This window comes from Microbispora amethystogenes (assembly GCF_016863015.1).
GTDB lineage: Bacteria > Actinomycetota > Actinomycetes > Streptosporangiales > Streptosporangiaceae > Microbispora > Microbispora amethystogenes.
In genome coordinates, this window is the sequence record NZ_BOOB01000039.1 from 1 (window position 1) to 56871 (window position 56871).

Annotated in this window: 55 protein-coding genes and 1 other RNA gene (1 of these 56 only partly in view); 33 read left to right on the forward strand and 23 right to left on the reverse strand. The window is 69.0% G+C overall.

Annotated features, from left to right (window positions below; genetic code table 11):
* Positions 1-505: DinB family protein (locus tag Mam01_RS24610; protein ID WP_307820119.1), on the forward strand; the 505-nt coding region annotated here is incomplete at its 5' end.
* Positions 506-522: 17 nt separating this feature from the next.
* Here Mam01_RS24610 and Mam01_RS24615 read toward each other — a convergent pair.
* Together Mam01_RS24615 and Mam01_RS24620 are read right to left on the reverse strand one after the other, a co-directional pair.
* Positions 523-741, reverse strand: coding sequence for a hypothetical protein (locus tag Mam01_RS24615; protein ID WP_204287585.1), 219 nt, complete (start codon positions 739-741; stop codon positions 523-525).
* A 70-nt stretch (positions 742-811) separates the two neighbouring features.
* Positions 812-976: a hypothetical protein gene (locus Mam01_RS24620; RefSeq protein WP_167521428.1), complete on the reverse strand. Its 165-nt coding sequence runs from the start codon at positions 974-976 to the stop codon at positions 812-814.
* 225 nt (positions 977-1201) lie between these two features.
* Here Mam01_RS24620 and Mam01_RS24625 point away from each other — a divergent pair, with 225 nt between their 5' ends.
* The 5 genes from Mam01_RS24625 (at position 1202) to Mam01_RS24645 (ending at position 5471) form a co-directional block, all read left to right on the forward strand.
* A complete protein-coding gene (locus Mam01_RS24625; protein WP_204287586.1) occupies positions 1202-2464 on the forward strand; it encodes a helix-turn-helix domain-containing protein in 1263 nt (420 codons plus the stop codon).
* A gap of 25 nt (positions 2465-2489) precedes the next feature.
* Positions 2490-2798 carry a 4a-hydroxytetrahydrobiopterin dehydratase gene (locus tag Mam01_RS24630; protein WP_204287587.1) on the forward strand — a complete coding sequence of 103 codons (309 nt, stop codon included), beginning with the start codon at positions 2490-2492 and terminating at the stop codon, positions 2796-2798.
* A 135-nt stretch (positions 2799-2933) separates the two neighbouring features.
* Positions 2934-4193, forward strand: coding sequence for a helix-turn-helix domain-containing protein (locus Mam01_RS24635; RefSeq protein ID WP_204287588.1), 1260 nt, complete (start codon positions 2934-2936; stop codon positions 4191-4193).
* 44 nt (positions 4194-4237) lie between these two features.
* Entirely contained in the window at positions 4238-4843 is a 606-nt protein-coding gene (locus Mam01_RS24640; RefSeq protein ID WP_204287589.1) for a 2'-5' RNA ligase family protein, read from the forward strand.
* A gap of 106 nt (positions 4844-4949) precedes the next feature.
* Complete coding sequence (locus Mam01_RS24645; protein ID WP_275409075.1) at positions 4950-5471, forward strand: very short patch repair endonuclease; 522 nt, start codon at positions 4950-4952, stop codon at positions 5469-5471.
* 76 nt (positions 5472-5547) lie between these two features.
* On the opposite strand, the gene Mam01_RS24650 is transcribed toward Mam01_RS24645, so the two are convergent.
* The 4 genes from Mam01_RS24650 to Mam01_RS24665 all read right to left on the reverse strand — a co-directional run bounded on the left by Mam01_RS24650 (position 5548) and on the right by Mam01_RS24665 (position 10924).
* Entirely contained in the window at positions 5548-6729 is a 1182-nt protein-coding gene (locus tag Mam01_RS24650) for a DNA cytosine methyltransferase (protein WP_204287590.1), read from the reverse strand.
* A 273-nt stretch (positions 6730-7002) separates the two neighbouring features.
* Positions 7003-8694 (reverse strand): DEAD/DEAH box helicase, encoded by a 1692-nt coding sequence (locus Mam01_RS24655; protein WP_239101579.1) that lies wholly within the window; start codon positions 8692-8694, stop codon positions 7003-7005.
* Positions 8695-8810: 116 nt separating this feature from the next.
* Positions 8811-10235: a ParB N-terminal domain-containing protein gene (locus Mam01_RS24660; protein WP_239101580.1), complete on the reverse strand. Its 1425-nt coding sequence runs from the start codon at positions 10233-10235 to the stop codon at positions 8811-8813.
* A gap of 50 nt (positions 10236-10285) precedes the next feature.
* The gene (locus Mam01_RS24665) at positions 10286-10924 is read right to left on the reverse strand and encodes a KpnI family restriction enzyme N-terminal domain-containing protein (protein ID WP_204287592.1); all 639 of its coding nucleotides are present in this window, start codon (positions 10922-10924) and stop codon (positions 10286-10288) included.
* A 433-nt stretch (positions 10925-11357) separates the two neighbouring features.
* On the opposite strand from Mam01_RS24665, the gene Mam01_RS24670 reads away from it, so the two are divergent.
* The 7 genes from Mam01_RS24670 (at position 11358) to Mam01_RS24700 (ending at position 16634) form a co-directional block, all read left to right on the forward strand.
* Positions 11358-12104, forward strand: a complete 747-nt coding sequence (locus Mam01_RS24670) for a helix-turn-helix domain-containing protein (RefSeq protein WP_204287593.1) — start codon at positions 11358-11360, stop codon at positions 12102-12104.
* A gap of 73 nt (positions 12105-12177) precedes the next feature.
* Positions 12178-12480 (forward strand): hypothetical protein, encoded by a 303-nt coding sequence (locus Mam01_RS24675; RefSeq protein WP_204287594.1) that lies wholly within the window; start codon positions 12178-12180, stop codon positions 12478-12480.
* A gap of 215 nt (positions 12481-12695) precedes the next feature.
* On the forward strand, positions 12696-13346 hold the full coding sequence (locus Mam01_RS24680; RefSeq protein WP_275409076.1) for an NUDIX hydrolase: 651 nt from the start codon (positions 12696-12698) through the stop codon (positions 13344-13346).
* Positions 13343-14446 (forward strand): methyltransferase domain-containing protein, encoded by a 1104-nt coding sequence (locus tag Mam01_RS24685; RefSeq protein WP_239101581.1) that lies wholly within the window; start codon positions 13343-13345, stop codon positions 14444-14446. Before Mam01_RS24680 ends, Mam01_RS24685 begins: the two co-directional genes overlap by 4 nt.
* Positions 14447-14594: 148 nt before the next feature.
* Complete coding sequence (locus Mam01_RS24690) at positions 14595-15314, forward strand: hypothetical protein (RefSeq protein WP_204287595.1); 720 nt, start codon at positions 14595-14597, stop codon at positions 15312-15314.
* The gene (locus Mam01_RS24695; protein ID WP_204287596.1) at positions 15311-15988 is read left to right on the forward strand and encodes a DUF4166 domain-containing protein; all 678 of its coding nucleotides are present in this window, start codon (positions 15311-15313) and stop codon (positions 15986-15988) included. The genes Mam01_RS24690 and Mam01_RS24695 overlap by 4 nt, the downstream gene beginning before the upstream one ends.
* Before the next feature lie 10 nt (positions 15989-15998).
* Positions 15999-16634: a TetR family transcriptional regulator gene (locus tag Mam01_RS24700; protein WP_204287597.1), complete on the forward strand. Its 636-nt coding sequence runs from the start codon at positions 15999-16001 to the stop codon at positions 16632-16634.
* A 121-nt stretch (positions 16635-16755) separates the two neighbouring features.
* On the opposite strand, the gene Mam01_RS24705 is transcribed toward Mam01_RS24700, so the two are convergent.
* Positions 16756-17718 carry an NAD(P)-dependent alcohol dehydrogenase gene (locus tag Mam01_RS24705; protein ID WP_204287598.1) on the reverse strand — a complete coding sequence of 321 codons (963 nt, stop codon included), beginning with the start codon at positions 17716-17718 and terminating at the stop codon, positions 16756-16758.
* Positions 17719-17820: 102 nt separating this feature from the next.
* Between Mam01_RS24705 and Mam01_RS24710 the strand changes: the two genes are divergently transcribed.
* Positions 17821-18498: a TetR/AcrR family transcriptional regulator gene (locus Mam01_RS24710; protein WP_204287599.1), complete on the forward strand. Its 678-nt coding sequence runs from the start codon at positions 17821-17823 to the stop codon at positions 18496-18498.
* A gap of 72 nt (positions 18499-18570) precedes the next feature.
* Here the strand turns inward: Mam01_RS24710 and Mam01_RS24715 are convergent, their stop codons facing one another.
* The 4 genes from Mam01_RS24715 to Mam01_RS24730 all read right to left on the reverse strand — a co-directional run bounded on the left by Mam01_RS24715 (position 18571) and on the right by Mam01_RS24730 (position 22734).
* Positions 18571-20169: a hypothetical protein gene (locus Mam01_RS24715; RefSeq protein ID WP_204287600.1), complete on the reverse strand. Its 1599-nt coding sequence runs from the start codon at positions 20167-20169 to the stop codon at positions 18571-18573.
* Entirely contained in the window at positions 20166-20597 is a 432-nt protein-coding gene (locus tag Mam01_RS24720; protein WP_204287601.1) for a hypothetical protein, read from the reverse strand. Before Mam01_RS24720 ends, Mam01_RS24715 begins: the two co-directional genes overlap by 4 nt.
* A 279-nt stretch (positions 20598-20876) precedes the next feature.
* Complete coding sequence (locus tag Mam01_RS24725) at positions 20877-21797, reverse strand: hypothetical protein (RefSeq protein ID WP_204287602.1); 921 nt, start codon at positions 21795-21797, stop codon at positions 20877-20879.
* A gap of 88 nt (positions 21798-21885) precedes the next feature.
* Positions 21886-22734, reverse strand: coding sequence for an SDR family oxidoreductase (locus tag Mam01_RS24730; RefSeq protein WP_204287603.1), 849 nt, complete (start codon positions 22732-22734; stop codon positions 21886-21888).
* A gap of 85 nt (positions 22735-22819) precedes the next feature.
* On the opposite strand from Mam01_RS24730, the gene Mam01_RS24735 reads away from it, so the two are divergent.
* Together Mam01_RS24735 and Mam01_RS24740 are read left to right on the forward strand one after the other, a co-directional pair.
* The gene (locus tag Mam01_RS24735; RefSeq protein ID WP_204287604.1) at positions 22820-23542 is read left to right on the forward strand and encodes a TetR/AcrR family transcriptional regulator; all 723 of its coding nucleotides are present in this window, start codon (positions 22820-22822) and stop codon (positions 23540-23542) included.
* Positions 23543-23683: 141 nt separating this feature from the next.
* Entirely contained in the window at positions 23684-24004 is a 321-nt protein-coding gene (locus tag Mam01_RS24740; protein WP_204287605.1) for a hypothetical protein, read from the forward strand.
* 64 nt (positions 24005-24068) lie between these two features.
* Here Mam01_RS24740 and Mam01_RS24745 read toward each other — a convergent pair whose 3' ends face one another.
* The gene (locus Mam01_RS24745; protein ID WP_204287606.1) at positions 24069-24539 is read right to left on the reverse strand and encodes an NUDIX hydrolase; all 471 of its coding nucleotides are present in this window, start codon (positions 24537-24539) and stop codon (positions 24069-24071) included.
* 44 nt (positions 24540-24583) lie between these two features.
* Here Mam01_RS24745 and Mam01_RS24750 point away from each other — a divergent pair, with 44 nt between their 5' ends.
* Positions 24584-24823 carry a ribbon-helix-helix domain-containing protein gene (locus tag Mam01_RS24750; RefSeq protein WP_204287607.1) on the forward strand — a complete coding sequence of 80 codons (240 nt, stop codon included), beginning with the start codon at positions 24584-24586 and terminating at the stop codon, positions 24821-24823.
* The gene (locus Mam01_RS24755) at positions 24820-25254 is read left to right on the forward strand and encodes a PIN domain-containing protein (RefSeq protein ID WP_204287608.1); all 435 of its coding nucleotides are present in this window, start codon (positions 24820-24822) and stop codon (positions 25252-25254) included. The genes Mam01_RS24750 and Mam01_RS24755 overlap by 4 nt, the downstream gene beginning before the upstream one ends.
* Before the next feature lie 99 nt (positions 25255-25353).
* On the opposite strand, the gene Mam01_RS24760 is transcribed toward Mam01_RS24755, so the two are convergent.
* Complete coding sequence (locus Mam01_RS24760; RefSeq protein ID WP_204287609.1) at positions 25354-26103, reverse strand: helix-turn-helix domain-containing protein; 750 nt, start codon at positions 26101-26103, stop codon at positions 25354-25356.
* A 75-nt stretch (positions 26104-26178) separates the two neighbouring features.
* Here Mam01_RS24760 and Mam01_RS24765 point away from each other — a divergent pair, with 75 nt between their 5' ends.
* Positions 26179-27033 carry an SDR family oxidoreductase gene (locus tag Mam01_RS24765; RefSeq protein WP_204287610.1) on the forward strand — a complete coding sequence of 285 codons (855 nt, stop codon included), beginning with the start codon at positions 26179-26181 and terminating at the stop codon, positions 27031-27033.
* A 19-nt stretch (positions 27034-27052) separates the two neighbouring features.
* Here Mam01_RS24765 and Mam01_RS24770 read toward each other — a convergent pair whose 3' ends face one another.
* The 5 genes from Mam01_RS24770 to Mam01_RS24790 form a co-directional block, all read right to left on the reverse strand.
* Positions 27053-28525 (reverse strand): FAD-binding oxidoreductase, encoded by a 1473-nt coding sequence (locus tag Mam01_RS24770; protein ID WP_204287611.1) that lies wholly within the window; start codon positions 28523-28525, stop codon positions 27053-27055.
* Between the two features lie 106 nt (positions 28526-28631).
* Positions 28632-30083 (reverse strand): NADH-quinone oxidoreductase subunit NuoF family protein, encoded by a 1452-nt coding sequence (locus Mam01_RS24775; RefSeq protein ID WP_239101582.1) that lies wholly within the window; start codon positions 30081-30083, stop codon positions 28632-28634.
* Positions 30080-31048, reverse strand: coding sequence for a hypothetical protein (locus Mam01_RS24780; RefSeq protein ID WP_204287612.1), 969 nt, complete (start codon positions 31046-31048; stop codon positions 30080-30082). Before Mam01_RS24780 ends, Mam01_RS24775 begins: the two co-directional genes overlap by 4 nt.
* A 124-nt stretch (positions 31049-31172) precedes the next feature.
* Positions 31173-32336 carry a DUF1996 domain-containing protein gene (locus Mam01_RS24785; protein ID WP_204287613.1) on the reverse strand — a complete coding sequence of 388 codons (1164 nt, stop codon included), beginning with the start codon at positions 32334-32336 and terminating at the stop codon, positions 31173-31175.
* 11 nt (positions 32337-32347) lie between these two features.
* Positions 32348-32938 (reverse strand): DUF4142 domain-containing protein, encoded by a 591-nt coding sequence (locus Mam01_RS24790; protein ID WP_204287614.1) that lies wholly within the window; start codon positions 32936-32938, stop codon positions 32348-32350.
* Between the two features lie 129 nt (positions 32939-33067).
* Here Mam01_RS24790 and Mam01_RS24795 point away from each other — a divergent pair, with 129 nt between their 5' ends.
* Together Mam01_RS24795 and Mam01_RS24800 are read left to right on the forward strand one after the other, a co-directional pair.
* On the forward strand, positions 33068-33634 hold the full coding sequence (locus Mam01_RS24795) for a sigma-70 family RNA polymerase sigma factor (RefSeq protein WP_239101583.1): 567 nt from the start codon (positions 33068-33070) through the stop codon (positions 33632-33634).
* The gene (locus tag Mam01_RS24800) at positions 33634-33831 is read left to right on the forward strand and encodes a zf-HC2 domain-containing protein (RefSeq protein WP_204287615.1); all 198 of its coding nucleotides are present in this window, start codon (positions 33634-33636) and stop codon (positions 33829-33831) included. Before Mam01_RS24795 ends, Mam01_RS24800 begins: the two co-directional genes overlap by 1 nt.
* A 165-nt stretch (positions 33832-33996) precedes the next feature.
* Here the strand turns inward: Mam01_RS24800 and Mam01_RS24805 are convergent, their stop codons facing one another.
* A complete protein-coding gene (locus Mam01_RS24805; RefSeq protein ID WP_204287702.1) occupies positions 33997-34713 on the reverse strand; it encodes an ArsR/SmtB family transcription factor in 717 nt (238 codons plus the stop codon).
* 628 nt (positions 34714-35341) lie between these two features.
* Between Mam01_RS24805 and Mam01_RS24810 the strand changes: the two genes are divergently transcribed.
* The 3 genes from Mam01_RS24810 (at position 35342) to Mam01_RS24820 (ending at position 42081) form a co-directional block, all read left to right on the forward strand.
* On the forward strand, positions 35342-36175 hold the full coding sequence (locus Mam01_RS24810; RefSeq protein WP_239101584.1) for a DMT family transporter: 834 nt from the start codon (positions 35342-35344) through the stop codon (positions 36173-36175).
* A gap of 112 nt (positions 36176-36287) precedes the next feature.
* Positions 36288-37109: a tryptophan 2,3-dioxygenase gene (locus Mam01_RS24815; protein WP_204287617.1), complete on the forward strand. Its 822-nt coding sequence runs from the start codon at positions 36288-36290 to the stop codon at positions 37107-37109.
* A 28-nt stretch (positions 37110-37137) separates the two neighbouring features.
* Entirely contained in the window at positions 37138-42081 is a 4944-nt protein-coding gene (locus Mam01_RS24820) for an NAD-glutamate dehydrogenase (RefSeq protein WP_239101585.1), read from the forward strand.
* 5 nt (positions 42082-42086) lie between these two features.
* Here the strand turns inward: Mam01_RS24820 and Mam01_RS24825 are convergent, their stop codons facing one another.
* Complete coding sequence (locus Mam01_RS24825; protein WP_204287618.1) at positions 42087-43229, reverse strand: DUF8094 domain-containing protein; 1143 nt, start codon at positions 43227-43229, stop codon at positions 42087-42089.
* An 83-nt stretch (positions 43230-43312) separates the two neighbouring features.
* Here Mam01_RS24825 and prfB point away from each other — a divergent pair, with 83 nt between their 5' ends.
* Entirely contained in the window at positions 43313-44431 is a 1119-nt protein-coding gene (gene prfB / locus Mam01_RS24830; protein ID WP_150930196.1) for a peptide chain release factor 2, read from the forward strand.
* Positions 44432-44443: 12 nt separating this feature from the next.
* Here the strand turns inward: prfB and Mam01_RS24835 are convergent, their stop codons facing one another.
* Positions 44444-44635, reverse strand: coding sequence for a hypothetical protein (locus Mam01_RS24835; protein ID WP_111699427.1), 192 nt, complete (start codon positions 44633-44635; stop codon positions 44444-44446).
* A gap of 179 nt (positions 44636-44814) precedes the next feature.
* On the opposite strand from Mam01_RS24835, the gene ftsE reads away from it, so the two are divergent.
* From ftsE to Mam01_RS24870, 7 genes are all read left to right on the forward strand, one after another.
* Entirely contained in the window at positions 44815-45504 is a 690-nt protein-coding gene (gene ftsE, locus Mam01_RS24840; protein WP_111699428.1) for a cell division ATP-binding protein FtsE, read from the forward strand.
* 14 nt (positions 45505-45518) lie between these two features.
* Positions 45519-46418 carry a permease-like cell division protein FtsX gene (ftsX, locus tag Mam01_RS24845; protein ID WP_150930192.1) on the forward strand — a complete coding sequence of 300 codons (900 nt, stop codon included), beginning with the start codon at positions 45519-45521 and terminating at the stop codon, positions 46416-46418.
* A gap of 66 nt (positions 46419-46484) precedes the next feature.
* Complete coding sequence (gene smpB / locus Mam01_RS24850) at positions 46485-46967, forward strand: SsrA-binding protein SmpB (RefSeq protein ID WP_204287619.1); 483 nt, start codon at positions 46485-46487, stop codon at positions 46965-46967.
* A 3-nt stretch (positions 46968-46970) separates the two neighbouring features.
* Positions 46971-48854, forward strand: coding sequence for a penicillin-binding transpeptidase domain-containing protein (locus Mam01_RS24855; protein ID WP_204287620.1), 1884 nt, complete (start codon positions 46971-46973; stop codon positions 48852-48854).
* A gap of 412 nt (positions 48855-49266) precedes the next feature.
* Positions 49267-49654, forward strand: a transfer-messenger RNA (tmRNA) gene (gene ssrA / locus Mam01_RS24860).
* A 178-nt stretch (positions 49655-49832) separates the two neighbouring features.
* Positions 49833-51953 (forward strand): NACHT domain-containing protein, encoded by a 2121-nt coding sequence (locus Mam01_RS24865; protein ID WP_204287621.1) that lies wholly within the window; start codon positions 49833-49835, stop codon positions 51951-51953.
* A 74-nt stretch (positions 51954-52027) separates the two neighbouring features.
* On the forward strand, positions 52028-52663 hold the full coding sequence (locus tag Mam01_RS24870; protein WP_204287622.1) for a GntR family transcriptional regulator: 636 nt from the start codon (positions 52028-52030) through the stop codon (positions 52661-52663).
* On the opposite strand, the gene Mam01_RS24875 is transcribed toward Mam01_RS24870, so the two are convergent.
* Both Mam01_RS24875 and Mam01_RS24880 read right to left on the reverse strand, forming a co-directional pair.
* A complete protein-coding gene (locus Mam01_RS24875; protein WP_239101586.1) occupies positions 52636-53676 on the reverse strand; it encodes an adenosine deaminase in 1041 nt (346 codons plus the stop codon). The two genes, Mam01_RS24870 and Mam01_RS24875, sit on opposite strands and share 28 nt — an antisense overlap.
* Positions 53677-53783: 107 nt before the next feature.
* On the reverse strand, positions 53784-54866 hold the full coding sequence (locus Mam01_RS24880; RefSeq protein ID WP_204287623.1) for a S1C family serine protease: 1083 nt from the start codon (positions 54864-54866) through the stop codon (positions 53784-53786).
* Positions 54867-55002: 136 nt separating this feature from the next.
* Here Mam01_RS24880 and Mam01_RS24885 point away from each other — a divergent pair, with 136 nt between their 5' ends.
* Positions 55003-56871 carry the 5' portion of an acyl-CoA dehydrogenase family protein gene (locus Mam01_RS24885; RefSeq protein WP_204287624.1) on the forward strand. Its footprint extends 399 nt past the window's final position, so only the first 1869 of its 2268 coding nucleotides appear in the window; it begins with the start codon at positions 55003-55005; the stop codon falls past the right edge of the window.

Consider the following 56871-nt stretch of genomic DNA (forward strand, 5'->3'; position numbering starts at 1 on the left):
GCGGCACGGGCTGAATCCCCGGCCTTCAGGCCGGGGAGCGCGTCAACTGAACTGGAAGCGGCGGCACGTCCTCGACATCCTGGACGGCCTGGACGAGGCAGACCTCCGGCGGCCCGTTCTTCCGTCCGCCTGGACCCCGGCCGGGCTCGTCCGCCATCTCGCCATCGACGTCGAGCGCTTTTGGTTCAGCGCCGTCTTCGGCGGTGACCCTGACGCGGTGGCCTCGCTCGCCACCCCGGCGGACGCATGGCAGGTGCCCGGCGACAGGCCCGCCTCGGAGGTGTTCGCCCTCTATCGCGAGGAGATCGCGCGCGCCGACGAGGTGATCGCCTCCAGCGCTCCGGACCAGGCGCCGCGCTGGTGGCCGGACTACCGAGACGACCAGCCGCCAAGCGACCTGCGTGAGGCGATCCTCCACGTCCTCGTCGAGACGGCGACCCACGCCGGCCACCTCGACGCGGTCCGCGAACTGATCGACGGCAAGCAGTTCCTCGTCCTGGACTGATCGGCCCCGCGAGGGTCTTATCGAGCGCGGCCGAGCAGCAGTTCCATCCACAGCGGGCGCATCCGCGCGTACGGCAGGCGTTCGGTCTCCCGGATCTTCAACGGGCCGTCGCTCCGGTCCGTTCGGCGGACGAACAGCAGCCCGCCGGAGGCGCACAGTTCGTACGCCACCGGCGAGCAGTCGTCGCAGGTGTGGGCGACGATCCGGACAGAGACACTGCGCCGGGTCTCACCCATCCACCGGATTACGACGTGGCCAGGTTGCTCGGGAGCAATGTGCAACCCCGGACAGGCGTCCAGGAGTTCGTCACCCGGCCGACGCAATGTCGGCCAGGCTCTCCTGCTCGGCGATGACCCGGCAGAGCTCGGTCAGGTCGTCGCCGTCGACCGTCCGGGCGGCGCCCGCCGCCTCGGCCGCCGGGGAGAACGGCCGCTCACGGGTCGCCCAGAATCGTCCGCGGTCACTCGTCATCAACCGCCAGCCTCCGGCTGACGCGGTGGTTCTCCTGTCTGCCACGGCTCTGACCTCGATTCCTGGTCGGGGGCCCTCGTACGGCGTGCCGCCGTCCGGCGGGCCCGAAATCTTTTACGCTTCACCTGCCATGACAGCGCTGCGTAACCTCCCCGGCACAGGTGCGGATGAGGGAAACTGAGGGCCGGCAAGGATCACCCCCGGATCCGAGCAGAGGTGCGTTCGATGAGCGATGACCTTCCCGCGTGGGCCGTACGGCTGCGAGCCGAGCGGCGCAACCGGTTGTGGAGTCAGCGTGAGATGGCCCGCCGTCTGGTGGAGGCCGCCGACGAGGACACCCGGCCGCGGTTGTCCTCCCGGGAGACGATGGTGCGCCGCATCAAGGCGTACGAGGCCGGGCACAACCGGCCCGGCGATCCCTACCGCGTCCTGTACGCCCGAGCCTTCGGCTTCACCGAGGCCGACCTGTTCGGCGAGAACCGTGGTTCCCGTGTAGCCGGCGAAGGTTGCGGCGTCGCGGGGTCGCGTCAGTGTGTCGCGGCGCGATACGACATTCCCATGGACCCGGCAGACGCCGACGTATCCCATCACGGTCCCGTAGCCCCGGAGGTCGTCATGTACTTCCTCGAACAGCTTCCCGGCCACTACAAGGCGGACATGTGGCTCGGCCCCCGCCACCTCATCCCGACCGTCGCGACGCAGGCGGAGCTCATCAGGGAACTCGCACAAGCCGCCGACGCGCCCGTACGCCGCGGACTCCTGGGCGCCGGCGTCGCGTATGCGGCACTGCTCGGCTGGCTCTACCAGGACGCCGGTGACCTGGGTCGTGCCCGAGCCTGGCGGGCCGTCGCCCTCGACATGGCGCATCGTTCGCAGGACCCGCAGCTCATCAGCTACGCGCTCACGAACAAGGCGATGCTCGCGGTCGATCTCGACGACGGGCGTATGGTCGTGGACTACACGGAAGCGGCCCTGGCCGACGAGGCCAAGCTGTGCCCGAAGGTACGGATCCTTGCGCTGGTTCACCAGGCGCACGGACACTCGATGCTGCCCGCCAGGGACAGGGATCTCGTCGACCGGTTGCTGGACCGGGCGGCGGTGCTCGTCGACCGCGTAGACGACGAATATCCCTGGGGCAACGCCTGCCGTCGCACTCTCGGATACATCGACGTCCAGCGAGCGACCGCGTATGTGCGGCTGGGAGCGTATCGAGAGGCCGTCGCCCTGTGGGATCGGATTCTCGGCACCGCTCCGGAATCGGCGCGTCGCGACAACGGCGTCTTCTGGGCGCGTCAGGCCGCCGCTCTGGCCGCCGTCCCCGAACCGGAACGCGTCGTCCAGATCACCTCAGCCGCCGCGTCCGTCGTCGGTGGGACCGGGTCGGCCAGGTTGCGCAAGGAGATCAAGGCCGTCTCGCGGCACGCGACCGCTTGGGCCAGCACTGGTCCCGGCCGCGAACTGGCCGCTATCGTCGCCCGGTTCGCCTGACCTCGTTGAATCTGGAGACGCCGGAATGCCCCCCGAGCCGCTGTCAGAAGAGGAGATTGCCGCTCACTTGAGCGAGTCGCCCGGATGGGAGCGCCAGGGCGAGACCATCGCCCGAACGTTTACGCACACCTACCACGAGTGCGTTCACCTGGCGATGTACGTCGCCGCCAAGGCCCGAGAGATCGGCCACCACCCCGACATCCACATCACGTGGCAGCGCATCCGCTTTGTGATCACCACCCACGACGTCGGCAACCGCCTGACCACCAAGGACTTCGAACTCGCCAACCACATCGACGCAATCGCTGCTGGCCATGGCGCTAAGCCTGCATGAGCCCGATCTACTGCCTGTCACTGAGGAAGCTGACCATTCTCCGGGAGACCCACCGCAGCCCTGGCGAGCGCCCCTGACAGAGGCGGACACCAGGGGAGTTGAGGGTCACCGCGGATCCGAGCAGAGGTGCGTTCGATGAGCGATGACCTTCCCGCGTGGGCCGTACGGCTGCGGGCCGAGCGGCGCAACCGGTTGTGGAGTCAGCGTGAGATGGCCCGCCGTCTGGTGGAGGCCGCCGACGAGGACACGCGTCCGCGGTTGTCCTCCCGGGAGACGATGGTGCGCCGCATCAAGGCGTACGAGGCCGGGCACAACCGGCCCGGCGATCCCTACCGCGTCCTGTACGCCCGAGCCTTCGCGCTCTCCGAGACCGAGTTGTTCGGAGAGTCGGTCGCTGCGGTCGATAGCTCGCCGTCTGGAAGCGACGTGATCGATCTCGTCGCCTGGGTCGAGCAGACCAACGCGGGCGATGGTGCCATCAGCATGCTCGCGGAGGAGGCGCAGCACGTCGGCGAAACCCATGCCCACATTCCTCCTCAACGCGTGCTTTCTGATGTTGTCCGCCTTGAGCGGCACACCCGCGCGCTGCTGTGTGGTGGCAGGCAGAGGCTTCGTCAGACGCGCGAACTGTTCCGCATTGAGGCCGATCTCCTGGCGCACACCTGCATCCTCCTCGGGGATCTGCACCGGAACGCTGCGGCCATGACTCACGGTACGGCCGCCGTCGTGTGTGCCGAGGAAGCAGGCACGAGCCCGGCCGTCGCGCTGAGCGCACAGGCGAAGACCGAACGGTGGCGGCGTCGCTTCGCCGCCTCGGCTGACCTCGCACGGCAAGGGTACGAGTGCAGCCCGCCGACCCCGCTGCGGGTACTGCTCGCGAGTCAGGAGGCCAATGCGGCGGGCCTGCTTGGGGACCGGACGCGGGCACGGGAGGCCCTTCGGCGTGCCGAAGAAGCCGCCCAGGGCCAGCAGGCCCGGGACTCCGGCGTATCGCCATGGTCGTGCCCCCGCCCACGGCAGGCGTTGTACGCGCTCTCGGTGGCTCTCCAGGCCGGCAATCCTGAGGAAGCTCTCCATGCGGCTCGCACGGCGGAGTCGGCCTGGGCCTCCGGGGATCAATGCGTACCCGCCACTTGGGCACAGATCAGGTTCGGAGCTGCCAACGCCTACGCGATGATGGGCGACCTCCACGGCGCCGCCGAGCAGATCGCGCCCGTGATGGGTATGCCGCCGGAGTTCCGCATGTCCACGGTGACGAACTACCTGGTGGAGTTGGACGCGCGGCTTGATGACCGGCGCTTCCTCGGCTCAGGCGTCACAGTCTCCCTCCGGGAGCAGATCCGTGACTTCACTTCCGCAGCTATGTCGGCGGTCGGCTCCGGGGACGACTCTTGAGCCCCCTGCCGAGGTTCATGGCCGACCGCTGGGGGAGACGGGAGATGCTCCCTCCCGGGAAGGGGCGGATCTACTGGCACGTCCTGTTCCGCGACAACCCTCAGGTCCGGGTGATAGTGAGCGAGGCCCATCGACGGCTGGCCGGGATAGACGGGCTTGATCTGGTGCCATACGAATGGCTGCACCTGACAACCCTCGTCGTCGGCCTGACGGACGAGATAACGGACGGGCAGCTCACCAGCCTGGTCGCCGAGGCCCGGAAGCTCCTGGCGGACGTGCAGCCCGTCACGGTGACGCTCGGCCACGTGCTCTATCACCCCGAGGCCATCGCATTGGAGGCCCGCCCTGCGGAGGCCCTGGCGCCGATGCTTGACGCCGCACGGTCCGCGACGCGCAACGCGACCGGCCGTGATGGTGCCCTGGGCACCGATCCCTGGACACCTCACGTCACCATCGCCTACAGCAGCGCAGAACAGCCCGCCGCCCCCGTCATCGCAGCTCTTGGCCGTCACCTGCCGGACTGCAAGGTGACGATCGACCGCATGAGCTTGGTCGTCCAAGACGGCCCCGAATACCTCTGGGCTTGGCGTCCGCTGGCTGAGGTGCTGTTCGACAGCCCCAGCCCACAAGATCGAACACGGGGTAGATGACCGATTGCCCTCCTGCTGTTGAAGAGCCTTGAGTTATCACGCACAAGGTCGGCAGCGGTATCTTCTAGGGAGACGTCGGCATCTATATCTTCGTATCGGACTTGATGTGTCTGAACTCAAGCGAGAACTAGCCCGCGATGCGGCTCACGAAAAGGGTCTCTATCCCGCTCCCCTAAGCGAGGGGCGCTCACGTAACATGCGTGCGAACCGGCGTGTCAATACGAAGCCCGAGATGGCACTGCGCAGCGCGCTCCACCGGCTCGGTTACCGTTACCGGAAAGATCTTCGTATTGATGCGGGAAACGTGAAAGTCCGTCCGGACATCGTCTTCACAGCACGCAAGGTTGCGGTTTTTGTTGACGGCTGTTTTTGGCACGTGTGCCCTGAGCACGGGCGCCAGCCGACGACAAATGAATGGTACTGGGCGCCTAAGCTGCGCCGGAATATAGATCGTGACCAGAGGGTCAATGCTGCTTTATCGGATGCAGGATGGCAGGTCGTCCGTCTCTGGGAGCACGAGTCTCTATCGGCAGCCGTAGAAGTAGTGATTGCGGCGCTGCGTTCCCGCGCGAGGATGACGGGGGAAGTGCAGGATTCGGAGAGGCTGAAAAGCGGCCCGAACGGCTAAGCACTGCACACGGAGTATAGAGAAATAATAGGAGATTTGAAGAAATGGCATAGCCATATGTCGGGGCCATTGGGGGCTACGCAGGCGCGAGCTCCTTGGCCGCAACATCGTCAAGTGACACTTGGACACCTTGATCCTGCCGCTCAGGAGAAGAGTTCTGCTCGTGACGCAGGGGTTCTTCGCCATGATCGGCTCGCCATAGCGCGTCCATGATCGCCCTTCCCATCGCCTCAGCTACAGGGGGCGGAAAAGCGTTGCCTACCTGCCGGTAGGCTGCGGTTTTCCCTCCGGCGAACTCCCAATCTTCTGGGAAGCCTTGGATAATTGCGGCCTGCCTCACCGTGAGCTTGATGCCACGGTCCCCAAACAGGTCTCGATCCTGGTTCCTCAAAGGCTCGTCCGCCACTCCATGAGCATCTATGCCCAGCGCCTCCCAAGCTTTCTTCGCTCGTGAAGGGCCGAGGTCTGCGCCGCCGTGTTTCTTGGAACCGCCTACGAGCGTAGGAGCAATTGTCCCTTGCCTAGCCTTTGACAGCCACCAATCGTAACGCTCCTGACCTTTTGCTCCGAAGGGCTCCAGGCGTCGCCACATAGACTCCTTGAGCGCGTCCGCTACTACAACCACAGTACCGGGATCTCCCTGAGGGAGTCTTTGCGGGAAGTATAGGCGGTAAGGATGCTGAAGGGCGATGAGAATCGCTCTGGGCCGGAGTTGAGGGACCCCGTAATTTCGGGCTTCGACTACAGCCCAGTCGCAGACCAGATAGCCAAGATCCTTGAGTCGTTTCTGGATAGAAGCTCGATAAACAGCAAACTTCTCTCTCGGCTCCAGCAATCCGCGCACATTCTCGATCATCACTGCCCGCGGTTGGAGCGCTTCTACCATATCGAGCATTGCTGGAAACAGATCACGCTCATCATCTTGTCCGAGCTGTCTTCCAGCTAGGGAGAAGGGAGGACATGGGACCCCGCCGGCGAGCAGGTCAATCTCCCCCGGCCGAAGCCCCAGATCTTCGATACTATGTTGATCGTCCTGTTTTTTGGGATGCTTGGTAAATTTTTTCAAATCCCAATTCAAGACTTGACACTCGGTGCGCCCTTGAAGCTTGTCTTTGTTCTGCTCTAAAGTTGCGCAGGCATGCTTATCGATCTCGATGAGTGCTTTGTGGCGGAATCCTGCATTGTGCAAGCCTAAGGCTTGGCCGCCGGCGCCGGCGCAGATCTCAACCGACGTGTACTCCCGGCCATGCTCCGGCATGCGTACCCTCCCCCAGCGCTGCCCCAGCAGTACTAGATGCAGGCACCGCAGGGGCACAGGCGCCGACCCGAACCGATCGAACAAGCGAACGATCACTATATACCGAGGTTCGGGTCGGCTTCATCAGGAGGCCCTGAAATCCCATCTGTTTCGTCGGCTTCAACGGGGCCACGCGCCGACACATGCTGCGGCGCCTCCCCGGCAGGGGAGGCGTACCGTCTCGCCAGGGGGTCAGGCTCTCTTGTCACACGCGCCAGGTCGAGGTTACCTCCCCTAACCGTTGCCGATGTGGCCGAGCAGCGCTCGGACGTCGGCCATATCCATGCCGCCTGCGAGGGAAGGCTCTTCCTGCAGATCGGCCAGCTGCTGGACATCCGGATCGTCGAGCACCCTAGCCATGAACTCGAGTTTCTCCTCCAGCCTGAGGGCGACGATCTCGTCCACGGTTCCCCTGGCGGCGAGGACGGTGATGCGCGTCTCGGCGTCTGGTGACAGTCCGAGACGGTGGATTCGGTCGAGGCTCTGCAAGAAGCGGCCAGCCATGAAGTCTCGGTCGATGTAGACCGCATCGTTGCAGACCTGATGCAGACTGATGCCCTCCCCAAGGGTGGCTGGGTTGGAGAGCAGGACCATGCAGTCCGGATCTTCCCGAAACCGGCGAAGCTGTTCTTCGCGGTCCTGCGTGCCGCCATGCACTAAAGCTACGCCGTAATGGTCAAGCAGCCGCTCGAGAGTAGCCAAGCTGCGCAGGAATGATGACCACACCAGAGTCTTCCTGCCGGCAGCGGCGTTTTCCGCGACTATGGCTAGAGCTTCCTGATACTTGGGAGATAACTCGTAGCGAGGCAAGTTGCGTAGCAACTCGTACAGAGAGTCGCCTGGCGACACTTCGAGAGGCGGAATCTCGTAGGACAAGGGCTCGTAGCGCCTGGCGCCCTCAACCAGCAGTGCCGGGCTGATCGCCGCCATGAGCAGCCGCAGCAAAGCCCTGCCGAGCACCTCAAAATCGTCCCGCACCAGTTCTGCCCGGGCCGAATAGCGTCCAATCAGAGCGTCGTATATCTCCCTGTGAAGGGGCGGTAGGTCCACGAGTCGAATCCTGGACTCAACTGGAGGAAGCCCAAGCTCCTGTTTTGTCGTCCGGGTGAACAAGGGGCGTAGAACAGTGCTGGCGCGGGCAAGGTTACCACCGGCCACTGCTTCCGTTACGACCCGTCGGCCCTGACCGGGCCATACAAAGGACAGCAGATTCTCGAGGTCTCGCGCTCCGTTCGGTGCCGGAGTACCGGTAAGAATAAGGCGGCGTCGAGCTAGAGGGCCTAGCGCCAAGCATGCCGAGCCGTATATACCTCGCGCTCCCAGCTTCATACGGTGGGCCTCGTCCAGAATCATCATGGACGGGGCAGTTTTAAGCCAGTTGGCGAGTCCAACTAGCGATTTGTCCAGCCGCTCATAATTAACAACCAGCACCTCGGCACTAGGGTCAATGGACCCATCGACAATTCGTGTCCGCAGTGGCTCCTTGAAGCAAATTGAGCCCTCGTAGGTCCAGGACTCGAAGGCTGACTTCGGGCTGACAACCAGCACCCGCTGGACTACGCCCCGCTGGCGTTCTGCTGCGTATACCGCCAGGGCCACCCTGGTCTTCCCTGCCCCCGGAACACTGAAGTTGGCGCCGTGCCGTAGGGACAGCAGGCGTGCTAGGTCGCGGCGTTGAAAGTTCGCCAGAGGTGCGTTCCAGTCCGTACCCAAGAGAAGCTCGACTTCGTCCGACCGGACCTCTATCGCAGCTTCGTTTTTTTCGATTCGTTGCTCGGCGGCTTCTGCGTCGTCAAGGACGCTATTGACCAGATCGGCCAAAGGTTCGTCCCATACAACGTCTCCGGCTGCTAACCAGTTACCGAGCTCGCTGATGCCGACGAGGAAACCATCGAGTTCGACTTCAGCTAGAAGCGTGCCTCGCATACTGCCACCCGGAAAACGGGCTATAAGTTGAGCAAGCGCCTCTTGATGCTCGGGTATGGTTTGTAGTACTGCCTTGGTTCGGGTTACGTCGAAGTCGATTCTCAGAGAAGCCTGAGTCATGATGATTGCGACTCCCAATCAACGGCGTCAAGGAGCCACGAAAGGCCGTCTCCGCGGACCCTGATGCTGCGAGCTGCCTCTACGGCCAGTTTCCCTAGTGCAGTTCGCAGTCGCACTATTGCCTCATCAAGGCCTTCCTCATCAAGGCTGTTGGAAGCGCGAGCCATAACTAGGTCTGTGATGCATTGCTCTATGTCATCACAAGCATCGTTAATCCTATCCGGCGCTGCCTGCATTCGTTTACGTAGGCGAGAGTCCTTGCCTGCTGAAGCTAGGGCCAAGTCGAATGCGCTCTCGGCACTTGAAAGGAGCGTAGATGCCTCGGAAAGAACGGCTGTCGGCACCCTCTCGCCGAGTGTTTCAGTCACCTTGGCCCGTAGCAGTGTGTCAGTGAGTGCTCTCGCCGCTACTAACTCTGATCCTGCGGATTTAACAGTCCGGTTGAGTCCAGGAATCTTGGTAGTCGTTGGCTCTGTCCCTGCCTGAGACTTAAGGTCGTCTGGCAGACGACGATCGAGGTACCTTTCTCGGAAGTTGGGCTCAATCAGACGAATGTCGGTCTTGGAAAAGCCCAAAACGATTGCTGCCAGCCGATTCTCTTTCAATAGGTCGGCATGCTCTTTGTTGGCAGCCGATTCCTTCTCGTACCGCCGGTGGAGTTCGCGAAGTTTCTCTTGGGCGTCCTCGAAGTCCATCAGTCGCAGTCGACTCTCTGCTTGGCGGCTACGAGCGATCATTTCGCGTAGAGTGTTCAAGATCCAAATGTCCTGTTCGCAGGTTGGAGTCTTGATGCGAAACTCTCTAGCAATTTCAGCGATGGGACGGCCTAGGGCTAACTGTTCCTCGATAGCCAGGAGTCGATTGATATAGGAGTAATCGCGTTTGTGCTCTTTGCGTAGCTGTAGGGAGAGCTCTACTGCGCTTACATCTGGCCAGGTGCATGATTGGGGGAGAACCCCGACCCTAATGTACGCGACACCCAGTTCTTTCAGTGCGGCACGACGGGTGTTTCCGTTGACTAGAACACCGTCATGGGTGATGAGGCCGGGATCGGTTTGCTTGAATTCTCGCAGGCTGTCCTTGAGGACCTCGAAGTCGGGATCGCGTTTACTGGGATCAGCCGGCAGTGACTTGAGGAGATAGTCAAGGTAACTTTGGCTTATGTGGCTCCATGGATCTTCCGTAAGGGTTTGATCTCGCGCCGGGTCAAAGCTCCGCTGCGCGCGGATGCGGTGGGTGTCAGGGTTGTAGTAAGTCATTTCGACGGGGACGTCAATAACCTCACAGTGTGTGGGTTGCCCCCGCCAGTCGATAGTTACGGTCGGCCGAGTTCCACCATTTTCCCTAGCCTCCTTTAGCTGCTGGGCGATGAGCGCACGCATCTTCTCTGCATGCGGTGGGGCGCCGTAGTCGGGCCGCATTACTTCTCCTTCTGTCTCTATCTTGATTGCTTTTTAGACCATGCGGACGGTTAATCGTTGAGTGCACCCTGTACTTTGGCTCGCGACGCGGCCGGCAAGGTTCTGTATGTCGCCCAGATGGTCTCCAGCTCACTAAACGCTCGTTTGTCTGTGGAGATCCAGTCCGCAAGAATGTCACGTTCGAACTTGGAGAGATGGTTGATGCGGCCCAGGATCGCCTCAAGATCTACAGTTACGTCCCGTCCGCCGACTCGGCACCGGTTGCACTCCGTAACCAGCTCAATCGCCGTGGATCCGTCCGGGTTGCGAACCTGCCGACGTGCAACGTCGAGCTGGGCCGTCTCGTAGGTCCCATCGTCATAGGGCTGCCCACCGGATATGCCGCAGGAACGGCACAGGTAGCTGTCTCTAGCGAGGAGTTCACGACGTTGAACGGCGGTGATCGTGATGGCCTTCTTCGTCGCCTTGCCCGGTTCCCAGACGGGAACCCCCATGGCCGAGAACCGCTGCTCGTTCGCTTCCAGTCTCAAGTCCTCACGATATGTGTCGATCTTCCAGCCGAAGTCCCGCAGGTCGCGCATACGCCGGTCAATCTGTGTGACGCCTGGGAATGCCTCTCTCAGCTGATCTTTTGTGAAGCTGTTACCCTCCCCGACAACCTGCACTAGCCACAAGGCGGCTCTCTTCATGGTTCCGAGGTTCTCGTCTCGCCATGACGGCTGCTGCATCACAGATTGATACCTCTCTATGCGCTGCTGGTACGGAGTGCTAGCAACCGCTGACTGTCAACGGCCGCTGTGTGTCATTCCTATGTATACGACTCTATCCGCCTGCGGAAGTCGTTCTGCGTTGTTGCGGCCAAGTGCGGAGACCTTGTCGCGATGTTGCGTATATGCGCGGAGGTCACGCGCGCGATGTTGCGCTAAAGTGCGGATACCAGGGGTAGGGGGTTTTGTCGCCACATGTACGGCTTTGGTACGTAAAGGCTGATTTGTATGATTAGCGATGGTCGATGGGATGAGGCAAGCTTCGGAGGAACATGCTCAAAGAGCAAAACATCCACCTCTGCGAGAGGGGATCATCTTGCCTCCACTGGGACAGATGCCCGGTAAGCTTCGAGATGTGTCGCCCGCCAAGCGGCAGTTCGCGTTGATGCTGCGTGAGCTGCGGGAACGCGTCAAGGATGTCTCCGTAGAAGAGCTCGCAGGGCGAATCCATGTCCGCCGTTCCTCGCTCTCCGGGTACCTGCTTGCGAATCGCCTACCCGACCTCGAGATCGCCCGGAGCCTCTATGACGAGGTCCACAAGCAGGTGGCCCTGGAAAGCGGCTCGATGCCTTTCAGCAGGGAGCAGCTAGAGAGCGCCCACAGAGCGGCGCAGGTGAGACTGTGCAACTCCTGTCCTGCGCGAACTGCGGGGAGTGTGCAGTGCTCTGAGGGCGCACCGGCGGGCAGTCCTAAGCCGGCTGCTGCGGACAGCCGAGGGGAAGGGGAGCCGCAGATTGATCCGTCCATCGGTGCTGTAGTCGCCCAGGACAATCTGCCGGTCCCGTATCCCGAGGGGGACCGGCAACCCGATGCGGCCGTCCCTTGGGCTGCCACTTCCGAGTTGCTTGGTCAACTAGAAGGGGGCAGGGCAGGCGACGCTCGAATCATCTTGCTGCACGTCGGCACGCGTCTCGCGATCGAGGAGATACCTGCTGCGGTTGACTCCTGCCGGGCCGTTGGACTCAACGATGCCGCAAACGCGATTCTGAACTACGCAGCGTCTCGCGCTTCCAAGGATGTGCTGCATCTCGCGCGGTTACTTGTCTCCGCCGGCCGGCAATCTGATGCTGAAACACTGCTCAAGGCCGCAGCAACCGATTGATCCTGTCAAATCTGACCGTGCTCGCTCAGATGCTCGCCGGGAATGGACGAATGGGCGGGTTACGCCCGCCACCGTGGCGGGGCTCCGCTTCTGGGTCGCGGAGGTCGAGCAGGTGCTTGTCCGGGTGCTGGCCGGAGTTCGTGGACGTCGCCGGCTCGCCCAGGCCACCGAGGCGGCCTTCGTTGGCCTGGAACTGTACGAGGGGTCGACGAGGACGGCGCGAAGCGCGCGTCCGACGATGCCGACGAGCCTGGAGCAGTTCGCTGGCTTGATCGTGGTGTTGCTGACGGCGTCGATTGGGGAGCATCCTGACCGGGAGCACCAAGTGTGTGCGGCCCGTTACTGTGCGCGTCGCTCGGGCTCGATGCTCTCATGATCCATGTCCGGCCCTCACCTCAGGAGGACTGACGCGATGCCCCGCCCGGCGTTGTTGCGAGTTCTCATCCAGGAGCGCCACTGGGACAACTGGGCGGTGTTCTGCAACCGCTTCAAGGAAGCGGCGCGCGTGCTCGCTCACGGAACCGGCACTCCTCAACTCGCGCGCACCGCGGAGTGCGGCCGGTGAGTCACGCCGGGCCTGGACGAGTGACCTTGGACGCGGCGATCACTGATGCTCGCCTCGCTGTGCTGGAGTTCGACGACGCCCAGGCCTGGGTGGATCGGGCCCGTCACGGGCAAATGGAGCCCCTCGCGGCGGAAGTCTGGGTGACCGATTCTTCCCTCAAGCATGTTCTGCTTGTGAGACATCGCTGGCGGGGATGGGTGCCTCCCGGAGGCAAGGTCGAGCCGGGGGAGACGCCCCGAGCCGCCGCGTCCCGTGAGCTCGCCGAGGAGACCGGCCTGCGGGCCGAGCTGCTGCCGGTACCGGCAGCAGTGTCCGTACGTTCCTATCGTGCGGACTGGTCGCCGACGCTGGGCCTGTCGTACGTCGCGATCACCGACCGACACGTACCCCTCCGAGGGCAAACCGGGCAGCCGCCGAAGTGGTTCGAGCTCGGCGACGAGTGGGAGAGCGTCTTCCCCGAGGACCGCGACCGCATCCAGATGTACGTACGCCGCCTGCCGGCCGAGCGCTCCGGACAGGCAGACGACCTGGTTCCCCTGAACGAAGGAGTTCACAGCATGGCGAAGCATGAGGGGCAGAAGCCGTCGAGCACGCCCTTCACACCCGAGAAGCCCACCCCTGACGAAGACCGCCCCAACACCGGCGGTGGTCAGCACGAGAAGCCCCAGGGCAAGTGACGGACAACGGGCGTCTGATCGCGCAGCTACAGGGCCTCGACTCGCGATGGGCGGAGGCCATGCGGGAGGTGCCGCGTCACCTCTTCATCCCTGACCGGGCGTGGTGCTCTCCTGATGACGAGCCGGGATATCTGATCGACCGGATCGCCGACCCGGACAGGTGGATGGACGCCGTCTACTCGAACACGGCGATCGTCACCCAGCTTGACGACGGGACGACCGACCTGAGCGCGGGAAGCGGGGACTACACCTCGTCATGCTCCATGCCCAGCATCGTCGCGGCGGCCCTGGACTTGCTTGATCCCTACGACGGCGACGAGGTCCTGGAGATCGGTACGGGAACCGGGTGGACGGCGGGCCTGCTGGCCCATCGCCTCGGCGACGGAAACGTCACCAGTGTCGAGATAGATAGGGCCGTCCTCGCCGCAGCGACCGAGAGTCTCAAGAACGCCGGGCATCTTCCCCGGCTCGTACTGGGCGATGGGAGCGCCGGGTGGCCGGATGGCAAGCCCTATGACCGGGTCCACGTCACCTGCGGCGTCGATGAGGTGCCCCATGCCTGGGTCGAGCAGACGCGTCCGGCGGGCCTGATCGTTTTCCCTTGGATGCCTCGGTGGGAGGCCGGTCACCTGACCAGGTTGACCGTGGCCGGGGACGGCACGGCCGTGGGGAGGTTCCACCGGGGCTGTTCCTTCATGATGCTGCGGTCGCAACGGCGGCGCGTACCCGTGCTGGCGGGCGACTACCGGGAGTCGTCAACCTACCTGGACCCCCGCCGGATCGTACGCTCCTCGGTCGGTGCCGATGTGGCGGTCGCGGGCATGATTCCCGACCTCAACGGCCGGCACGCCGACGAGGACAACGGCGACTTCCACCTGTGGCTGTGGGCGGACGACTCCGATGCTCAGGTGCACTACTCGCCTGAGTACAAGCGTGTGGCCGTTCTTCAGAGGGGGCCGCGTGATCTCTGGAACGAACTTGAGGCCGCGTACCTGCGGTGGGTCTCCTCCGGTTCCCCGGGCCGTGACCGCTTCGGGCTGACCGTCACGCCGGAGGGTCAACACGTCTGGCTCGACTCCCCGGCGAACGTGATCGGGTAGGCGCCTTCAAAGCTGGGCCCAGCGGCATGGCCGACGACTCCGCCGCCTTCCCGCCGGCACCGGGCCTCCCGACCTGGAAACTTGAGCGATTGCTCAAATCGGCCTACTCTCAATTTTGAGCGAGTGCTCAAAACTGTGGAGGTGGCTTGTGGGTCGCTTCGTGTACGTCGAGTGCCTGGTCCGGGCGGACATGGGTGCTCTCTGGGAGCTGACGCAGGCTCCTGACCAGCATCAACGGTGGGATCTGCGGTTCACCGAGATCGACTACCTGCAGCGCGCCGACGGCGAACCGCAGTGGTTCCGGTACGCCATCAGGCTGCTCCCCGGCCTTGTCATCACCGGTGCCGGCGTCACGGCGGGGGACCGCCTCGACCCGGACGACAGGACGTCCGCGCTGCGGTTCGCCTCTGCGCATCCGCTGTCGCCGATCCGCTCGGGCTCCGGCTATTGGCGATACGTCCAGACCCCTGACGGTGTCCGCTTCCTCACCCGGTACGGCTACCGCCCCGGCTGGGGACGGGCCGTGGACCTCGTCTTCCGGCCGCTCATCGGCTGGGCGACGGCATGGTCCTTCGACCGGCTCCGCCTCTGGCTGGAGACCGGAAAAACACCCGAGCGCTCCCTGTGGCAGGCCCTCGCCGAGGTGTGCGTACGCGTGCTCGTCACCGCCACGGCCGCAGCATTGGCCCCGTCCGCGGCCGCCGTACTGGTCGCGGCGCTGGCGGTCCTCCTGCCGCCGCTGCCCGGAACCCCCGCCGCCCGGCGCTGCCTACGCCGCCCAACAAGCCACCCAACCAGGCGCCCAACCTGCCGCCAGCCCGAACCGCGAGCGGCAAAAGCCCCGCTGCCCGAACTGGAGACGCGATGACCTCGATCTTCGAACGTACCCTCGGCGCCGACTTCGCCCGCCTGCATCCGCAGTTACGCCGTCGCTTCGGCGTCAGCGTGACCGGCGGCCGGGCCTGCGTCGGCACCGGAACGATGGACCACATCTGGCACGCCGCGTTCACCCGGCCGTTCCTCGCCCTCGGCACCTGGCGCAACATCCTGGTCCCCGAGAAGGGCCGGCGGGTGCCGTTCACCATCGAGAACTATCCGTACGTCGACTCCCACGGCCGCGAGACCGTCACGTTCGTCCGCACCTTCGACCTACCCCGCCGTCGTCGGCGGTTCGACGCCACGATGGTGTACGACCACGAGCGGCGCGGCATCGTCGACTATCTCGGCTCGCACCAGCATCTTGCGGTTGACCTGGACATGGAGGTGGACGAGCACGGGGGCCTCGTCATCCGGTCCGGCGAGTTCCGCCTGCACGAGGGGCTCGTCTCCTGCCGCCTCCCCGATTCCATGACCGGGACCGCCGTCGTCAGGGAGTCGTACGACGACGACGCCGGGCTGTTCCGCGTCGGCGTCACCGTCTCCAACGCCAAGCTCGGCCCGCTGTTCGGTTACTGGGGGACGTTCCGGGCGCGCTACGTCGACGTCGTTGAGCACGGCGTACCCGCTACCGTGAAGCCGCGGCGCGAAGAGGCACGCCGCTGAGGGAGTGACGATGGGCGACACCCGCACGAGGCTGCTCGAAGGAGCGCTGCGGACCCTGCGTACGCAGGGCATCGCGGGCGCCTCCGCGCGGGCCGTCGCCACCGCCGCCGGGGTCAACCAGGCGCTCGTCTTCTACCACTTCGGCACCGTCGACGACCTCCTCGCCGCGGCCCTGCGGTACGGCTCGGAGCAGCGGGTGGCGGTCTACCGTGACCGGTTCGCGGCGGTGACCTCGTTACGCGAACTACTCGACCTGGGCCGCTCGCTGCACGCCGAGGAGCGCGAGGCGGGGAACCTCGCCGTGCTCGCCCAGATGCTCGCGGGCAGCCAGATGGACGGCAGACTCGCCCCCGCCACCGCGGCCGGCCTCGGCATGTGGGTCACCGAGATCGAAGAGGTGCTCCTGAGGGTGCTGACCGGCACGCCGCTCGCCGAGTTCGTGGATGTCGCCGGGCTCGCCCGCGCCACCGCCGCCGCCTTCGTCGGCCTCGAACTGTACGAGGGGGTCGACGAGGACGGCGCGAAGCGCGCGTTCGACAGCCTGGAGCAGCTCGCCGGCCTGGTCGCGGCGCTGGACGACATGGGCCCGCTGGTCCGCCGTACGGTCCGGGCCCGGCTCCGCAAAGCCAACTCCACCGAGAAGTGAGTCAGTGCAGCGGCACCCGCCTGCCCGCCACCATCTCGCGCCGTAGCCGGGGTCGGCGGCGCGCTGCGGCGGGCCGGACGGCCGCCTCCGGCCGGGCTCCTGACCCGTCTCGGAACCGCCTTCAGTCGACCCTGACGACGTACTTGCCTCGAACCCCGCCTGCCTCCAGCGCCCGGTGTGCCGCCGCTGTCTCCTCCAAGGGGAAGCACGTGTCCACCGCAGGGCGCAGTCTCCCCTCCGCCACCTCGCGCGCGAGGTCGTCGAAGAGCGCCCGTTTGGGGTTGCCGCTGAAGAAGCGCACCCGGCCGCGTCCGTGTACGGCGCTGGCGGCGATGTAGCCGAGTGAGGCGGCAAGCCGTGTCAGGTCGAAGGCGATGGTGACCATGCGCCCGCCGGGCGTCAGCAGGCGCCGGAAGGCCCGCAGGTCGGTGCCCGCGGTGTCGAGGACCACGTCGAACAGGCCCAGGTCACTCGGCGAGACGCTCCGGTGGTCGGTGGCGTGGTGAGCGCCGAGCGTACGGACGAAGTCGAGGTTGGCGGCGCGGGCCAGGGCCGTGACCTCGGCACCGTACGCCTGTCCGAGCTGGACGGCGGCGTTGCCGACGCCACCCGCGGCGCCCCGTACGAGCAGTCGTTCGCCGGGACGCAGCCTGGCCTTGTCGCGCAGCGCCGTGATGGCCGTGGTCGCCACCGGCAGCGCGGCGGCTTCCACCAGATCAAGTCCGTCCGGGACCCGGCCGATCCGCTCGGTGCGGACTGTCACGTATTCGGCGGCGCTGCCGAGTTCGGTGCGGCCCACGAGGCCCCACACCCGGTCGCCGACCGCGACGCCCGTCGCGCCGGCGCCGAGCGCGGCGACCTCGCCGGTGAAATCCACACCGACGCGTTGCGGGAACTTCCGTCCCATCAAGAGACGGAGGCTGCCGGAACGGACCGCCAGTTCGCCGCCGTTGACGCTGAACGCGCGCACCCGCACGAGCACCTCGCCCGGCGCCGGTTCGGGGCGTGGCACCCGGCCCACGTACAGCACCTCGGGGCCGCCGAAGCGGTCGAAAAGCACGGCTCTCATTGTGCGGTCGTCCATCGTTCTCACCTTCGTCGGCAGTACCGTGCGGGGGATACGGCCCCGAGCGTAGGCTCACAAGTGGACGACACCGTCCACTTGACCCGGAAGTGAGAGGCACTGGTGGAGGAACCCTCTCGGATCGACGGCCCGGGGTTGCGGGCCGACGCCAGGCGCAACCGGGGACGCATCCTCGTCGCCGCCCGCGCGGTCTTCGCCGAGCGCGGGATCGACGCGCCCATGGCGACCGTGGCCCGGAGGGCCGGGGTCGGCGTAGCGACGCTGTACCGGCGTTTTCCGACCCGGCAATCCCTGGTGCGGGCCGCCTTCGCGCAGCAGATGGAGACCTGCGCCCGGGTGCTCACCGAGGCGCTGGCCGACCCCGACCCCTGGCGGGGCTTCCAGCGGCTGTTCGAGACGGTCTGCGAGCTTCAGCGGGAGGAACAGGGCTTCCCGGCCGCGTTCGTCGCCGCTTTCCCGGACAGCGCGGCGGAACACGCGCAGGCCCGGGAAGGGACCGAGCGGGATCTCATGACCCTGGTCCGCAGAGCCCAGGCAGTGGGCGCGCTGCGGGCCGATTTCCATCCTTCCGACCTGGTCGTCGCTCTGTTGTCCCACTGTGGTCTGGTCACCGCGCTGCCACATGACAATGCCGCGTCCCGGCGTCTGGTGGCGTATCTGCTCCAGTCATTCCGCGCCGAGGCGGCTCGCGGGGCCCTGCCTCCGCCGAGCGCTCTGTCGCTGCGCGATCTCCCGCTCGCGGCCGGCGATTCGCAGAGACAGCGGCCCCCCAGGGCCTGACGCGAGAGTGGACGCCGCCCGGTGTCCGCGCTACCGCACGCAGAGCGCGGACAGCGTCGCGCTGCGCGGTGCCTACTCGTCCTTTTCGCTGTGGTCGAGGCCGGTGAACTGGCGCATGAACGCGCGGTAGGCGTCGGCCCGGACTTTGGCGGACGGCGATCGAACACCTTCGGCGATGTGCTGGGGGATGTCGCCGGCGCCGGCCCGCCTCGACCGGTGGTCCCGCAGTCGTTCCCGGTGATCGTCCGCCCAGTCGTGGATCGCCCCGATGCGGGCGAAATGAAACGCCGCGCCCAGCAACGGCATGAGGAGAATCGTCGTCAGGATGTCGCCGACGTCGTTGAGGAGCACCCCGAAAACCAGCACGAAACCGACCACCGAGCCGGCCCTGAACAGACCCCTCCGAGTTCTTTCGCGGTCGGCCCTGGCCTCCTCGGCCCACTCGCGCACACGCTGCAGCGGAGGCTGGTACGCCGCGCCCAGCCGTAGGACCTTTGGCAGCCAGCCCGCGTACGCCGCCAGGGTCAGCGCGACGAGATACCAGGACAGCGTCGCGGCGATGTCCGCCCGGATCCAGCCCCACATGATCCAGGGCACCGGGATCGTGGCCGCGCCCCAGGCCCCGAGCCACAGCGTCGCGCGGACGACCGCCTCCAGCCGGGCGGCGGGCGAGAGTCGCGAACTCTCGTAGTCGGCCCACTGCCGCTGCCGCAGAGCGGAGGCGGAGTCGAGCGCGGTCCGTATCCGCTGGTTCTGCCGGTCGGCTTCCGCCTGCCGGCGCCGCTGTTCCGCCTGGGCCGCGGCGAAGGCGGCGAAGTCGGCGCGCACGAGCCATCCGACAGGGGTGTCCGGGCCGCCGTCCCGCGCCCGCAACCAGTCGTACCACTCGATCTCACCGGTGGGGGGTGGCGTCACGCTCTCGCGGCCGGCGCGCAACCACGTCCTGGCCTCCGGGTACGGCAGAAGGGCCGCCAGCAGCAGCCCGCGCGCCCCGTTCGCGGCCCATTCCCGGGCTTCGGGCGGCAGCCCGGGAACCTGAGCGGCCAACCGCTGCCACGAACCCCAGACCTCGTCCCAGGCCTGCTGCGTTCCGCGCAGCGCGCGCAGCCGGCTGAACCGCGACAGGGCGTCCAGCAGGCCGCCCTCGCAGAGGTCGCGGTAGAACTCCCATTCGGGGCCGCTTTCTTCCAGACGGCCGATCCGGCAGGCCTCGGAAAGCGACTCCGGGGTCACGACCGTTCCCCGCCAGACGGGTTCTCCCTCCGGGTCGAGCCAGCCCAGCAGGTGAAGCACTTTCAGGTCGGCCGGGAGGGCGTCGTCCCGGAGCCGATGGTCGATGAGTTCTATCTGAGCGGTCAGGTCGTCGGCGGTGAGGCCGCCGAGATCGCGCAGCCAGGCGAGAAGACCGAGCCAGCCGTCGGAGGGCGCGCCGGTCGCGGCCGCGCCCTCGAAGAACTGACGCCTCGCGGCGGCCCAGTCGCGGCGGATGACGGCGGCGAGTTCTTCCCGGGTCGACAGCGTCGCACCCGCGAGGACCAGCGGGCGGCGATGCGGCGTCGCCTGGTGGATGTGATTGATCTGGACGTTGCGGTCCCCGAGCTGGAAGGGAGCCGGGCCGTGGAAGATGTTTCCCGATACTCCGTCTCCGCCTGATTCGGAGTCGCGGCTCATGCCCTCGGCCCGAAGTGGTTGTCCTGACGGTTGTGGTCGCCGACCTGGAATGCGGCCGGTCCGTGGAAGACGTTCCCCGACACTCCCCCCACCGATGCCTGACGAGCCTGGTCGGCGATGTCGTTCAGTTCGCGGGCGACCCGTTCGCGTTCGGCCTCGCCGAGACTCTCCAGCAACATCTCGAATCGGGCCGTCCAGGACGCCTCCTGCCGGGCCCGTGTCAGCGCCGCCTCCCCGGGGGTGAGCGAGGCGAGCTCCGTCGCGGTCTGATCGAGCCGCAGCAGTTCCGCCTGTTCTCGGTCGGGATCGTCGCGGCTGAGCACCTTTGCCGCTCGCTGCCGCACGCTCACCCACATATCCGTGCCCGCGGCCTGCACCACCGCGGTTCCGCCCGCCGCGGCCACCGCTACCAGCCATTCGACCAGCATTATCGGCCTCCTCACACGTTTTCCTGACACTGTATAACTGGCCATGGGGAGGTCGCCGGGTGTCCCGACAGGGATATCGATCAGGCAAACGAGGTCGCCTGGGGCGATTACGCCGGAATTGTCGGCTACGTGTCCGTCATCGACGATTCGCGGCCCGCGCTCCGCGACCACCGACAGGTTTTGTCGTGGATTTGCCGCGCTCAATTGACGCGCTGGTGGGCGATCCCGGCCGCTGAACGGTTCCTCGACGCGACTCGCGCGTTCCGGGTCCGGTGTGGCTCACCCGGTCTGGTCGAGTTGCCGCCAGCGACCGGGGTCGTTGAGCCGTTGCAGCCGCAACGCCTCGTCGTGATAACCCTTGCGCGCGTCGTCTTCGACGCGAAAGGCCACGTCCCTGCCGCGCGGCTCGGTCGCCGTCACGTACCACTCGCCGTACTCGCAGCCGCTGGGCAGCCGGCCCAGGGTGATCTCGAAGGACTTGTGCGGTTCGGCGGCGGCGAACTCCCACCGGGCCACCGGTTCGCGATCGGAACAGCCGGACAGCCACCCCGGGGGCAACTCCGTCTGTCGGGCTTGGGTCCGCCTGGCGGCCAGGCGCTTCAGCTCCTCCGGGGAAACCTGGAGGTACGCGGCCAGGACGCGGGAGGCCTTCGACAGCCCATGCTCGGCGGGCGCGTCGCGTTCGATCTCGTCCCAGTGGGTGCCGACCACCGGTGCCAGTTCCAAGGCGTCGAGGGTGCCCGACATCAGTTCCGCACGGACCGGGAGGATGTCGTTGAGCCATCCCGCGCCGGTCTCGTGCAGGTTGAACAACTCGGAGTCCTCGGCGTACATGCGCAACCGCAGGAGCAGGTCGTCGCCGCTCGTCTCCACGCTCAGCCCTTCGAGCACGTCGCCGTGCGCGTACGGCGCGACCGCCTGCGCGGACAGCGCCGTGCCGGGGATCCGGAAGGCGACCGTGCGGGGACCGGTGTTGTCGAAGAACAGCCAGGCGTCGAAGGTCCGCTCGACGAACCGCTCCATCTCCCGCGTGTATTCGTCCCAGTCCACGGACGCGGAGAACGAGGCCGAGGTCACCATCGGCTGCCCCGGCAGCATCCGCAGCGCCGACTGCGTGTTCTCGTCGAGAACGCGGTCGAGCACCACGGCCTCGATGTACGTGTAGTGACGACGTTCGTCCCGGTATTTGCGCCTGCCCATGTCCGCACTCCCTGGAAACGCTCGGTCCGACGTAATCTAATGATCACGCGAGTCGAACGGGCGGAAACGGGGCGAACGTGGCGGCCGGTCAGGTCGCGAGCGCTGCCGCGAGCACGTCGCGGAACGCCGTCGGCTTACGGCCGAGCAGGTCCCCGAGAGCCGCGCCGACCTCGGCGAACTCGCCCTGACGGCTGGCCTCGTACATGCCGAGCAGGAACCGTGCCTGCCCCTCGGGGACGCCGCGCGACACCATGCCGGCTACCCAATCGTCGTCCGGGACGGTGACGCGGACGACCTCGCGCCCGGTCAGTTCGGAGGCGATCACGGCGATGTCCGCGAGATCCAGCGCTTCGGGGCCGGTCAGCGGTGGGGTGACGCCGTCGAGCCGGCCCTCCTCGGTCAGCGCGACGGCGGCCGCTTCGGCGAGATCGGTGTGGGCCGTCCAGGAAACCGGCCCGTCCGCGGGCGCGACGATCTCGCCGCTCCTGAGCCCCTGGCCGATGACCCGGACGATGGTGTCCGCGTAGAACCCGTTGCGCAGCGCGGTGAACGGCACCCCGGACGCGCGCAGGTCCTGCTCCGTCTCCACGTGGGACGGCATCGGGAGGAAGAGAGACGCCGGGTTCGCCCCCATGTGGCTGGTGTAAAGGACCCGCCCGGCGCCCGCGGCCGTGGCGGCCTCGATCGCCGTACGGTGCGGCGCGGCGTCCGCCGGGCCGGAGACGATCAGCACCCGCGCCGCGCCCTCGAACGCGTACGCCAGGCTCGCGGGGTCGTCGAAGTCGCCCCGCCGGACGCGGACGCCTCGGTCCGCGAGGTCTTGGCCTTTCTCGGGTTCGCGCACGCTGACGCCGATCCGTTCGGCGGGAACCCGTGCGAGCAGGTGCTCGACGACAAGGCGGCCAAGCTGACCGGTGGCTCCGGTGACGATGATCACAACATGCTCCTGTGTTATCGGTGATATCGCTGGCACGCTAACACTGGAAAATCACCGATAGCAACTCTTTGCTATCGTTGGAAGCATGGGTGATCCTGGGGGCGAGACGGCCGGTCGCGACCGGGTACGAACGCACATCGTGTCGGTCGCGGCGGCACTGCTCACGAGTGGTGGCCGCGACGCCATCTCGACCAGAGCGGTGGCCGCCGCGGCGGGCACCCAGGCTCCGACGATCTACCGCCTGTTCGGCGACAAGGAGGGCCTGCTCGACGCGGTCGCCGAGTTCGGCTTCACCTCATATCTGCGGGACAAGAAGGCCCGTCCGCTCGCCGGTGATCCGGTCGAGGAACTGCGGGCCGGGTGGGACCTGCACGTCGGCTTCGGGCTGGCCAACCCCGCCCTGTTCTCGCTCATGTACGGCGATCCCCAGCCAGGGCGGCGGTCGCCCGCCTCCGTCGTCGCCTTCCGCATTCTGGGGGAGCGCATCCGCGACATCGCCGCCGCGGGCCGGTTGAAGGTCGGCGAGCGCCTGGCGGCGGACCTCGTGCACTCCGCCGCCACCGGCGTCGTCCTCACATTGCTCGCCATGCCGGAGGACCGGCGTGACATGCGCCTCTCCGAGGTCGCCCGCGACGCGGCGATAGCCGCCGTCACCACCGACGCCCCCGCCGTCGAGACCCCCGGGCCGGCAGCGGCGGCGATGGCGCTGCGCGCCACCCTGCCGGACGCCACGGCCCTCACCGACGGTGAGCGTCACGTGCTCGGCGAATGGCTCGACCGCCTCGCCACCGGGCCACCGACGAATTGATTCCCGTTCCGGACTTCAATCTCCGGGCCCTGCGGCCAGCCCGTAAACCGCTCATTCAAATTGTCTTTCATCCCCTATGGATATCCCGCCAAAGCTGTGATTACCATCAAGAAGCAAACACGGCACCGAGGGAGGCAACTAATGGGCCGTATCAAGAAGTTCGGCGTTTCGGCGGCCGCGATGGCCGCGATCGCCGCCGCGACAACGCTGATGTCGCCGACTGCTCCCGCCCAGGCGGCGCCGATCTGCAGCACGAGCGCGGAGATCGGCGTTGTCGGCGGCACCGGCTGGGCGACGTGCAGCGGCACCGGAGTGACTCAGACGCGGGTCGTGCTCTTCTGTCAGGACAGTAGCGGTGGCTACACCACGGTTTACGGCCCTTGGGTTGCCAATGCCCTCCAATCAAATGCCAAATGCAGCAGCAGCTCATGGCCGATATCGGTCGGATTTCAAAGAATCTGAGCCGCATCGGAATCGTCCTACGCCGTCCCAGTGCGACGGCGAGGCGCTCGGACCCGGGCCGGGGTTATCCGATATGCGGTTGGCTGCGGTTCTGCAGGAAATGCGTGATCCGCAGCCGCTGCGTCTCATGCATGGGAAGTCGTTCCACCTCGTCACGGGTGACCCAGCGAACTTCGGTCGACTCGTCGCTGACGGTGAGGGCGCCACCCGTACGGCGGGCGGTGAGACAGACATTGAACTGCCGGCGTACCTCACCGTCGGTGTACGCGATGATGTGGCGGGCGTCCGTGTACAAGCCGACGATGCCGGTGATCTCGATGTCGTAACCGGTCTCTTCCTTCACCTCGCGTACGGCGGTCTGCGGGACTGACTCCGTCATGTCCATCCCGCCTCCGGGGAGCGCCCACAGGCCGTTGTCGGCCCGGCGCTGCATCAGGATGCGGCCCTTCTCATCACTGACCACGGCGGAGACGCCCACGACAAGGCTGTTCGGTTCGGGCGCCGCCGGGTCGTCGTAATACTCGGTGCGAGCCACGATCACTCTCCTGTCGATATCAGTACATGTGTTAGCGTTGGTACATGTCGATGAAGAGGACGAACGTCTACGCCGATCCTGAAGATCTCGCCCTCATCAAGGAAGCCGCCAAGCGCCGCGGCATTCCCGAGGCGGAGATCATTCGTGAAGGAATCCATCTCGCTGCGATGGCGAACCGGGTGTGGGACGAGCCCTTGGACTGGCCGACCTTCGAGGGCAGCGGTGAGCCGGTCACCAACGATGAGATCACGTCGGTAGTGGCCAGGGAGATCACGGGCAGGTGATCGTCATCGCCGACACCTCCGGCATCATCGCCGCCTCTGATCGGAACGCCTCTGACAGCGTCGGTTGTCAGACCGTTCTCCGCGAGGCTGGGACCGTGGTCGTCTCTCCACTGGTGTTGGCGGAAGTCGACCACCTGGCCAAGGTCCGTTTCGGTTCCGCCGCTCGGACGCAGATCATCGCCTTCATCCTTTCCAACGCGCACCGTCTGCGCTTCCAAATTCCGGAAGTCTCGACAGAGGTTCTGGATGCGGCGTGTCTGCTGCGGCACCGCTACGCCTCATTGGACCTGGACCTCGCCGACGCGGTCAACGTCGTCCTTGCTGCGGAGTTCCGGACCGACGCCATGCTCACACTGGACCGCCGTGACTTCCGAGCGGTGCGCCCTCTGACTACGCACAAGGCCTTCCGGCTGCTGCCTGACGACATGTGACATCGTCACCGAAAGGAGCGCGCCGCCTGCGGGAGAAGCTCACAACGGCAGATCTGGCTGGATCGGCCGGACGACTGATCCGCTGGATGAGTCGCCGGGTCAGCAGGGTTGGGGGGCCGGGAGCCGTCCGGCGAAGAACGCCCCTGGGGGGACGCCCATCATGCTGCAGAACTCGGCGGTCATGTGGGACTGGTCGTAGTACCCGGTGGTCGCGGCGAGCTGTGCCAGTCGCCCGGAACGGACCCGGCCGCGACTGAGTGCGTCGCGGAGACGGGCGATGCGCGCGAAGGACTTGGGCGGGAGCCCGGCGTCCTCGGTGAGCAGGCGGCGAAGGTGGCGTTCGCTGACGGACACGCGGTGCGCGAGATCGGGCAGGCGCATCGGCCGCCGGGCCGACAACGCCCTGGCGGCACTGTGGACCAGGTGAGCACGGGCCAGATCGTCCGGCGGCCGGGTGCCGATGCGGGCACGTAAGGCTGCCTCGATGTGCTGGACGATGAGGTGGCGGTCGCCGTCGAGGTCGGCCAGCCGCCGTTCGAGACGGGCCGCGGAGGCGCCCCACAGGTCGGCGAGCGGCGTCACCCGATCCACCAGCTCGCTGATCGGCGGGCCCAGCAGAGGCCGGGCCATGCCGGGCCGCAGCCGGACCCTCAGGCAGATCGGCAGGTCCTTGCCGGCGTGATAAGAGGCCCTCGTCCGAGGGCCCGCCACCAGCAGGTCGCAGCGACCGGCCGCCGTGCCGCGGAACACCAGGGTGGTGGCGGTGTCCGGGAGACGGACGAGGTCGTCTCCGGTCGCTCCGCTCAGATCGTGGACGTCCTCGACCAGCGCGACAGGCCCAGCGGTCATGACCCCCACGCTACCGCGGGGAGCCGTGCCGATTTTTCCTATCGATGACGGCGGCACGCGGGCAGCCTGGCGTTCGTGATCCTTGTTACTGGTGCCACCGGCACCATCGGCCGGGAAGTGGTCCGGCTGCTGGCGGCCGGTGGAGAACGGGTGCGCGCGATGACGCGGACCCCCGGGAAGATCGCGTCGCCTGCTCCCGGAGTGGAGGTGGTGCGGGGAGACTTCACCGATCCCGAATCGCTTGTCGTCGCGGCCGATGGAGCGACGGCCGTGTTCATGCTCAGCGCGCCGGGGCCCTGGATGGCCGAGCACGACGAGGCGATGCTCGCCGCGGCGCGTTCGGCCGGCGTGCCCAGAGCGGTCAAGCTCTCGGCGATCGGCACGGGTGACCACGCCGACGGCAGGGCGGGGGATTGGCACCTCTCCGGAGAACAGGCGGTCCGGTCCGGCGGCCTGGCCTGGACGGTGCTACGGCCCTCCTGGTTCGCCTCCAACACCCTTCGCTGGGCCGAGGCCGTCCGCGCCGGCAGGCCGATCCCCAACCCGATGCGAACCGGCGCCCAGGGCGTCGTCGACCCGGCGGACGTGGCCGAGGTGGCGGCGCGGACGCTGACCTCGCCCGGGCACGACGGGCACGTGTACACCCTGACCGGTCCGGAACCCCTGAGCATCCCCGACATGGCCGTACGGCTCGGGGAGACGATCGGCCGGACCGTCGAGACCGTGGAGGTGCCGCTGGACGACCGCCGCGACCGGTTGAGCGCCGCCGGACTGGATCCCGTCTTCGTCGAGACCGCGGTCGCCGGAGCGAGGCTCGTCGCGGAGGGCCGCAACGCGACCGTGACCGGTGACGTCGAGCGTGTGCTGGGCAGAGCGCCCCGCACCTTCGCCGCCTGGGCGCACGACCACCGCGCCGCTTTCACCGGATAGATCACCGGCGCGCGTACGTCTAAACACCTTGGGGGAGGCGGAAGAGGCGGCCGGGGTCGTAGGCCGCCTTGACCTCGGCGAGGCGCGCGGCGTTCGCGCCGTAGTACTGCTGCCGCCAGTTCTTCAGCTCGGGGTCGACGTAGTTGACGTACGCGTGGTCGCCCAAGTGCGGCCGCATGGCGGCGTGGGCGGCGCGGGTCCAGGCGGCGGCGCCGGACTTGTGGGCGTAGTACTGCACGCTGAACAGTGCCTTGCGGTGCGGGAAGGCGGTCGCGTCCGGGCGGACCCGGGCGACGGCGCCGCCGAGCGCGTCGAGCAGCACCGAGTGCCGCCCCGGCGCGGCGACCTGGGCCAGCAGCGCCTTGATCCCGGCGGACGACAGCGGTGTGTAGGCGAAGTGCGACTTCGCGGTGAACGAGTCGCGGACGAGCCTCCCGCTCGCGTTCTGCCCGGGGAGCGTGCCGGGCCGGTGGCACTGCGCCACCGTCAGCGTCGAGCATCCCGCCTCCACCATCATCGCGTGGTCGTACGCCGAGACGGCGACATAACGGGTCTTGGGCCCGGAGCCGACCCGGTCGGCGAGCTTCTGCAGCAGGTTCTCGCACGCCGCCCTGCCGCCGAGGTAGAGGCCGCCGACCATCACGTCCGGGGACGGGTCGTGGTTCAGGTGGCAGTTGGACCACAGCGCGTCGGGGGCGGACGGCGCCCACCCCTGCCACGCCCTGAGCACGGCGGCGGCCTTCGACCAGGGCCAGTGCAGGAAGAACAGCGTCACCTGACGGGTGGCGTGCGTGCGGAAGGTGAACGACGTCGCGACGCCGAAGTTGCCGCCGCCGCCACCCCGGGAGGCCCAGAACAGATCCGGGTGCGAGGTCTCCGAGCAGGTCAGCGTCTTCCCGTCGGCCGTGACGATCTTCAGGGACTCCAGCACGTCGCAGGTCAGGCCGTACTGCCGCGACACCACGCCGATGCCGCCGCCCAGCGTGAGACCCGCCACCCCGACGGTCGGGCAGGAGCCCGCCGGGATGCTCACCCCGCGCGCGGCCAGCTTGGCGTACACGTCGACCAGGCGCGCGCCGGCGCCGACCGTGGCGTGCCCGCCCGCGTACGCCACGCCGCTCATCCGCGACACGTCGACGACGAGCCCGGTGCCCGTGGACCAGCCCGCGTAGCTGTGGCCGCCCGATCGGGAGGTCACCGGTACGCCGAACCGCCGCGCGAACGCCAGGCACTCCGCCACGTCGGCCGCTCCCGTGCAGTACGCCACCCCGGCCGGCCGTACGGAGTCGAAGGCCGCGTTGAACACGTGGCGCGCGTTGTCGTACGACGCGTCGCCCGGCCGGATCAGCCTGCCCTCCAGCCCCCGGCCGAGCGCGGACCAGTCGGCCGGACGGGGGCCCGCGGCGGCGAACGCCGTACCGGAGAAGGCGCCGGAGAAGGCGGCGGTCCCGGCGAGGGCCGAGACGCGAAGGAAGCTCCGTCTGTCGATCATGGTCGTACTCCCGAGGTGGTGATCTCCTCGTGAGACGCGTCCTGATCCGGTCCGGTTGGTTACAGTGTCATCACTTCGTCCCTCGTGTCGTGTCTCACTTCGCGTCTCACTTCGCGCCGACCCGCAGGGCCAGCGCGGGGCACATCTCCACCGCCTTCTGCGCGTCGCCGAGCAGCCACGAGGGCACGCCGGTGTCCATGAACACCGGGAAGCCGTGGTGATCCAGCTTGACCAGCTCCGGCACGAGGTGCGCGCACAGGCCGTGACCCTGGCAGCGGGTCCAGTCGACCATCAGCCGGACGTCCCGCGCCTCCTCCACGGGCAGGGGGAGCACGCCCTTCGTCTCCCGCCCGCAGCCGCCATGGAAGCGGTGTTCCTCCACGTCCTCGGCGAACGCGTCCAGAGCCGACAGCACGAACCTGGCCGAGCCGTCCGGGTGGAAGCAGGCGCCCCGCCCCTTCACGGCGGCGGCCGCCCGGCGGACCGTCTCGGGGCCGTCCGGGTCGCCGTCCTGGAGCTGCCGGAAGGCCCGCGCGAGGTCGGGCAGGCCGAGGCGGCACGGGCCGCACTGCCCGGCCGACTGCGCGGCGAGGTAGCCCGCCACCCGCGCGGTCTCGCCGAGCGGGCAGGTGTCCTCGCCCAGCACGACCACGATGCCCGCGCCCAGCTCGCCGCCCGCCTCCTTCGCGCCGCGCCGGGACAGGACCGTGCCGTACGCCGCCTCGGCGGACATCCAGGTGCCGTGATATCCGCCGAGCAGCAGGCCGTCTCCGACCTTCGCTTCGCACAGGGTCAGCACGTCGGCCAGCGGCACCCCCGGCGGAACCTCGACGACCGCGGGGGCGCCGACCGACCCGCCGACCGTCAGCAGGATCGTCCCCGGCTCCTGCACCGTGCCGACCGCGGCGTACTCCTCCGGCCCCAGCTCGGCCAGCACGGCGAGCTGGGCGAAGGTCTCGGTGTTCGACAGCAGGGTCGGCAGGCCGTACACGCCGCTGTCGCTGGAGCGGACCTTGCGGCCCGGCGGCAGCCCGATCTCGCCGTTGACGGCGCGGACGAGCGCGCCGCCCTCGCCGGAGACGAACCGCTCCTCGATCGCGGCGACGCGTACGAGGCCGGTCAGGCCGCGCTCGGCCACGGCGGCGGTGACCGAGGCCTCGGCCAGTTCGCCGGCGCCGACCGCGACCACCACCTCACGGGAGCCGAGTGCGCTCGCCGCGAGCAGGGCGCCCTCCAGCACGAGGTGCGGCGCCCGGGTGAGCAGCGTCTTGTCCTTCAGGCTGGCGGGCTCGCCCTCGGCGGCGTTCACCAGCACGACCGTCTCGCCGTCCCGGGCGGAGACGGCGCGCAGCTTGCGCGCGAACGGGAACGCGGCCCCGCCCCGGCCCCGCAGGTCCACCTCCTCGGCCATCGAGATGAGCGCGTCGACCGTCTGGCCCGGCAGCCGGTCGTGGTACTTGTGATGGGCGTTGAGGTCGAGCCTGCGATGCTCGTCGAGCCCGGCGGTCAGCCGGGACGGGCCGAGCCGCCGGACGTTGGAGACGCGGTAGGGAATCACACGATCCTCCGGAGGCGGGGTTCCTGGGGGGTGGGCGGAGCATCACTCAAGGCGTCGCTCGGGGCGTCGCCCAGGACGTCTCGCAGGATGTAGCGCGGGACGTCGGGGGTGGCGGGATCGGTGCCGGTGCGGGCGAGGACGGCCACCTCGGGCCGGGCCTGCGGCCTGACCGGCCGCGCGGTTCGCTGGTTCTCGTCCTCGCGGGTCGTACGGCGTGCGGTGCTGAAGGCGGCGTGGGGGGCTGTGGCGGGGACTGCGGCGGGGGCGGCGGCCCAGTCGCCGGTGGCGGCCTGCCGGGCGGGCCGGGTGGCGGCCGCGAGCCGGATCAGGAGGGCGGCGCCGACCGCCGCCAGGCAGGCCACGTAGCTGAAGGTGACCCACGGCGCGGCCGCCCGGCCCGCGGTCAGGCCGTGCAGGATCGCCACCGGCCAGGCGAGGTACGCCAGGTCGTGCAGCCCCCGCCACAGCCAGGGCCGCTCCGCCTGGGCGAACCTGCCCCGCATGACGCCGGTCGCGATGATCACGATGAACAGGTCGGAGGCCACGACCCCCATCGACACGTACACGTTGGTGGACGGGACCACCGACCCGTACGGCGGCACCAGCCCGGCGGCGATCTTCATGCCGATGTGCACGATGAGGAAACCGATGCCGAGCAGGGCCATGGCCCGGTGGACGAGTTGCACGCGCACCCGCTGCGCGATGGGCAGGATCACGCGGTCGGTCGCCGCCAGGCCCAGGGCGACCGTGGTGGTGAGGCCGACCAGCGAGAAGACGCCGGCGTAGAACGTGAGGAACGACTGGGCCTCGGCCAGGAACGCCGAGCCGCCGGCCGTCCGGGTGGCGGCCAGCCCGCCGGTGATGACCAGGGCGACCACGACGCCGAGGCCGACGCGTACGCCGCGCCGTTCGAGGTCGAGGCCGGAAGTCGGGCGGGTGTGCCGGGAAGCCCGTCTGTTGGGCACTGATTTCCTCCGTCGTACTGCCTTGGGGGGTGTGGAGGCGCCGTTCCCCGCCCTTGGGTGGGGCCCTCGGGTGGGGGTGGCCTGCGTGAGGACCGGGCGGGGAACGACACGATCGGGGCGCGGCTCAGCAGCGCAGGCCGCGGTTGACACAGGTGACCACCGACCGCATCAGCCGGTCGGGCATCACGTTCTCGAAGTCGGCGTGGTCGGTGATCGGGTTGTGCCGCTGCTCGGGGAAGCTGTCCACCGCGAACGACGGCCCGCCCGGCACCGAGTAGGCCAGCGTCATGCGCAGTTGCGGGATCGCCCGGGTGCCCGCCGGGCAGGCGCCGTTCCGGGCCGGGAAGACGACGTGCGTCCGGTGGTTGGCGCTGTCGGTGTTCTGGCCGTCCCAGCAGCTGGGGAAGTCGAGCACGCGCAGCACCAGGCTGCCCCGGGGACAGAGCGGATATCTGCCGGTCAGCCGGTTCGTGAAGCCGCTGCAGGTCCACTGGGCGCGGGCGTTGGCGCCGCCGTTGGTGGCGGCCTTCGCGTCCCCGGTGATGAGCCGGAGGAACCTCGGCATCGCCACGACCCTGCTGACGGGGTTGCCGCGGAACTGCAGCGTCACCGACCGGGGGAGCAGGATCGTGCCGACGTTGCCCTCGGCCGCGCCGCCCGGCTCCTCGGTGTGTCGCGCCGTCACGTCCTGCGCCGTCACATCTTCTCCTGGCACGTCCTGTCCTGGCACGTCCTCCGCCGTCGCGTCCTGCTGGATGCCGGTGGCTTCGGCGGCTTCGGCGGCTTCGGCGGCTTGGGCGGCTTCGGTGGGGGAGACCGAGGGAGAGGGGGATGCGGACGGCCGGGCGCCGAGGCCCTGACGACTGCGCAGCACCGGCCAGAAGTACGTGGACCTGTCGCCGAGCCGGCAGGTCGTGCCGCCCGCGGCGAGGCTCTCGTCGGTGGATGACCCGTTGGTCGTGAGGTTGCCGACGTAGTCGTGGACGTGGTGCGCGCCGTTCGACACTCCCGGCGCGACGATGTGGTTGTCGGAGTTGCGGTGGCCGTTCTCGTTGCGTCCGCAGCGGGAGGTGAACGAGCCGCGCCCGGCGCGTACGCCGCCGTCGCCCGGCGGCACCCGCCGGATGTCGGCGAAGTCCTCCACGGCCGGGCCGACGTCCTCACATCCCGCGCCCTGGACGGACGGATCGCAGTGGTCGGCGAGGGCGGGCCGGGCCCCACCGGCCAGCGGGTTCAGTGAGCCTCCGATCAGCACGCCCGCGATGGCGAGAATGAGCCGTTTTCGCATAGATGCACCTTCTAGACGGTGGGGGTGGGGAGGGCGGAGTAGTCGACGAGGCCCGTGCCTTCGAGCAGGGTCATGTGCTTCATCACGACGTCGACGGCCTGCCCGGCGAAGTCGCGGACCAGGCTGTTGCGGGTGCCCGCGCGGACCGCGGAGACGAAGGTGAACACCTTGCCGTGGGCGTTACGCAACCGGTCCGCGAAGACGCGGTCGAACTCGGGGCCGCGCGCGGCGGCCATCTCGTCGAGCCACCCCCGCTGGTCCGGGTTCGGCTGGTCGGGCAGCGGGACGCCGAGCTTGGCGGCGAGCTCCCTGACCTGCGCGTCGAGTTTGGTGTGGTCCTCCACCAGGTGCCTGCCGACGTCCTTGACCTTCTCGCTGCCGGCCCGGTCCTGGGCCCAGCGCCCGGCGGGGATCTCCCAGAGCCCCGCCCAGCGCACCCTGACCAGCAGGTCGCGGTCGGCCGGGCCCAGCGGGCCGTACGGGGTCTGTGTCCAGCCCGTCTGGGCCGACGAGGCGCTCCTGGGGACGACCACGATCACCGTGACGGCCGCCGCGAAGAGGAAGACGCCGAGCACCAGGAGTTCCCCGAACCGGAACCGCATCGTGCCTCCTTTCGTGACCTTCGGTCGGAGGTACGCGGCGTCGCCGGGGGAGGTTCAGGACGTAGTCAGAAATAACTGGAGTTACGGATGTGGTGTACGAACAACTAACGCTGGTGCAAATATGTGGCCGTGCGTCGACAACTCGACAGCCGGTTCGTGCGTCTGGACTCCAATGACTACGACGACCCCGATCGGGAGGATCTCCTGATCAGGGAGCTTTACCGCGAGTTCGGCGGTCCGCTGCTGCGTCAGGTGCGCAAGACGACCGGCAACGACCTGCAATGGGCTGAGGATGTCGTCCAGGAGACGCTGGTGCGTGCCTGGCGCAACTCGGCGAAGCTGACATGGGAGCCCCCCTTGCTCTGGGCGTGGCTCCTCACCGTCGCCCGCCGCATCGTGATCGACGGACGCCGCCGGCGCGGCGTCCGGCCTAGGGAGGTGGAGGCTCCCGAAGAGGACAGCCTTGCCGTGCCGGACGGCGCGGACCGTACGCTTGCGGCCATCGTGGTCGCGGACGCGCTGCAGAACCTGTCCGCCCAGCACCGGGAAGTTATCGAAGAGACATACTTACGCGACCGGACAGTAAGCCAAGCGGCCGAAGTTCTGGGCATCCCACCGGGTACCGTGAAGTCGAGGCTCTTTTACGCCCTGCGCGCACTTCGTACGGCCCTGAAGGAGAGGGGGGTGGCCAGCTGATGTCCGCGTCGTCGCCGCACTTCGACGTGGCAGCGTACGCCCTGGGAGTGCTGGACGACGACGAGGCCGAGGAGTTCGAGCGGCACCTCGACGACTGCGCGCCGTGCCGGGCGGAACTGCTGGAGACACAGGACCTGCCCGGCCTGCTCGACGCCTTCAAGGACGGCTCCATCCCCTCGGAACGCACCATCCCCTGATCCCACCGTCTCCCGGCGCTTTCCATGCTCCCGGCGTTCCGCCCGCTTCGGCTAGCACCCGGCCCAGGTCAGCGCCTATCCCGGGCAGCCCGCCCCGGTCAGCACTCACCCGAGCAGCGGGGGCCCGCCCCGGTCAGCTCTGCCCCCGATCGGCCCCCTCCCCGGTCAACGCAGGGCCGCCGCCGGGACGCCGAGCAACTCCGTCAGCGCGCGTTCGCCCTCGGGGGTGACCTGGACGGCCCGGGTCGAGCCGATCCGCTCGCACCACTCCGCCTCCAGCGCGTGGTGGCACAGCGCCGCTCCGGCGATCCCCGCCAGGTGCGGCCTGCGCTCGGTCCAGTCGAGGCACCCGCGCGCCAGCGGACGCCGGCCCGACGGGGCGAGGGGTGCTCCCAGGCCGGCGAACCAGCGCAGCCCGGCGTCCGTGAGCGCGAAGCCGGTGTCCTGGCGCAACAACCCGCGTTCGGTCATCGCCTCCGTGACGGCGATGCCGAGCCGGCCCGCCAGGTGGTCGTAGCAGGTGCGGCCGCGCGCCAGCGCCCCGGCCGCGCTCGCGGCCCGCAACGTGCGCGGCCGGTCCGGCCGTCCGTGCCCGGGTGCGGCGTGCGCCGCGAGGTCCTCGATCAGGTGGGCCACCTGGGCGTCCGCCAGCCGTACGTAGCGGTGCCGGCCCTGCCGTTCCGCGGCGAGCAGCCCGCCCTCGACGAGCCGGTCGATGTGCGCGCTGGCGGTGGAGGGGGCCACTCCGGCGTGCCGGGCCAGCTCGCCCGCCGTCCAGGCCCGGCCGTCGAGCAGCGCCAGGCAGAACCGCGCCCGCGTCTCGTCGGCGAGGAGCGCGGCGAGCGCGGCCAGACCGGAGGTGACCCGCTCGGAAGACGGCATGGACGGCATCGACTGCGTGGACGGTGTGGACGGCATGCCTTCAGGATGCGGCACCCACGTTACGGTCGCGGCCGAAGAGTCCGGAGGCGCTCACCGCCGACGACAGAGTGCGCGGCGACGCCGCCGGGCGGAACGCCAGGCCGTCCGGCTCCCGGGACCGCCGTCCGGTTCGCGGGGCCAGCGACAGAGTGCGCGGCTACACGGCCGGGTGCAACGCCGGGCCGTCCAGTTTGTGGGGCCGTCGTCCAGCGGGATGTCCACGGACCCTGGCCGGGTCGGTCACTGCGCCGGAAGGAACCTCCGGTCCTCGCGAAGCCCGCTTCGCTGGGCCTTCGCTGCGGTCCTCGCTCCCTTCCGCTCCGTTCCCTCCACCCCGGGTGAACGTTGGCGGACAGCGCACCAGCTCGCGGGACTTCGGCCGGTTTGCGGGGCGGCCGTCCTGGTCCAGAAATTTCGGTATCTGGCGAAACGTCCTGGTCCTAACGTGGGCCGGGTGAGAACCGAACCACGCGCCGACCGCCCCCAAGAGCCTCACTCCCAAGAGACCAGCCCTCAAGAGACCCCTCACCAGCAGCCTCTCCGTCCCGCGGCTCGTGCCGCCCTCGCGGCCGCGGGGGTCACGGTCCTGTTGTGGGCTTCGGCCTTCGTCTCGATCCGCAGCGCCGGAGAGGCCTACTCTCCCGGAGCCCTGGCCCTGGGACGGCTCCTCACCGGAGCTCTCGTGCTGGGCGTGATCACGCTGGTCCGCCGCCAGGGATGGCCGGCCCGTGCCGCCTGGCCGGGGATCGTCTGCTCGGGAGTCCTCTGGTTCGGCGGCTACATGGTCCTGCTCAACTGGGGCGAGCGGGAGGTGGACGCGGGCACGGCGGCCCTGCTGGTCAACATCGGGCCGATCCTCATCGCGCTCCTCGGCGCCAGACTACTCGGCGAGGGTCTGCCGCGCCCGCTGCTCGCCGGCATGGCGGTGTCGTTCGCCGGCGCGGTGGTCGTCGGGCTCTCCATGTCCGGCGGTGGCCGTTCCTCCCTGCTCGGCGTGGTGCTGTGCCTGCTGTCCGCGGCGGCGTACGCGGGCGGGGTGGTCGTCCAGAAGCCGGCGCTCCGGCACGCGGGGGCGCTGCAGGTGACCACGTTCGGCTGCCTGATCGGGGCGGCGGCCTGCCTGCCCTTCTCGGGGGTCCTCGTCTCCGAGGTGGCGCGCGCCCCGCTGCCGGCGACGCTGAACATGCTCTATCTCGGCGTCGGCCCGACCGCCGTCGCCTTCACCACCTGGGCGTTCGCCCTGGCCCGTACGACTGCCGGCCGGATGGGCGCGACCACCTACCTCGTGCCCGCCCTGGTGGTGCTCATGTCGTGGCTGCTGCTCGACGAGGTTCCCGGCCTGCTCACGCTGGCCGGCGGGGCCCTGTGCCTGGCGGGGGTGGCGGTCTCCCGCCGCCCCGGCCGGGCGCGGACCCCCGCGTAGATCCGGTGTGCGCCGAGTTGACGTCTGTGATGTCATGGGGTGATATCGGGGCCGTGGTGCGGGCTTTCGTTCAATGGGGAGCGAGAGCGTCGTGCCGCCTGAGGGGTGGGGAATGCCTGCGACGCCGTACGGCCGGGCCGGGTCGGGAGACGTGCTGCCCCCGCCGCGCAGCTTCGGCGAGGAGGGCGGGCGCCTGTCCTACGGCGGCTACCTCCGGCTGCCCGAGCTGCTCGCCCAGCAGGAGCAGCAGTCCGGGGCCAGCGACGAACTGCTGTTCATCACCGTCCACCAGGTCTACGAGCTGTGGTTCAAGCTCCTGCTGCACGAGCTGGAGCGGATCAGGGACGCGATGGCCGAGGGCGCGCTGTGGCGGGCCAGGCACCTGTTCCGCCGGGTGCACGCGGTCGAGCAGGTCCTGGTCGACCAGGTCCAGGTCATGGAGACCATGACGCCGCAGGACTTCCTGGAGTTCCGATCGGTGCTCGCCCCCGCGAGCGGCTTCCAGTCGGTGCAGTTCCGGGAGCTCGAGTTCCTGTCGGGCGCCAAGGACCCCTCCTACCTCGGCCGGCTGCGGGGTGCGGACGACGCGGAAATCGCCAGGCTGCGGCGTCGGCTCGCCGAGCCCACGCTGTGGGATGCTTATCTCACCGCCCTCTCCCAGCGTGGCCTGCCGGTCTCCGACGAGGAGATCATGGACTCCCTGCTGGCCGTGGCCCGCGACCGGGGATCGTACGACGATCTGTGGGACCTGGCCGAGGATCTCCTCACCCATGACGAGACGACCGCGATGTGGCGGATGCGACACGTACAGATGGTCGAGCGCCAAATCGGGACGAAATCGGGTACCGGCGGCTCGTCTGGGGCACCTTATCTCCGGGGGCGGACGCGTTTGCACTTCTTCCCCCTCCTATGGGAACTACGGGCCTGGCTTTGAAATCCTCACAAGGGAGTGAGTTAGCAACATGCCGCTCGAGATGGCGCTGAACCGGCAGGAATCGGATGAGGCGCTGGAGGCGCTTCTCCGCACCGCCGCCGAGACCTGCGCACACGCGCCGGGAGCGCCGCACGTGGACGGGGAGGACCCCCTGGCCTTCCTGCGGCGGTACTACCGGAACGTCCCTCCTGAGGACCTGGCCGACCGCGACCCGGTGGACGTGTACGGGCCCGCGACGGCCCACCGCCACCTCGCGCAGAACCGCCCCCAGGGCCGCGCCCTGGTGCGCGTCTACACCCCGACCCTCGAAGAGTACGGCTGGGACCCGGGCCGTACGGTGGTCCAGATCGTCACCGACGACATGCCGTTCCTGGTCGACTCGGTCACGACCGAGCTGGACCGGCACGAGATCGGCACCCACCTGCTCATCCACCCGCAGATGCGGGTGCGCCGGGACATGACCGGCAGGCTGCTCGGCCCGGACCAGGAGAACGTGACCGGGCAGATCATCCGCGAGTCGTGGATGCACATCGAGATCGACCGGCAGTCCGACCCCGCCGTGCTCAAGGAGCTGGAGGGCGACCTGCAGCGGGTGCTGCAGGACGTGCGCTGCGCGGTCGAGGACTTCGCCAAGATGCGGGCGCTCGCCGTGCGGACCGCCGACGACCTGTCGGACGAGCCGCCGCCGCTCGACACCGCGCAGGTCGAGGACAGCGTGGAGCTGCTGCGCTGGCTCGCCGACGGCCACTTCACGTTCCTCGGCTACCGCGAGTACCGGCTCGAGGACACCGACGGCGGCGCCGCGCTGCGCGCCCTGACCGGCACCGGGCTCGGCATCCTGCGGGCCGACAAGGCCGGATCGGCCAGCTTCGCGGCCCTGCCGCCGGAGGTCCGCGCGAGGGCGCGGGAGAAACAGCTGCTGATCGTCACCAAGGCCAACAGCCGGGCGACCGTCTACCGGCCGCACTACCTCGACTACATCGGGATCAAGGTCTTCTCGCCCGAGGGCGAGGTGATCGGCGAGCGCCGGTTCCTCGGGCTGTTCACCCACGTGGCGTACAACGAGTCGATCTCCCGCATCCCCGTGCTGCGGCGCAAGCTCGCCGATGTGCTGGACCGGGCCGGGCTGTCGCCCGACGGCCACGACGGCAAGGACCTCATCGAGATCCTGGAGACCTACCCGCGCGCCGAGCTCTTCCAGATCCCCGCGGACGAGCTGCTGCCGATCGCGCTCGGCGTGCTGCGGCTGCGTGAGCGCAAGCAGGTCAAGCTGTTCCTGCGCCGGGACGACTACGGCCGCTACATCTCCTGCATGATCTTCCTGCCGCGCGACCGCTACACCACCAAGGTCCGCCTGGACATGCAGCGGATCCTGCTCAAGGCCCTCGGCGGCACCTCGCTCGACTACAGCACCTCGATCGGCGAGTCGGCGCTGGCCCGGCTGCACGTGGTGATCCGCGGCGAGCGGGGCAGGCCGCTCGGCGAGAAGCCGGTCGACGTGGAGGAGCTGGAGGCGCGGCTGGCCGCCACCACCCGCACCTGGGAGGACGACCTCAGCGACGCGATCAACGAGCTGTGCCCGGAGGAGGACGCGCCCGCGCTGCTGCGCCGGTACGGCGTCGCCTTCCCCGAGGGCTACAAGGCCGACTTCCCGGCCCGTACGGCGGTCGCCGACCTCAAGCGGCTGGAGGCGCTCGGCGACGAGCCGAACGCCATCGGCATGAACCTCTACGAGCCGTACGGCGCGGCGGAGGGGGAGCGCCGGTTCAAGGTCTACCGCCTCGGTGCGCCGATCTCGCTGTCGCGGGTGCTTCCGCTGCTCCAGCGGATGGGCGTCGAGGTGGTGGACGAGCGGCCGTACGAGATCGACCTCGACCACGACCCCGCCACCAAGGACGCGTGGATCTACGACTTCGGCCTGCGCTACACCCCCTCGGACGAGGTGCACCGCGACGAGTTCAAGCGGTTGTTCCAGGACGCGTTCGCCGTGCTGTGGCGCGGCGAGGTGGAGAACGACGGCTTCAACGCGCTCGTGCTGGCCGGTGGGCTGACCTGGGAGCAGGCCGAGATCCTCCGGGCGTACGCCAAGTATCTGCGGCAGGCCGGGAGCACGTTCAGCCAGTCGTACATCGAGCGGGTGCTGCGCGGCAACGTGCGGCTGGCCCGGCTGCTGGTGCGGCTCTTCGAGGCGAGGCTCGACCCCCGGCGGCCGGACGACGCGAGGCCCGAGGTCTGCGACGCGCTGACCGAGGAGATCCTCGCCTCGCTGGACGAGGTGGCCTCGCTCGACGAGGACCGCATCCTGCGGGCCTACCTGGAGATGATCCAGGCGACGCTGCGCACCAACGTCTTCCAGGCCGACCGTACGGACGGGCGCGACGCGGGGGCGGCCGGCAGCCAGTTCGTCACCGGCAGGCGCAAGCCGTACATCGCGCTGAAGTTCGACCCGCAGGCGATCAGCGTGCTGCCGCTGCCGCGGCCGAAGTACGAGGTCTTCGTCTACTCGCCCCGGGTCGAGGGCGTGCACCTGCGCTTCGGCAAGGTCGCCCGCGGCGGCCTGCGCTGGTCGGACCGCATGGAGGACTTCCGCACGGAGATCCTCGGCCTGGTCAAGGCGCAGATGGTGAAGAACACCGTCATCGTGCCGACCGGGTCCAAGGGCGGCTTCGTCGTCAAGAATCCGCCTTCGGGCGGGCGTGACGAGATGATGGCCGAGGGCGTCGCCTGCTACCGCCAGTTCATCTCCGGCCTGCTCGACCTGACCGACAACCTGGTCGCGGGGGAGGTCGTGCCGCCGCCGGACGTGGTGCGGCACGACGGCGACGACACCTATCTCGTGGTGGCCGCCGACAAGGGCACCGCGACGTTCTCCGACATCGCCAACGGCGTGGCCAAGGAGTACGGCTTCTGGCTCGGCGACGCCTTCGCCTCCGGCGGCTCGGTCGGCTACGACCACAAGGCCATGGGCATCACGGCCAAGGGCGCCTGGGAGTCGGTGAAGTACCACTTCCGCACGCTCGGGGTGGACGTGCAGACCACCGACTTCACCGTGGCCGGCATCGGCGACATGTCCGGCGACGTGTTCGGCAACGGCATGCTGCTGTCGGAGCACATCCGGCTCGTGGCGGCCTTCGACCACCGGCACGTCTTCGTCGACCCCGATCCCGACGCGGCGCGGAGCTTCGCCGAGCGGCTGCGCCTGTTCGGGCTGCCCCGGAGCTCATGGGCCGACTACGACAGGTCGCTGATCTCGGCGGGCGGCGGCGTGTGGCCGCGCACCGCCAAGTCGATCCCCCTCTCCCCGCAGGCGCGCGCCGCGCTCGGCCTCCCCCACGGCGTCACGGCGCTGGCCCCCAACGACCTGATCAACGCGATCCTGCGGGCGCCGGTCGACCTGCTGTGGAACGGCGGCATCGGCACGTACGTCAAGGCGTCGTCGGAGACCCACGCCGACGCCGGGGACAAGGCCAACGACGTGCTCCGGATCAACGCCGCCGACCTGCGCTGCAAGGTCGTGGGCGAGGGCGGCAACCTCGGCTTCACCCAGCGCGCCCGGATCGAGTTCGCGCTGAACGGCGGCCTGATCAACACCGACTTCATCGACAACTCGGCCGGCGTGGACACCTCCGACCACGAGGTCAACATCAAGATCCTGCTCGACCAGGTCGTCCGCGACGGCGAGATGACCGACAAGCAGCGCAACCAGCTCTTCCTCGACATGACCGACGAGGTCGGCCGGCTGGTTCTGGAGGACAACTACGCCCAGAACGTGGTGCTCGCGGCGGCCCGCGCCCAGGCGCCGGAGATGCTGCACATCCACTCCCGCTACCTGCGGAGGCTGGAGCGCGCCGGGCTGGTCAACCGGGAGCTGGAGTTCCTGCCGTCGGACAAGGTGCTCGCCGAGCGGCGCCAGGCCGGGCTGGGGCTGGCCAACCCCGAGTTCGCGGTGCTGCTGGCCTACACCAAGCTCGTCGTGGACGCGGAACTGCTGCAGTCGGACATCCCGGACGATCCGTCGCTCGCGTCGTGGCTGGTGTCGTACTTCCCCTCGGCGCTGCGCGACCGGCTCCGGCCGTACATGGACTCCCACCCACTGCGCCGGGAGATCATCACGACCCGGATCGTCAACGACGTGGTGAACTTCGGCGGCACCAGCTTCGTCTTCCGGTTCGGCGAGGAGACCGGCGCCTCAGCGCCCGACATCGTGCGGGCCTACCTGGTCACTCGGGAGGTCTTCGACCTGCCGTCGTTCGTCCGGCAGGTCGAGGCGCTGGACAACGAGGTCGACACCGCGACCCAGCTCGCCATGCTGCTGGAGGGCCGCAAGCTGTCCGAGCGCGGCACCCGCTGGCTGCTCGGCAACCGCCGGCCCCCGCTCGATCTCGCCTCCACGGCGCGGCACTTCATCGACGGTGCGAGCGGCCTGCTGCCGCACCTGCCGAAGCTGCTGGCCGGCCCCGACCTGGCGGCGTACGAGGAGCGCAGAGACTCCTTCACGGCCAGGGGCGTGCCGGGGGAGCTGGCCGAGCGGGTCGCGGCGATGGTGCCGGCCTACTCGACCTTCGACCTCGTGGAGATCGCGACGTACGTCGGCAGGCCGGTGAGCGAGGTGGCCGAGGTCTACTTCGACCTGGCCGACCGGCTCCAGCTCGCCCGGCTGCGGGAACGGGTGATCGCGCTGCCGCGCGACAGCCGGTGGAACTCGATGGCCAGGGCGGCGCTGCGCGACGACCTCTACGCCGCGCACGCCACACTGACCCGGGACGTGCTGATCCACAGCCGGCCGGGCCTGTCGCCGGAGGAACGGCTGGCGAGCTGGACGGAGGCCAACCAGGCCGCGGTGACGCGGTCGCGGCAGACCCTGTCGGAGATCTGGGAGAGCGACACCTTCGACCTCGCGACGCTGTCGGTCGCGCTGCGCGCGGTGCGGACGCTGGTCTCCACCAGCAACCTGCCCCACGCCGAAGCGTAGCTTTCTCAGCGGTTGAAGCCGCCGGTGACGAGGCCCTGGTAGCCGACGACGTGCACGGGCGCGGTGGACGCTTTGGGCGGCACCGCGCTCACGTACTGCTGGGTCTCGACGATCTGCCGCTTCTGGTGGACGATGAGGTCCTTTGTGGGACTCAGCAGCCAGCGGGCGGCGGCGGGGACCGCCAGCGGGCGGCCCTCGCCGCACTTGATCCCCCGGCCCTGGCTCGACGCGCTGGTGATCCACGAGGACGTCCGGATCAGCGTGTACATCGTCAGCGCGCCGCCGTCCCGGGTGCGCAGCGCGAAGATCGGATAGTTCGGCGTGGAGGCGAAGATCGACTCGTACGCCATGCAGTCGTCGTTCTTCAGCTGCGCCTTGGTCCTGCTGATCTGGTCGTAGAAGCCGGTGGTCTGCGGGCCGGGGGCGATCAGCCCGGAGGCGTAGCCCTTGGGGCCCTCCTCGGCGACCGTCGCGTGCAGCGGGCCCATCAGGTTGGGGCTGATCGCCACCGACGAGTCGCGCGAGCCCAGGGAGGTGGCGTACCCCTCAGCGTCGAGTTCGACCGCGGGCGGTTTCTCGCCCGAGTTGAGCAGCGACGCGAAGCTGTTGCGCCACGGGCCGTCCTGGCTCTGCCGGACGAAGACGAACACGCCGGTGCGGGCGCCGCCCTGTTTGCCGTCCTGTTTGCCGCTCTGGCCGCCGTGCCGTTCGGCGGTGGCCGCGAACCACTGGGCCGCGCCGCTCTGCCGGGGCACGAGCACCGTGCGGTGGTCCCACCGGTAGCGGACCGGCCGCCGGCCACCCTGCGTGCGGATCTCGGCGATCGTGATCGGGCGCTGGCCGTCCTGGGTGAGCTGGTACGCCCAGCGGTCGGCGTGGGCCGCCCTGAGCACCTCGTCGGTCTCCAGGAACGTGTCGAGCGCCCGCGAGGCGTCCTTCAGGGTCAGGGCGGGCGGGCTCAGCGACGCGGAGGGCGAGGGGGACGGCGCCGGGCTCGCGCCCTGCCCACCGCCCTGCCCGCCATGCCCGTCGCCCGGCATGGTGGAGACGGCCGCGGCCGGGGCCCGCGGCGGCTCCCCGCCCGAGCAGGCGAGGACCGTGGACGCCAGGAGGGCGAGGGCCAGCGCACTCCGAACGACCCCGTTCACGCCAGCCTCCCGATGCGATCGATGCACATGCTACCGAGGCGCGCTGCCTGACAGGGTCTCCGGTTCGCGTACCCTTTACAGACGTGGCAGTCATCGATCCAGCCGAAGAGATCAACGAGCTTGGCGGCACGCTGAGAGGCATCCAGGACGTGCTCGACCTCGACGCCCTGCGCAAGCAGATCGCCGAGTTGGAGGAGCAGGCTGCCGCGCCCGATCTGTGGAACGACCCGGACCAGGCGCAGCGCGTCACCAGCCGGCTCTCCCACATCCAGGCCGAGGTGAACCGCGTCGACGGCCTGAGCCGCCGCCTGGAGGACCTCCCGGTCCTGTTCGAGCTCGCGGCCGAGGAGGGCGACGAGGACGCGCTGGCCGAGGCCGAAAAGGAGCTCGCCGCGCTCCGCGCCGAGGTCGGCGCGCTGGAGGTGCGCACGCTCCTGGCGGGCGAGTACGACGCCAGAGAGGCCCTGGTGACCATCAACTCCCAGGCGGGCGGCGTCGACGCGGCCGACTGGGCCCAGATGCTGCTGCGGATGTACCTGCGGTGGTCGGAGCGCAAGGGCTACCCGGCGGAGGTCTACGAGACCTCCTATGCCGAGGAGGCCGGCATCAAGTCGGCCACCTTCGCGGTCAAGGCCCCCTACGCGTACGGCACGCTCAGGGGCGAGCACGGCACCCACCGGCTGGTCCGGATCAGCCCGTTCGACAACCAGGGCCGCCGGCAGACCTCCTTCGCGGGCGTGGACGTCGTCCCGGTGGTCGAGCAGACCGACCACATCGACATCAACGAGGACGACCTGCGCATCGACGTCTACCGGTCGTCCGGGCCGGGCGGCCAGGGCGTGAACACGACCGACTCGGCGGTGCGGATCACCCACCTCCCGACCGGGATCGTGGTCTCCTGCCAGAACGAGCGGTCCCAGCTGCAGAACCGCGCGACGGCGATGGCCGTCCTCTCGGCCAAGCTGCTGGAGCGCAAGCGCCAGGAGGAGGCCGCGGCGATGAACGAGCTGCGCGGCGAGTCGACGACGTCATGGGGCACGCAGATCCGCAACTACGTGCTGCACCCGTACCAGATCGTGAAGGATCTGCGCACGGGCGTGGAGGCGGGCAACCCCTCCGCCGTGCTGGACGGCGACCTCGACGAGTTCATCGAGGGCGAGATCCGCTGGATGCGCCGCCAGGAAGCCGGCGACGCCCAGTAGAAACCGGCGGTCTCAGTAGCCGCTGACGTGTCCGACCGTCGCGACCAGGGCCAAGACGAGAAGCACGATCAACGTGATGGTCAGGGGCGTCAGCCCCAGGAATCCGTGGTTGTGCAGCTTCGCGCGGCCTTCGCGGCAGACGGGGCAACGGCCCTCCACCACGGGGCCCGCGCACGCGGCGCAGATCAGATGTTCGCAGCTCATAGCAGCTTTACCGGCCCATCGCTCGAGGGCTAATCGTTTTGTTTCCGTTATGGACGTTCCATGCCAGTGTTACCCCTAGACTGGCCTTCGGCCAAACGGAACGTCGATCGACAGCAAAGTGACCGGCGACCCCCGCACCGGCCGTCCCACCCCCTAGACTGGCTAGCCGTGATGCGCCCGTGATCCATTTCGATAATGTCACCAAGGTCTACGCGAACCAAAACCGGCCCGCCCTCGACCACGTGAGCGTGGATGTCGACAAGGGCGAGTTCGTGTTCCTGGTCGGTCCGTCAGGCTCGGGGAAGTCCACCTTCCTCCGGTTGGTCCTGAAGGAGGAGCGGCCCAACTCCGGCTCGATCCACGTGGCCGGCAAGGATCTGGCGAAGTTGTCCAACTTCAAGGTGCCGCACCTGCGCCGCCGCATCGGCTGCGTGTTCCAGGACTTCCGGCTGCTGCCGAACAAGAACGTCTACGAGAACGTGGCGTTCGCCCTGGAGGTCATCGGCAAGCCGCGCCGGTTCATCCGCAAGGTCGTGCCGGAGGTCATCGAGCTCGTCGGCCTGGAGGGCAAGGCCCACCGGATGCCGGAGGAGCTGTCCGGCGGCGAGCAGCAGCGGGTCGCGATGGCCCGCGCGTTCGTCAACCGGCCGATGATCCTGCTCGCGGACGAGCCCACCGGAAACATCGACCCCGCCACGAGCATCGGCATCATGAAGGTGCTCGACCGAATCAACAGGACCGGCACGACCGTCCTCATGGCGACGCACGACGCCGCGATCGTCGACTCCATGCGCAAGCGCGTGGTCGAGCTCGAGGACGGCAAGATCGTCCGAGACCAGTCGCGCGGCGTGTACGGCCAGGCGTATTAGGAGTAACTGGGACCATGCGGGCCAACTTCATCTTTTCCGAGGTCTGGATCGGCCTTCGGCGCAATCTCACGATGACCATCGCGGTGATCGTGACCGTCGCCGTCGGCATGGCGCTGCTGGGCGTCGGACTGATGATCAACTCTCAGGTCTCGAAGCTCACCGGCTTCTGGAGCGACAAGGTCGAGCTGTCGGTCTACCTGTGTGTGAAGGGCTCGCCCTTCGACGCGTGCAAGAACAAGGGCGCGGTCACGCAGGAGGAGAAGGGCAACCTGGAGCAGACGATCCGGGGCCTGCCCGAGGTCGAGTCGGTGAAGTTCGAGACTCAGGCCGAGGCGTACAAGAACTGGCAGAACACCGAGAACAACACGCTGCTGCTGTCGGTGACCAAGGTCGAGGACATGCCGGAGTCCTTCCGGGTGAAGCTCAAGGACCCGGAGAAGGCGACGGTCGTCGCGAGCAACCTCAAGGGGCAGCCCGGCGTCTCCAACGTCGTCAACGAACGCGACCTGCTGCAGTCGGTCTTCGGCTTCATGGACACCCTGCGCAACATGGCGCTCGGCATCGCGATCCTGATGGTCTTCGCGGCCACCCTGCTGATCGGCAACACCGTGCGGCTGTCGGCGTACAACCGCCGCAGGGAGACCGGGATCATGCGGCTGGTCGGCGCGTCCAACATCTACATCCAGCTGCCCTTCGTGATGGAGGGGCTGATCGCGGGCCTGATCGGCGGCGTCCTGTCCGGCGTCCTGCTGATCCTCGTCAAGATCTTCATCTTCGAGGAGATCCAGACGTACATGGTGGCACCCCTCGGCTGGGACACCGTCGCCGGTGTGATCACCGGCACCATGGCCATCGGCGTGCTGATCTGTGTCTTCGCCTCGTTCGTCACGCTGCGCCGCTACCTGCGGGTGTGAGTTCCGCGCACCGCGTAGCCCGTCGTAGCTCGTTTTCGCCCTTCGCGGCGGCGGTAGGCTCCCTTTATGCCACGTGAGACCGGGCGCAAGCTCATCGCCCAGAACAAGCGTGCCAGGCACGACTTCTTCATCGAGGACACCTACGAGGCCGGGCTCGTGCTGACCGGCACCGAGGTCAAGTCCCTGCGGGCGGGTAAGGCCAACCTGACCGACGGCTACGCCTCGGTCGAGGGCGGCGAGGTCTGGCTGATCAACGTGTACATCCCGGAGTACAGCCAGGGGACCTGGACCAACCACGCCGCCCGGCGCACCCGCAAGCTCCTGCTGAACCGCAAGGAGATCGGCAAGCTGGACGCGACGCTCAAGGAGAAGGGCCTCACCCTGATCCCGCTGTCGATGTACTTCAAGGACGGCCGGGCGAAGATCGAGATCGGCATCGCCCGGGGCAAGAAGGACTACGACAAGCGCCAGACGCTGATGGAGAAGCAGGCCAGCCGGGAGATGTCGCGGGCGATGTCCAACGCGGTCCGCCGCCGGGGGGGCCGCTAGACCGTGCGCGCCAGAGTGGTACGGGCCGCGCTCGCCCTGGGGTTGACCGCGCCCTTGCTCACCGGCTGTTTCGAGGAGCCGTCGCCCCACGAGGCGGTGCGCGACTTCCTCGTCGGCTGGCAGACCGGGGACTACGCGGCCGCCGCGCGGCGGGCCGACGGCGACCAGGCGGCCGTACGGAAGGCGCTGGAGGACGCCCGCCTCCAGCTCGACGCCGCCTCCATCCGCTTCTCCCTCAAGGGGATCAGCCTGGACGACGAGACCGCGCGGGCCGCCTTCCACGCCGAGGTGGATCTCGGGGAGAACAACCCCCTCTGGCAGTACGACGGCGCCCTGCCGATGCACCTGGTCGGCGGGCAGTGGAAGGTGCGGTGGTCGCCGAGCGTCATCCACCCGGACCTGCACGCCGGGCAGCGCCTCGCGGTCGCCACCGTCCCCAAGGGCCGCAGGCCCATCCTCGACCGCGCGGGCAACCCCCTGCAGGACGAGACGATGCTGCACGTCGCGGGGGTCACCCCGGCGGAGGTCAAGGACCCCGCCCACCTGTGCGAGCAGCTGTCGAAGATCACCGGGTTCGCCCAGGACCGGCTGCTGAGCCGCGTCCTGTCGTCGCCGCCGCAGGACTTCGTCCCGCTCGCGACGTTCGGCCGGACGAAGTTCGCCCAGCTCAAGTCGAAGCTCGAGGCCATCGGCGGGTTGCGGTTCGAGATCGACAACGCGCCGGTGGCCCCCAAGTCGCCGACGCAGATCGTCGGGGTCGTCACGGCCATCACCCCGGAGGCGGAGCAGCGGCTCGGCGGGCCGCAGCGGGCCGGTGACACCCTCGGCCGGGACGGCCTGCAGAAGGCCTACCAGGACCAGCTCACCGGCTCCACCGAGACCCGGGTCGTCGTGCTGGACAACGCCACCGGGCGGCAGGTCAAGGAGCTCAAGGCGTGGCCCGGGCGGGAGAACGAGCCGGTCCGCACCACAATCGACAGCCGCCTGCAGAGCGCCGGCGACGCCGCCGTCGCGGGGTCGCGCCCGGCCGCTCTCGTCGCCGTCAAGGCGTCCACCGGCGAGGTGCTCGCCGTCTCCACCAACCAGCTCCACCAGGAGGGGGACGCGCTCGCGGGCAAGTACGCGGCCGGCACCGCCTTCTCGATCATCGCGACCGAAGGACTGCTCAGGGCGGGACTCGACCCCAAGCAGAAGGTGCCGTGCAGCTCCGACCGGACGGTCGGCGGGGCGCGCTTCCAGCAGCCCGGTGTGGACGGCGTGACGGTGCCGAGCTTCCAGACCGACTTCGCCCAGGGCTGCGTCACCGCGCTCGCGTCGCTGGCCCGCCGGATCAACGGCCAGGCGATCAGCCGCAGCGCGCAGCAGTTCGGGATCGGCTCCGGCTGGAAGCTGCCGCTGCGGACCTTCAGCGGGTCGGTGCCCGCCGCCCAGGGCGACGCCGCGGTCGCGAAGATCATCGCTGGGCAGGGCGCCAAGGTGAGCCCGCTCGCGATGGCCCTGGTCGCGGGAGCCGTCAAGTCCGGCACCTGGCGCCCGCCGACACTGGTCACCTCGCCCGCCGCCCCCGACCCGGCGGCGGAGGAGGCGGGCGGCTCCCCCGCGGTCGCGCCGACATCGCTGGACCCGGCGGTCACGGCCAAGCTGCGCACGCTCATGCGGGCCGGCGTCACCTCGGGCGCGGCGGCCCCCGCCACCGCTCCCGGCGAGCCCGTGTACGGGGTGGCGGCCCAGGTGACCCAGGCGGAGAAGAAGGAGCGGACCAGGCTCTCGTGGTTCGTCGGCTGGCAGGGGGACGTGGCGCTCGCCGTACTGGTGAAAAGCGGCGACCAGGAGGCCGCTCCGGCGGTCGCGGGAGGCTTCTTCCGCGGCGCCCAGCCGCAGATCTGAGACAGCGCTGACTTGATGAGACAGTGCGGGCCTGAGACAGCGCTGACCTGAGACAGTGCGGCCTGAGAAAACCGGGGAGCGCGAGCAACCATTGGGGACGTGACCGGCGTCTTTCAGGGTGACTGGGACCCGCTTCGGGGGGTTGCGGGCCCAGTCGCCGTGATGAGGACAGGGCTCCATCTCGGGGGGAGCCCTGCCATCCGGACCGGCTCGACCCTGCCGGTCGGCCCCCGGGGCGCCGCGCTTACGCCGCGCTCCGGGGGCTTCGGCGTCCCGGCGGGTCCCTGTGGGTCCCGGTGGCTCGCGGCGGGTTCCGGTGGGAGGAATCGAAGTCGCGTCGCGGGTGTTGTCATGAGTAAGCTTGTGTTGCCGGGCTCTCGGGTCCGGCTCTCAGCCTGAGAGATCTCGACCAGGGGGTGACCGGTTTCGACTTCGGCATTGCAAGTCAGGGGAAGCGGGTCGGGGACTGCGGACATAACCCCGTCAACACTGTGACCGCGACAATTAAGTGCCAATAAGAAGAGCACTGAGGTGAGCCAGGCTTCCCTGGCTCTCGCCGCCTAAGCAGCAGCGAAAAACCTCTGTCAGCCCGGGAGTGCCTCCGGCCCGGAACTGACATCGCTAGGAGGCTCAACCGTCCGACCCGGTCACGGGGCCGTACGGGAAACCAAACAGTGACTGAGCCCGTCGGCGACACGCCTGTGTGATCGCCGGGGCTGAGAAAAGCGCAACAGGCTGCACCCGGAGAAGTCCTGTCTTGGTGTTGAAGGACGCGGGTTCGATTCCCGCCACCTCCACCGGACGTGAAGGCCCACGCGGGCGAGCGGATGCTCGCTCCGTGGGCCTTCGTGTTGTCTGGACCTCTCCGTGATGGCCGGCCTAGTTTCGGGCGGCCGAATTGCCGCCCGGAGTATCCGGATGGTAACGGTTAGTGCCGATCGGCCGTGCCGTCCGCCGGGAGATCGCCATCATGTGCGGGTGAACCGGCGCAGATCGTGGATCGTGCTCCCTGCCGCCGCGCTCTGCGTGGCCGCCCTGGGCGCGGCCGTCGTCGTGGTGTTCAGAGCCGTGTCCGCGACGGATTCGCCGAACGTCGCCGACGCGGTGGCGGTCGCGCTGGCCGCGGTGACCTCCGGGGTGGCGCTGCTGGGATGGGCGCGGAACCGGGCCGCGCCCCGCGTGACCCTTCCCGACCAGGTGTCCGCGGCCAAGGACACGCTCACCGCCCTGGTGCGCGACGCGTGGCGGGGCGAATCGATGATCCGGGGGCTGGAGCCCGACCCGATTCCGGTGGTCTGGCAGCTCACCGACGACACCGGCCTGCTGCATCACCGGCACCTGATCGGCGAGGGGAGGCTGGAAGGCGTCGGCAACGCCGTCGCCGAGCTGGCCAGGGACTTTCTCAAGCTCCGGCGGCGTCGTCTGGTGATCACCGGCGGCCCCGGCGCCGGGAAGACCACCCTGGCCATCCAGCTCCTGCTCGAACTGACGGGGAAGGAGCGCGACCCGTCCGATCCCGTACCGGTGCTGCTGTCGCTGTCGAGCTGGGACCCCGCGGCCGAGGACCTGCGCTCCTGGCTGACCCGGAGCCTGGAGCGTGGCTATGAGGCCCTGGGCTCGGCGGAGTTCGGCTCCGGGGTCGCCCGCGAACTCGTCAGGGGCGGCCACATCCTGCCCGTCATGGACGGCCTGGACGAGTTGCCCCGCCCGCACCGGGCCGCGATCGTCAGGGCGCTCAACGCCTCTCTGGACGCGGCCGAGTCCTATATCCTCACCAGCCGTACGGAGGAACTGGCCGAGGCCGTCGAGGACGCGAAGCAGCCGTTGCCGTCCGCGGCCGTCATCGCGCCGGCGCCGCTCACCCCGGCCGACGCCGAAGGGTACCTGCGCACCTGCCTACCGCCGGAGCCCGGCCCGGTCTGGGAGAACGTCCTGGAGGGCCTGCGTACCGGAGAGCTGGGAGGGCTGTCACAGCTGACGGCCACCCCTCTCGGCGTGTGGCTCCTGCGTGCCGTCTACATCGATCCCCATGCCGATCCGGCCCCGCTGGCCGGGCTGCTGGGGCAGGACCAGGAGGAACTGCGGGGCCACCTGTGGGACGGCCTGATCCCGGTGCTTCTCGCCGCCCGTTCGCCCGGTGCGTCGCCGACCGGCCGGACCGGGCCGCCCGAGCTGACGCCGAGGCATGGCTGGGACGCCGGCGAGACGCGCCGCCACCTGAGCTATCTGGCCCGTCTGCTCTCCAGGAACGGCACCCGCGACCTGGCCTGGTGGCGCCTGGGCGAGCTGGTGCTCGGAGCCGACGAGCGCAGGCGTGCGGCGACCACCGCCTGCCTGGTCGTCGGCGGGATCTTCGGCACGGTCGCCACGATCGCGGGTGAGATTCATCCGCTGGTCGCCCTTCCGACGGGCTTCGCCGCGGGATTCGGGGTGCTGACGGCCACCCTGCGCGGGTTCACCGGGACACCCGGCCGGGTCAGCGTCGAGTTCCGCGGCAGGGTGCGGGATCTGGCCCAGCAGATCACGATCGTGCTCCTGCTCAGGATCCTGATCGGGATGGTCAGCGTCTCCGGGGCGGCGCTCGTCGCGAAGGCGGAGCCCGGACTCGCGATCAAGGCCGGGTTCTGGGCGGGTTTCGCGCTCGGGCCGGGCCTCGTGCTCATCCGGTGGATGCAGCAGCCCACTCCTCTCACGGCGGCGACCACGCCGTACCACGCCTGGCGGGCGAGCCGTGCTCTCGCGATCCTGTGCGGCGTGGTGCCGGGAGTCGGGGGCGGGGTGGTCACCGGACTGGTGGGTGGGCTGGCGAACGGACCCTGGTTCGGGATCAAGCTCGGCGTGCTGTCCGGCGCCTTCCTGGCGCTCGAGCTCGGGCTCACCATGCTCCGCCACAGCGTGTGGCCCGCGTACCTGATCACCGTCCGTCACCTGGCAGAGCAGGGGAAGTGCCCGAAGGACCTGATGGACTTCCTGGACGACGCGCACCGGCTGGGACTGCTGCGGGTGGTCGGTCCGGTCTACCAGTTCCGCCACGCCGACCTGCAGGACCACCTCGCCGCCGGTACGCGGCTGACCGCGCGGCCGCGTCAGGAGGCCTGACCGAGCCGGTCCCACCTTCTCGATCTCTGCCGGGCTGCACCAGCGTGCACCGGTGGGTCACCTAGAGTCGTGGCGTGCGTGGGCGGGAGTCCCGCGCCGGGAAGCAGGAGGGGCAGCGGGTGGGCGAGCAGTTGGGAGAGCGGGGCGTGGAGCCTGCGGGGGAGCCGCGGGTGGTGGTGCGAAGGTCGCTGCCGTCACAGCCGGCCGTACGGGCCTCGGCCTCGCTGTTCCTGACCGAGGCGGAGCGGCAGGGGGTGCGGGCCGGCCGCACGATGCTGTACGTCGGGCCCGAGCCCGCGCCGGGGCACGTGGCGGAGGGACTGCGGGTCGAGCCCGGGACGCCGGTGCTGGCCCGGCGCAAGCTGCTGCTCGCCGACGAGGTGCCGGTGCGGGTGGCCACCAGTTTCCTGCGGCTTGACCTGTTCGGGGGGACGGCGCTGGTCGAGCCCGGTTTCCTGCGCCCCAGTCTCCAGGCGGCGATCGAGGCCCTGGGACACCGCTTCGGCCGGGCGGAGGAACATCTGATCGCCCGGCCACCGGAAGGGGAGGAAGCGGTCACGCTCGATCTCGGCCCCGGCGAGTGGGTGGTCCAGATTGTGCGGGCCGCCTACTCGGCCGACGATCTCCCGATCCACGTGCTGGAGACCGTCTGCGCGGCCTCTCGCCACATCTTCGAGATCACTCAGGTGAGCGGCGCCGACGAGTTCTGAGCCACATAGGCGTCGATGTCCCTGAGCAGGGCGCGCTTGCCCGCGGCGTCGAAGAAGGACGCCCGGACGGCCGTGCGCGCCAGGTCGGCCACGCCGTCGGCGTCCAGCGAGAGCAGTTCGGCCGCGACGGCGTACTCCCGGTTGAGATCGGTGCCGAACATGGGCGGGTCGTCGGTGTTGACCGTGACCGGCACCCCGGCCGCGACCAGTGCGGGCAGCGGGTGCTCCGCCAGGTCGGGCACGGCCCCCGTCCGGACGTTGGAGGTGGGGCAGACGTCCAGCGTGATGTTGTGCTCGGCCAGGTGCTCCAGCAGCGCCGGGTCCTGCACGCTGTGGATGCCGTGCTCGATCCGCTCCGCGCCGAGATCCCGTATGGCGTCCCAGACGCACTGGGCGTCGGTGACCTCTCCGGCGTGCGGCACCGAACGGAGCCCGGCGGCGCGGGCCGCGGCGAAGTGCGGTGCGAACCATGCCCTGGGTACGCCCGCTTCCGCGCCGCCGAGCCCGAAGCTGACCAGCCCGTCCGGCCGCTGGTCGAGCGCGATGGAGAGCGTCTCGTCGGCGGGCGGCCCCGGGATGCCGGGGATGTCGAAGCACCAGCGCAGCACGGTGCCGAAGTCCGTCTCGGCCCGTCGCCTGGCGTCCTCGATCACCTCACAGATCTCCTCGGGCGCGAAGCCCCGGGCCAGGTGGGAGTGCGGGGTGACGGTGACCTCGGCGTACCGCACCTGCTGGGCGGCCAGGTCGCCGCCGACGCCGTGGATGAGCGTCCACAGGTCCTCGGGCTTCCTGATGAGGTCCACGACCTGCAGATAGACCTGGAGGAAATGAGCGAAGTCGCGGAAGTCGTAGAACTTCTCGACCAGGGCCGGATCGGCGGGTACGGGCGTCGAGCCTTCGTAGCGCGCCGCGAGGTCGGCCACGATGTGCGGTGACGCCGCGCCGACGTGGTGAACGTGCAGCTCTGCCTTGGGCAGACCGGCGATGAACCGGGTCAGTTCGGGGGAGATCACGCCCCGACCGTAACAACCGCATGGAGGCCCGCTCCAAGCGATTTCGCGCTATCTCACACCACTTTGTCAGGATCGCGGCTTAGTTGCGGCTTGTTTGGGGTTGCGGCTTACTGCCCGGCGGGCAGTTCGCTGAGGACGGCCGAGACCGTGCTCCTGGTGCCGTCCGGGTGCAGGATCTCGACCCGCGCGCTGTCTCCCGGCCGGAGCGTGGCCATGATCTGCGACAGTGCGGTGGCGGTGGGGGTCCCGGTGCCGTTGACCCGCACAATCACGTCGCCGGGGCGGATGCCCGCCTTGTCCGCGCCGCCTCCGGGGGCCACCGAGCCGACCACCACGCCGATCGGGTCGCCGTTCGCGTCGACCGCGGTGCCGACCCGTACGCCGAGGGCGGCCCGGCGGGTGTTGACGACCCGGCCGTACCGGATGATCTGGCGGGCCACGTCGGTCGCGGTGTCGCTCGGGATCGCGAAGCCGAGGCCGGGCGCGGCGCCCTGCTCGGGATCGACGGCGGCCAGTGTCGGGATGCCGATGACCTGACCGGACAGGTCGACCAGGGCGCCGCCGCTGTTGCCGGGGTTGATGGGCGCGGAGGTCTGCACCGCGTTGGTGATGGTCGCGGCCCCGCCGCCGGCGTGCCGCTCGCCCGTCACCGTGCGGCCGAGGGCCGACACGATGCCCTCGGTCACGCTGCCGGAGAAACCGAGGGGGTTGCCCATGGCCAGCACGATCTGCCCGACCTTGAGGTTCGAGGAGCGGCCGAACGTCGCGGGCGTCATCCCGTGGGCGTCCTCCACACGGATCATCGCGAGGTCACCCTCTGGATAGCTGCTCACGAGCCGGGCCCTCCTGGACTTGCCACCGGTCGCCAGCGTCACCCGGAACTCCGTGGCATTGCCCACGACGTGGGCGTTCGTCAGGATGTGCCCCTCCGTGTCGTAGACGATGCCGGAGCCCAGCGCCTGCCCGGTGGTGATCTGCACGGTCGACGGAAGGACCTTCTTGATGACCTGCTCGTAGGCCGACTCGAGCGCGACCGCCCGCGTGGGCGCGAGCGGGGTGCTCGGCGTCGTCGTCCCCGCCGGAGGCGGGGTGGTCTCGATGCCGGGGGTCCGCGGCGCGCACCCTCCGACGACCAGCGCCGCCACGGTCGTGCCGGCGGCCGTACGGAGGACCTTCCGTGTGAGCTGCATAGCCCCTGTCTACCTGCGGCGATCGTGGTCGCAAGGCGGCGCGCCGCCGTCTTCGCAGGTCATGACCGGCCCCGGACCCGTCGGCGAATATTCCTCTAGAATATGGTTCTACGCGGCGTCAGGGCTGGAGGATCACATGGGGATCGGGCTGAACGAGGAGCACGAGGCGCTCCGCGAGTCGGTGTCCGGATGGGCCGAGCGGGCCGTTCCCGCCGACGTCGTACGGGGAGTGGTCAACGTCCTCGCCCAGTCAGGAGCACAGCCGGGAGCCCAGTCGGGCGCGGAGCCGGGCGCGAGTTCGGGCATGGAGGAGCGTCCCGCCTTCTGGCCCGCCCTCGCCGGTCAGGGGCTGCTCGGGCTGCACCTGCCGGAGGAGTACGGCGGCTCCGGGTACGGCCTGCTGGAAGCGGCGGTGGCGATAGAAGCCCTGTCGGAGCGGATGACGCCCGGCCCGATGGTGCCCACCATCCTGGCCAGTGGCGCGATCCTCGCCTCCGAGGCGAAGGCGCGGGCGGATCTGCTGCCGGGGCTCGCGGACGGGTCCCTGACCGGGGCACTGGCCCTCAACAGCGAGATCACCGGCGAGATCACCGGTGAGCGTGAGGACGGCGGGCTCAGGATCACCGGAACCGCCGCGCACGTCCTCGGCGCGGGGGTGGCCGACGTGCTGGTGCTCCCGGTGACCACGAACACCGGGGAGGAGTGGGTGGCGATCGACGCCGCCCAGGCGACGGTCACAGTGGTCCGCCCGCTCGACCTCACCCGCGGCGTGGCCATGGTCGAGGTGTCCGGCCTTGAGGTGCCCGCCGAGCGCGTGCTGACCGGCCTGACCAGGAACGAGGTGCTCGCCACGGCCGCGATCGTCCTCGGCGCGGACGCGGCGGGGGTGGCCGCCTGGTGCGTGGCCGCCGCGGCCGGCTATGCGAAGGTGCGGGTGCAGTTCGGCCGGCCGATCGGCCAGTTCCAGGGCGTCAAGCACAAGATCTCCCGGATGCTGGTGGCGCTGGAGCAGGCCCGCGCCACGGTCTGGGACGCCACCCGGGCCGAGGGCGCGGAACGCGACCACGCCGCCGCGATCGCGGCCGTCATGGCGCCCGACGCCGCCGTGCAGTGCGCCAGGGACGCGATCCAGACCTTCGGCGGCATCGGCTACACGTTCGAGCACGACGCGCACCTGTACTACCGCCGCGCGCTGACGATCCGCGCGCTGCTCGGCGCCTCCTCCGAGTGGTCGGATCGGGTGGCCGCGCTGGCGCTGAAGGGCGTCACCCGGGAGATGGAGATCGACCTGCCCGAGGAGTCGCGGCCGTTGCGCGAGGCGATCCGCGAGGAACTGGCCGGGATCGCCGCGCTGGAGGGCGCGGAGCAGAAGAGGGCCCTCGCGAAGGCCGGGTTCGTCATGCCGCACCTGCCCCGGCCCTGGGGTCGCGCGGCCTCCCCGCTGGAGCAGGTGCTCATCCACCAGGAGGTCAGGGCGGCCGGGATCAAGCCGCCGCAGATGATCATCGGTGCGTGGGTGGTGCCGTCGCTGGTCACGTACGGCACGCCGGAGCAGCAGGAGCGCTTCCTGCCGCCCACGCTGAGCGGCGAGCTGGTCTGGTGCCAGCTGTTCTCCGAGCCCGAGGCGGGCTCCGACCTCGCCTCGCTGCAGATGAAGGCGGAGAAGGTCGAGGGAGGCTGGCGGCTCAACGGCCAGAAGATCTGGACCTCGGTCGCGCACGTCGCCGAGTGGGGCATCTGCATCGCGAGGTCCGACACTTCCAAACCCAAGCACGACGGCATCACCTACTTCGTGGTGGACATGAAGGCGCCCGGCGTCACCGTGCGGCCGCTGACCGAGATGACCGGGGAAAACCTGTTCAACGAGGTGTTCCTCGACGACGTCTTCGTCCCCGACGGGATGGTCGTCGGCGAGGTGAACAACGGCTGGCGGGTGGCCAGGAACACCTTGTCCAACGAGCGGGTCAGTCTGTCGTCCGGTTCGGGCGGCACCGGGGCGTCCGTA

Coding starts and splice junctions, on each gene's coding strand:
- Mam01_RS24615 (WP_204287585.1), bottom strand. CDS start 741: ATGGGTGAGACCCGGCGCAGTGTCTCTGTCCGGATCGTCGCCCACACC.
- Mam01_RS24620 (WP_167521428.1), bottom strand. CDS start 976: ATGACGAGTGACCGCGGACGATTCTGGGCGACCCGTGAGCGGCCGTTC.
- Mam01_RS24625 (WP_204287586.1), top strand. CDS start 1,202: ATGAGCGATGACCTTCCCGCGTGGGCCGTACGGCTGCGAGCCGAGCGG.
- Mam01_RS24630 (WP_204287587.1), top strand. CDS start 2,490: ATGCCCCCCGAGCCGCTGTCAGAAGAGGAGATTGCCGCTCACTTGAGC.
- Mam01_RS24635 (WP_204287588.1), top strand. CDS start 2,934: ATGAGCGATGACCTTCCCGCGTGGGCCGTACGGCTGCGGGCCGAGCGG.
- Mam01_RS24640 (WP_204287589.1), top strand. CDS start 4,238: ATGCTCCCTCCCGGGAAGGGGCGGATCTACTGGCACGTCCTGTTCCGC.
- Mam01_RS24650 (WP_204287590.1), bottom strand. CDS start 6,729: ATGCCGGAGCATGGCCGGGAGTACACGTCGGTTGAGATCTGCGCCGGC.
- Mam01_RS24655 (WP_239101579.1), bottom strand. CDS start 8,694: ATGCGAGGCACGCTTCTAGCTGAAGTCGAACTCGATGGTTTCCTCGTC.
- Mam01_RS24660 (WP_239101580.1), bottom strand. CDS start 10,235: ATGCGGCCCGACTACGGCGCCCCACCGCATGCAGAGAAGATGCGTGCG.
- Mam01_RS24665 (WP_204287592.1), bottom strand. CDS start 10,924: ATGAAGAGAGCCGCCTTGTGGCTAGTGCAGGTTGTCGGGGAGGGTAAC.
- Mam01_RS24695 (WP_204287596.1), top strand. CDS start 15,311: ATGACCTCGATCTTCGAACGTACCCTCGGCGCCGACTTCGCCCGCCTG.
- Mam01_RS24700 (WP_204287597.1), top strand. CDS start 15,999: ATGGGCGACACCCGCACGAGGCTGCTCGAAGGAGCGCTGCGGACCCTG.
- Mam01_RS24705 (WP_204287598.1), bottom strand. CDS start 17,718: ATGGACGACCGCACAATGAGAGCCGTGCTTTTCGACCGCTTCGGCGGC.
- Mam01_RS24715 (WP_204287600.1), bottom strand. CDS start 20,169: ATGAGCCGCGACTCCGAATCAGGCGGAGACGGAGTATCGGGAAACATC.
- Mam01_RS24720 (WP_204287601.1), bottom strand. CDS start 20,597: ATGCTGGTCGAATGGCTGGTAGCGGTGGCCGCGGCGGGCGGAACCGCG.
- Mam01_RS24725 (WP_204287602.1), bottom strand. CDS start 21,797: ATGGGCAGGCGCAAATACCGGGACGAACGTCGTCACTACACGTACATC.
- Mam01_RS24735 (WP_204287604.1), top strand. CDS start 22,820: ATGGGTGATCCTGGGGGCGAGACGGCCGGTCGCGACCGGGTACGAACG.
- Mam01_RS24740 (WP_204287605.1), top strand. CDS start 23,684: ATGGGCCGTATCAAGAAGTTCGGCGTTTCGGCGGCCGCGATGGCCGCG.
- Mam01_RS24750 (WP_204287607.1), top strand. CDS start 24,584: ATGTCGATGAAGAGGACGAACGTCTACGCCGATCCTGAAGATCTCGCC.
- Mam01_RS24760 (WP_204287609.1), bottom strand. CDS start 26,103: ATGACCGCTGGGCCTGTCGCGCTGGTCGAGGACGTCCACGATCTGAGC.
- Mam01_RS24770 (WP_204287611.1), bottom strand. CDS start 28,525: ATGATCGACAGACGGAGCTTCCTTCGCGTCTCGGCCCTCGCCGGGACC.
- Mam01_RS24785 (WP_204287613.1), bottom strand. CDS start 32,336: ATGCGAAAACGGCTCATTCTCGCCATCGCGGGCGTGCTGATCGGAGGC.
- Mam01_RS24790 (WP_204287614.1), bottom strand. CDS start 32,938: ATGCGGTTCCGGTTCGGGGAACTCCTGGTGCTCGGCGTCTTCCTCTTC.
- Mam01_RS24800 (WP_204287615.1), top strand. CDS start 33,634: ATGTCCGCGTCGTCGCCGCACTTCGACGTGGCAGCGTACGCCCTGGGA.
- Mam01_RS24805 (WP_204287702.1), bottom strand. CDS start 34,713: ATGCCGTCTTCCGAGCGGGTCACCTCCGGTCTGGCCGCGCTCGCCGCG.
- Mam01_RS24815 (WP_204287617.1), top strand. CDS start 36,288: ATGCCTGCGACGCCGTACGGCCGGGCCGGGTCGGGAGACGTGCTGCCC.
- Mam01_RS24820 (WP_239101585.1), top strand. CDS start 37,138: ATGCCGCTCGAGATGGCGCTGAACCGGCAGGAATCGGATGAGGCGCTG.
- Mam01_RS24835 (WP_111699427.1), bottom strand. CDS start 44,635: ATGAGCTGCGAACATCTGATCTGCGCCGCGTGCGCGGGCCCCGTGGTG.
- ftsX (WP_150930192.1), top strand. CDS start 45,519: ATGCGGGCCAACTTCATCTTTTCCGAGGTCTGGATCGGCCTTCGGCGC.
- smpB (WP_204287619.1), top strand. CDS start 46,485: ATGCCACGTGAGACCGGGCGCAAGCTCATCGCCCAGAACAAGCGTGCC.
- Mam01_RS24880 (WP_204287623.1), bottom strand. CDS start 54,866: ATGCAGCTCACACGGAAGGTCCTCCGTACGGCCGCCGGCACGACCGTG.